This is a genomic window from Microbispora sp. H10885, from assembly GCF_014161415.1.
Classification (GTDB): Bacteria; Actinomycetota; Actinomycetes; order Streptosporangiales; family Streptosporangiaceae; genus Microbispora; species Microbispora triticiradicis.
Genome location: NZ_JABBWY010000002.1, coordinates 1 through 57,671, shown reverse-complemented (window position 1 = coordinate 57,671; position 57,671 = coordinate 1). Strand labels below are relative to the sequence as shown.

50 protein-coding genes (1 of these 50 running past the window's edge) are annotated in these 57,671 nt (G+C 71.4%); 43 read left to right on the top strand and 7 right to left on the bottom strand.

All coding sequences use genetic code 11. The features are described from left to right. The 14 genes from pdxS to HHX37_RS05295 all read left to right on the top strand — a co-directional run. Positions 1-206: the final stretch of a pyridoxal 5'-phosphate synthase lyase subunit PdxS gene (pdxS, locus tag HHX37_RS05360; RefSeq protein ID WP_117408946.1), read on the top strand. Its footprint begins 709 nt before the window's first position; the window shows 206 of its 915 coding nt (coding positions 710-915); its start codon lies beyond the left edge, outside the window; the stop codon is at positions 204-206. A gap of 203 nt (positions 207-409) precedes the next feature. Then, positions 410-2,098 carry an alkaline phosphatase D family protein gene (locus tag HHX37_RS05355; protein ID WP_182884712.1) on the top strand — a complete coding sequence of 563 codons (1,689 nt, stop codon included), beginning with the start codon at positions 410-412 and terminating at the stop codon, positions 2,096-2,098. Positions 2,099-2,254: 156 nt separating this feature from the next. After that, on the top strand, positions 2,255-2,680 hold the full coding sequence (locus HHX37_RS05350) for a MarR family winged helix-turn-helix transcriptional regulator (protein ID WP_182876853.1): 426 nt from the start codon (positions 2,255-2,257) through the stop codon (positions 2,678-2,680). A gap of 125 nt (positions 2,681-2,805) precedes the next feature. Then, positions 2,806-3,396, top strand: coding sequence for a pyridoxal 5'-phosphate synthase glutaminase subunit PdxT (gene pdxT, locus HHX37_RS05345; RefSeq protein WP_182884711.1), 591 nt, complete (start codon positions 2,806-2,808; stop codon positions 3,394-3,396). Positions 3,397-3,399: 3 nt separating this feature from the next. Continuing rightward, positions 3,400-4,152, top strand: a complete 753-nt coding sequence (locus tag HHX37_RS05340) for a YebC/PmpR family DNA-binding transcriptional regulator (protein ID WP_117408942.1) — start codon at positions 3,400-3,402, stop codon at positions 4,150-4,152. Between the two features lie 102 nt (positions 4,153-4,254). Then, positions 4,255-5,451 (top strand): GNAT family N-acetyltransferase, encoded by a 1,197-nt coding sequence (gene eis, locus HHX37_RS05335; protein WP_182884710.1) that lies wholly within the window; start codon positions 4,255-4,257, stop codon positions 5,449-5,451. Between the two features lie 95 nt (positions 5,452-5,546). Beyond that, positions 5,547-6,098, top strand: a complete 552-nt coding sequence (ruvC, locus tag HHX37_RS05330) for a crossover junction endodeoxyribonuclease RuvC (protein WP_138460278.1) — start codon at positions 5,547-5,549, stop codon at positions 6,096-6,098. 88 nt (positions 6,099-6,186) lie between these two features. Next, positions 6,187-6,804 (top strand): Holliday junction branch migration protein RuvA, encoded by a 618-nt coding sequence (gene ruvA, locus HHX37_RS05325; RefSeq protein ID WP_117408939.1) that lies wholly within the window; start codon positions 6,187-6,189, stop codon positions 6,802-6,804. Between the two features lie 154 nt (positions 6,805-6,958). After that, positions 6,959-8,038 (top strand): Holliday junction branch migration DNA helicase RuvB, encoded by a 1,080-nt coding sequence (gene ruvB, locus HHX37_RS05320; RefSeq protein ID WP_182884709.1) that lies wholly within the window; start codon positions 6,959-6,961, stop codon positions 8,036-8,038. Positions 8,039-8,300: 262 nt separating this feature from the next. Then, a complete protein-coding gene (yajC, locus tag HHX37_RS05315; protein ID WP_310740268.1) occupies positions 8,301-8,666 on the top strand; it encodes a preprotein translocase subunit YajC in 366 nt (121 codons plus the stop codon). A gap of 98 nt (positions 8,667-8,764) precedes the next feature. Then, on the top strand, positions 8,765-10,474 hold the full coding sequence (gene secD / locus HHX37_RS05310; RefSeq protein ID WP_310740267.1) for a protein translocase subunit SecD: 1,710 nt from the start codon (positions 8,765-8,767) through the stop codon (positions 10,472-10,474). Continuing rightward, positions 10,474-11,520 (top strand): protein translocase subunit SecF, encoded by a 1,047-nt coding sequence (gene secF / locus HHX37_RS05305; protein WP_182876849.1) that lies wholly within the window; start codon positions 10,474-10,476, stop codon positions 11,518-11,520. The genes secD and secF overlap by 1 nt, the downstream gene beginning before the upstream one ends. Before the next feature lie 216 nt (positions 11,521-11,736). Then, positions 11,737-12,243: an adenine phosphoribosyltransferase gene (locus HHX37_RS05300; RefSeq protein ID WP_182884707.1), complete on the top strand. Its 507-nt coding sequence runs from the start codon at positions 11,737-11,739 to the stop codon at positions 12,241-12,243. 325 nt (positions 12,244-12,568) lie between these two features. Then, entirely contained in the window at positions 12,569-14,749 is a 2,181-nt protein-coding gene (locus tag HHX37_RS05295; protein ID WP_182876916.1) for a RelA/SpoT family protein, read from the top strand. Positions 14,750-14,806: 57 nt separating this feature from the next. Here the strand turns inward: HHX37_RS05295 and HHX37_RS05290 are convergent, their stop codons facing one another. Next, complete coding sequence (locus HHX37_RS05290) at positions 14,807-16,036, bottom strand: DUF349 domain-containing protein (protein WP_117408950.1); 1,230 nt, start codon at positions 16,034-16,036, stop codon at positions 14,807-14,809. A gap of 59 nt (positions 16,037-16,095) precedes the next feature. Next, positions 16,096-16,971, bottom strand: coding sequence for a peptidylprolyl isomerase (locus tag HHX37_RS05285; RefSeq protein WP_182884706.1), 876 nt, complete (start codon positions 16,969-16,971; stop codon positions 16,096-16,098). Positions 16,972-17,208: 237 nt separating this feature from the next. On the opposite strand from HHX37_RS05285, the gene HHX37_RS05280 reads away from it, so the two are divergent. From HHX37_RS05280 to aspS, 3 genes are read left to right on the top strand one after another with little or no spacing between them, the layout of a single operon-like run. Continuing rightward, positions 17,209-17,892, top strand: a complete 684-nt coding sequence (locus HHX37_RS05280) for an MBL fold metallo-hydrolase (RefSeq protein ID WP_182876915.1) — start codon at positions 17,209-17,211, stop codon at positions 17,890-17,892. Continuing rightward, positions 17,892-19,148, top strand: a complete 1,257-nt coding sequence (gene hisS / locus HHX37_RS05275) for a histidine--tRNA ligase (RefSeq protein ID WP_117408933.1) — start codon at positions 17,892-17,894, stop codon at positions 19,146-19,148. Before HHX37_RS05280 ends, hisS begins: the two co-directional genes overlap by 1 nt. Further along, positions 19,145-20,908 (top strand): aspartate--tRNA ligase, encoded by a 1,764-nt coding sequence (gene aspS, locus HHX37_RS05270; RefSeq protein ID WP_182884705.1) that lies wholly within the window; start codon positions 19,145-19,147, stop codon positions 20,906-20,908. The genes hisS and aspS overlap by 4 nt, the downstream gene beginning before the upstream one ends. A 91-nt stretch (positions 20,909-20,999) precedes the next feature. Here the strand turns inward: aspS and HHX37_RS37575 are convergent, their stop codons facing one another. Beyond that, entirely contained in the window at positions 21,000-21,908 is a 909-nt protein-coding gene (locus HHX37_RS37575) for a peptidylprolyl isomerase (protein WP_310738024.1), read from the bottom strand. A gap of 186 nt (positions 21,909-22,094) precedes the next feature. Here HHX37_RS37575 and HHX37_RS05260 point away from each other — a divergent pair, with 186 nt between their 5' ends. From HHX37_RS05260 to HHX37_RS05185, 16 genes are all read left to right on the top strand, one after another. After that, positions 22,095-22,574 (top strand): hypothetical protein, encoded by a 480-nt coding sequence (locus HHX37_RS05260; RefSeq protein ID WP_220498898.1) that lies wholly within the window; start codon positions 22,095-22,097, stop codon positions 22,572-22,574. Between the two features lie 16 nt (positions 22,575-22,590). After that, positions 22,591-23,934, top strand: coding sequence for a replication-associated recombination protein A (locus tag HHX37_RS05255; RefSeq protein ID WP_182884704.1), 1,344 nt, complete (start codon positions 22,591-22,593; stop codon positions 23,932-23,934). A gap of 161 nt (positions 23,935-24,095) precedes the next feature. After that, positions 24,096-24,578 (top strand): DUF948 domain-containing protein, encoded by a 483-nt coding sequence (locus tag HHX37_RS05250; RefSeq protein ID WP_182880342.1) that lies wholly within the window; start codon positions 24,096-24,098, stop codon positions 24,576-24,578. Further along, positions 24,575-24,844, top strand: a complete 270-nt coding sequence (locus tag HHX37_RS05245; protein WP_117408927.1) for a hypothetical protein — start codon at positions 24,575-24,577, stop codon at positions 24,842-24,844. Before HHX37_RS05250 ends, HHX37_RS05245 begins: the two co-directional genes overlap by 4 nt. A gap of 1 nt (position 24,845) precedes the next feature. Beyond that, positions 24,846-27,518, top strand: a complete 2,673-nt coding sequence (gene alaS, locus HHX37_RS05240; protein WP_117408926.1) for an alanine--tRNA ligase — start codon at positions 24,846-24,848, stop codon at positions 27,516-27,518. Between the two features lie 7 nt (positions 27,519-27,525). Further along, on the top strand, positions 27,526-28,029 hold the full coding sequence (ruvX, locus tag HHX37_RS05235; RefSeq protein ID WP_117408925.1) for a Holliday junction resolvase RuvX: 504 nt from the start codon (positions 27,526-27,528) through the stop codon (positions 28,027-28,029). Continuing rightward, positions 28,026-29,060: an endolytic transglycosylase MltG gene (gene mltG / locus HHX37_RS05230; protein WP_182884703.1), complete on the top strand. Its 1,035-nt coding sequence runs from the start codon at positions 28,026-28,028 to the stop codon at positions 29,058-29,060. The genes ruvX and mltG (HHX37_RS05230) overlap by 4 nt, the downstream gene beginning before the upstream one ends. A 166-nt stretch (positions 29,061-29,226) precedes the next feature. After that, a complete protein-coding gene (mltG, locus tag HHX37_RS05225) occupies positions 29,227-30,381 on the top strand; it encodes an endolytic transglycosylase MltG (RefSeq protein WP_182880344.1) in 1,155 nt (384 codons plus the stop codon). Then, entirely contained in the window at positions 30,378-31,217 is an 840-nt protein-coding gene (locus HHX37_RS05220) for a shikimate dehydrogenase (protein ID WP_182880345.1), read from the top strand. The genes mltG (HHX37_RS05225) and HHX37_RS05220 overlap by 4 nt, the downstream gene beginning before the upstream one ends. 261 nt (positions 31,218-31,478) lie before the next feature. Then, positions 31,479-32,093, top strand: coding sequence for a translation initiation factor IF-3 (infC, locus tag HHX37_RS05215; RefSeq protein ID WP_117408921.1), 615 nt, complete (start codon positions 31,479-31,481; stop codon positions 32,091-32,093). A 142-nt stretch (positions 32,094-32,235) separates the two neighbouring features. Continuing rightward, the gene (gene rpmI / locus HHX37_RS05210; RefSeq protein ID WP_030504936.1) at positions 32,236-32,430 is read left to right on the top strand and encodes a 50S ribosomal protein L35; all 195 of its coding nucleotides are present in this window, start codon (positions 32,236-32,238) and stop codon (positions 32,428-32,430) included. A gap of 25 nt (positions 32,431-32,455) precedes the next feature. Then, positions 32,456-32,836 carry a 50S ribosomal protein L20 gene (rplT, locus tag HHX37_RS05205; protein ID WP_150938656.1) on the top strand — a complete coding sequence of 127 codons (381 nt, stop codon included), beginning with the start codon at positions 32,456-32,458 and terminating at the stop codon, positions 32,834-32,836. 68 nt (positions 32,837-32,904) lie between these two features. Beyond that, on the top strand, positions 32,905-33,738 hold the full coding sequence (locus tag HHX37_RS05200; RefSeq protein WP_117408919.1) for a TrmH family RNA methyltransferase: 834 nt from the start codon (positions 32,905-32,907) through the stop codon (positions 33,736-33,738). A gap of 96 nt (positions 33,739-33,834) precedes the next feature. Further along, positions 33,835-34,929: a sensor histidine kinase gene (locus HHX37_RS05195; RefSeq protein WP_182884702.1), complete on the top strand. Its 1,095-nt coding sequence runs from the start codon at positions 33,835-33,837 to the stop codon at positions 34,927-34,929. 108 nt (positions 34,930-35,037) lie between these two features. After that, a complete protein-coding gene (gene pheS, locus HHX37_RS05190; protein ID WP_117408917.1) occupies positions 35,038-36,138 on the top strand; it encodes a phenylalanine--tRNA ligase subunit alpha in 1,101 nt (366 codons plus the stop codon). After that, the gene (locus HHX37_RS05185; protein ID WP_182884701.1) at positions 36,138-38,711 is read left to right on the top strand and encodes a phenylalanine--tRNA ligase subunit beta; all 2,574 of its coding nucleotides are present in this window, start codon (positions 36,138-36,140) and stop codon (positions 38,709-38,711) included. Before pheS ends, HHX37_RS05185 begins: the two co-directional genes overlap by 1 nt. Before the next feature lie 56 nt (positions 38,712-38,767). On the opposite strand, the gene HHX37_RS05180 is transcribed toward HHX37_RS05185, so the two are convergent. The 3 genes from HHX37_RS05180 to HHX37_RS05170 all read right to left on the bottom strand — a co-directional run bounded on the left by HHX37_RS05180 (position 38,768) and on the right by HHX37_RS05170 (position 44,214). Further along, the gene (locus tag HHX37_RS05180; protein ID WP_182884700.1) at positions 38,768-41,950 is read right to left on the bottom strand and encodes a penicillin acylase family protein; all 3,183 of its coding nucleotides are present in this window, start codon (positions 41,948-41,950) and stop codon (positions 38,768-38,770) included. Positions 41,951-42,192: 242 nt separating this feature from the next. Then, entirely contained in the window at positions 42,193-42,804 is a 612-nt protein-coding gene (locus HHX37_RS05175) for a Uma2 family endonuclease (protein ID WP_396774807.1), read from the bottom strand. A 246-nt stretch (positions 42,805-43,050) separates the two neighbouring features. After that, positions 43,051-44,214: a polysaccharide deacetylase family protein gene (locus HHX37_RS05170; RefSeq protein ID WP_182880349.1), complete on the bottom strand. Its 1,164-nt coding sequence runs from the start codon at positions 44,212-44,214 to the stop codon at positions 43,051-43,053. Positions 44,215-44,942: 728 nt separating this feature from the next. Here HHX37_RS05170 and HHX37_RS05165 point away from each other — a divergent pair. After that, positions 44,943-45,317 carry a hypothetical protein gene (locus HHX37_RS05165; RefSeq protein ID WP_182884699.1) on the top strand — a complete coding sequence of 125 codons (375 nt, stop codon included), beginning with the start codon at positions 44,943-44,945 and terminating at the stop codon, positions 45,315-45,317. A 157-nt stretch (positions 45,318-45,474) separates the two neighbouring features. Here the strand turns inward: HHX37_RS05165 and HHX37_RS05160 are convergent, their stop codons facing one another. Then, entirely contained in the window at positions 45,475-47,130 is a 1,656-nt protein-coding gene (locus HHX37_RS05160; RefSeq protein WP_182884698.1) for a class I adenylate-forming enzyme family protein, read from the bottom strand. Positions 47,131-47,314: 184 nt separating this feature from the next. On the opposite strand from HHX37_RS05160, the gene argC reads away from it, so the two are divergent. The 9 genes from argC (at position 47,315) to tyrS (ending at position 56,953) form a co-directional block, all read left to right on the top strand. After that, the gene (argC, locus tag HHX37_RS05155; RefSeq protein WP_182876833.1) at positions 47,315-48,337 is read left to right on the top strand and encodes an N-acetyl-gamma-glutamyl-phosphate reductase; all 1,023 of its coding nucleotides are present in this window, start codon (positions 47,315-47,317) and stop codon (positions 48,335-48,337) included. A gap of 28 nt (positions 48,338-48,365) precedes the next feature. Next, positions 48,366-49,520, top strand: coding sequence for a bifunctional glutamate N-acetyltransferase/amino-acid acetyltransferase ArgJ (gene argJ / locus HHX37_RS05150; RefSeq protein ID WP_182884697.1), 1,155 nt, complete (start codon positions 48,366-48,368; stop codon positions 49,518-49,520). Further along, entirely contained in the window at positions 49,517-50,497 is a 981-nt protein-coding gene (argB, locus tag HHX37_RS05145; protein ID WP_182884696.1) for an acetylglutamate kinase, read from the top strand. The genes argJ and argB overlap by 4 nt, the downstream gene beginning before the upstream one ends. Next, positions 50,494-51,684, top strand: coding sequence for an acetylornithine transaminase (locus tag HHX37_RS05140; RefSeq protein WP_182884695.1), 1,191 nt, complete (start codon positions 50,494-50,496; stop codon positions 51,682-51,684). The genes argB and HHX37_RS05140 overlap by 4 nt, the downstream gene beginning before the upstream one ends. Further along, a complete protein-coding gene (gene argF, locus HHX37_RS05135) occupies positions 51,677-52,642 on the top strand; it encodes an ornithine carbamoyltransferase (protein ID WP_182884694.1) in 966 nt (321 codons plus the stop codon). The genes HHX37_RS05140 and argF overlap by 8 nt, the downstream gene beginning before the upstream one ends. Further along, the gene (locus HHX37_RS05130; protein WP_117408341.1) at positions 52,639-53,223 is read left to right on the top strand and encodes an arginine repressor; all 585 of its coding nucleotides are present in this window, start codon (positions 52,639-52,641) and stop codon (positions 53,221-53,223) included. The genes argF and HHX37_RS05130 overlap by 4 nt, the downstream gene beginning before the upstream one ends. Before the next feature lie 255 nt (positions 53,224-53,478). Continuing rightward, positions 53,479-54,891, top strand: a complete 1,413-nt coding sequence (gene argH, locus HHX37_RS05125; RefSeq protein WP_182876913.1) for an argininosuccinate lyase — start codon at positions 53,479-53,481, stop codon at positions 54,889-54,891. Continuing rightward, the gene (locus tag HHX37_RS05120) at positions 54,873-55,556 is read left to right on the top strand and encodes a DNA-3-methyladenine glycosylase (RefSeq protein WP_182880355.1); all 684 of its coding nucleotides are present in this window, start codon (positions 54,873-54,875) and stop codon (positions 55,554-55,556) included. Before argH ends, HHX37_RS05120 begins: the two co-directional genes overlap by 19 nt. Positions 55,557-55,687: 131 nt before the next feature. Then, on the top strand, positions 55,688-56,953 hold the full coding sequence (gene tyrS / locus HHX37_RS05115) for a tyrosine--tRNA ligase (RefSeq protein ID WP_117408343.1): 1,266 nt from the start codon (positions 55,688-55,690) through the stop codon (positions 56,951-56,953). Positions 56,954-57,671: the final 718 nt, after the last annotated feature.

The following is a 57,671-nucleotide window of genomic DNA, read 5'->3' as shown; positions in this document are numbered from 1 at the left end:
TCGGCGCCGAGGGCGTGTTCGTCGGGTCGGGCATCTTCAAGTCCGGCGACCCCGCCAAGCGGGCCGCCGCCATCGTCAAGGCCACCACCTTCTACGACGACCCCGACGTGATCGCCAAGGTCTCCCGTGGCCTCGGCGAGGCGATGGTCGGCATCAACGTCGACGACATCCCGGTGCCGCACCGCCTCGCCGAGCGCGGCTGGTAGGCGTCGCCGGCAGGCACGGCGTTTCCCGAAAAGGCAAAAGAGGGTCCCGGCGGCGGCGTGTCGGCCGCGGGTGACTGGCGGTGAGGCGATTCGCTCGGCTGGGACGTCCCGGCCGGGCGTTTTCGCTGTGTGCCGGCGATCGCCGAGGCCACGGGCGTCCCACCCGCTGATCGTCTCCCCGCCGATCGTCCCAGGGAGCCCAGTTGCCCGGCCTCGATCGTCGTGCCTTCCTCGTCACCGGACTCGCCGCGTGCGCCGCCGCCGCGATCCCCGGGCCCGCCTCGGCTGCTTCATCCCCTGAGCCCTCTCCGTCCCCGATGCCCGGGGCAGGTGCCGCGCGCGGCCTGTGCTCCGACCCGTTCACGCTCGGCGTGGCCTCGGGCGACCCCGACCACGCGGGTTTCGTGATCTGGACCCGGCTCGCCCCGCGACCGCTCGCCGAGGACGGACTCGGCGGCATGCCGCCGGTCGTCGTCCCCGTGGAGTGGCAGGTCTACGACGACGAGTGCTGCCGCCGGATCGTACGGGCGGGCGTGGCCGATGCGAGCCCCGAGTGGGGGCACAGCGTCCACGTCGAGGTCGGCCACCTGGCGCCCGGCAGGGAGTACTGGTACCGCTTCCGCGCGGGGCCGTACCTCTCGCCGGCCGGCCGGGCGCTGACCGCCCCGCACCCGGCGTCGTTCGGCGGGCCGCTGACGATGGCGTTCGTCTCGTGCGCCCAGTACGAGCACGGCTACTTCACCGCCTACCGCCGCCTCGCCGAGGACCACCCCGACCTGGTCCTCCACCTGGGCGACTACCAGTACGAGTACGCCCGGGACACCTACGTCGCCCCCAGCGGCAACGTGCGCGACCACGAGGGGCCGGAGACGGTGACGCTGGCGGACTACCGACGGCGGCACGCACAGTACAAGACCGACGCCGACCTGCGAGCGGCCCATGCCGCCGCGCCGTGGCTGGTCGTCTTCGACGACCACGAGGTCGACAACAACTGGGCCGGGGAGACGCCGGCGCACCCGGACGAGGGGCCCGCCTTCCGGCGGCGCCGGGAGGCCGCGTTCCGCGCCTACTACGAGAACATGCCGCTGCGCCGCACCTCGATCCCGTGCGGTGCCGGCCTGCGGCTCTACCGGAGGGTCGAATGGGGCAGGATGGCGAGCTTCCACCTGCTCGACACCCGGCAGTATCGCGACGACCAGGCCTGCGGCGACGGCTACAAGGACTGCCCCGAGGCGGCCGACCCGGCGCGGTCGATCCTCGGCGCCGAGCAGGAGGCCTGGCTGCTCGACGGCTTCCGGCGCTCGCGGGCGCGGTGGGACGTCATCGGCCAGCAGGTGTTCTTCGCCCGGCGCGACAGCGACGCCGGGCCGGGCACGCGCACCAGCCAGGACGCCTGGGACGGGTACGCGGCCTCGCGCCGGCGCGTCACGCAGGGCTGGGTGGACGCCGGCGTGCGCAACCCCGTCGTGCTCACCGGCGACGTGCACGCGCACTGGGCGAGCGACCTGAAGCTGGACTACGACGACCCGGCCGGGCCCACGGTCGGCTCCGAGCTCGTCACGACCTCCGTCAGCACCACCGGCGACGGGGCCGACTCCGACCCGGACGACCACCCCTTCCTGCGGATCAACCCGCACCTGAGGTTCTACAACAACCAGCGGGGCTACGTCCTGACCCGCGTCGGGCGGGAGGCGATGACCGCGGACTTCAAGGTGGTGCCCCGGGTCAGCGTCCCCGGCGCGGAGGCCCGCACCAGGGCCACCTTCGTCGTCGAGGACGGGGTGCCCGGGGTCCGGCAGGCCTACCTGCGCCCCTACTCGCCGCCGATTGCGGCCCGGACGGCGGACGTCACGGCCGAGGACACGATCCGGCAGGAGACCGAGCGCCCCTGAGCGGCGAGGCCGTACGGCGGTGTCCTTCCGGGCGTGCTCCCGGGGTCCTCCTCGGCTCCTCGGGGAGACGTCCTCGCGCGAAGGGCCCTCCGGCGGGCGTCCTCGCGGAGACGCCGCCCGCGTCGTTCCCCGGCGGCGGCGTTATCGTCACCTGCTATGACGACCGACGACACCGGGCGGCTCGCCGAGCATCTGTCGCGTGAGCTGCGTCACCTCGTGATGCTGCTGCGCCGTACGACGGCCGGGCAGCCGGTCACGGCCCAGCAGTACTCCGTGCTCGGCTCGCTGGAGGAGGCGCCCCGCCGGATGACCGAGCTGGCCGAGGAGCACGGAGTGCAGCTCCCGACGATGAGCGTGCAGGTCAACCGCCTGGAGGAGGCGGGCCTGGTGGCGCGGGGCACCGACGCCTCCGACGCCCGGGTGCGCACCGTCGAGCTCACCGACGAGGGCCGCGACCGCCTGCGGGCCGTACGGCGGGCGCGCATCGCGTATCTCTCCCGCCGGCTCGGCGCGCTGACTCCCGAGGAGCGCTCGGCCATCGAGAGCGCCCTGCCCGCCCTGGCCAAGCTAGGTCGTGTCTGACAGATGACGGCCCCGCTGCGCGACGGGCGGCATCTGTCGGACACTCCCTGGGACGGACATGACCGCGTTTTGGGCGGGGGAGGCCGGGGCCATACCCTGAACGGGTCACCACAGGAGGGGAAACCGTGACGTCCGCACCGAAGATCGGCGTGCTCGCCCTGCAGGGCGACGTGCGCGAGCACGTCCGCGCACTGGAGGAGTCGGGGGCGGCCGCGGTCCCGGTGCGCCGCCCGGGGGAGCTCGCCGCGGTGGACGCGCTGGTCGTCCCGGGCGGGGAGTCGACCACGATGTGGAAGCTCGCCGTCACCTTCGAGATGCTCGAACCGATCCGGCTGCGGATCAAGGAGGGCATGCCCGCCTACGGGTCCTGCGCCGGGATGATCATGCTGGCCGACCGGATCGAGGGCGGCGTCGAGGGTCAGGAGACGTTCGGCGGCATCGACATGGTGGTCCGCCGCAACGCCTTCGGCCGCCAGGTCGACTCCTTCGAGGCCGATCTCGACTTCGCCGGGCGCGGGGAGATCAGAGCCGTGTTCATCCGCGCGCCCTGGGTCGAGTCGGTGGGGCCGGACGTCGAGGTGCTGGGCCGGACCGCGGCTGGGGATAGGATCGTCGCGGTCCGACAGGGACCGCTGCTCGCGACGTCCTTCCACCCGGAGCTGACCGGCGACGCGCGCGTGCACTCGTATTTTGTCGAAATGGTGAGGGAGTTCTAGGCGATGTCCGGCCACTCCAAATGGGCGACGACGAAGCACAAGAAGGCGGCGCTGGACTCCAAGCGCGGCAAGCTGTTCGCCAAGCTCATCAAGAACGTCGAGGTCGCGGCCAGGACCGGCGGGCCGGATCCGGACGGCAACCCCACGCTGTACGACGCCATCACCAAGGCCAGGAAGAACTCGGTCCCGATCGACAACATCGAGCGGGCCCGCAAGCGCGGCGGCGGCCTGGAGGCCGGTGGAGCCGACTGGCAGACCATCATGTACGAGGGCTACGCCCCGGGCGGTGTCGCGGTCCTCATCGAGTGCCTCACCGACAACCGCAACCGCGCGGCGTCCGAGGTGCGGGTGGCGCTGACCCGCAACGGCGGTTCGCTCGCCGACCCGGGCTCGGTGTCGTACATGTTCAACCGCAAGGGCGTCGTGCTCGTCCCCAAGGGGTCGCTGAGCGAGGACGACGTGCTCATGGCCGTCCTCGACGCGGGCGCCGAGGAGGTCAACGACCTCGGTGACAACTTCGAGGTGGTCTCCGAGGCCTCCGACCTGATCCCCGTGCGCAAGGCGCTGCAGGACGCCGGCATCGACTACGAGTCGGCCGAGATGAGCTTCATGCCGACCCTCAACGTCCCGCTGGACGAGGACGGCGCCCGCAAGGTCTTCAAGCTCATCGACGCGCTGGAGGACAGCGACGACGTGCAGAACGTCTGGGCGAACTTCGACGTCAGCGACGACGTCATGGAGAAGCTGGACGTCTGACCCGGCCCGCCTCACCGGGGTACGCGTGATCGGGGCCGCCGGGCCGGGGCCGGCGGAAAACCGCTGGCCCGCCCCACCGGGATCGGCATAGTTTGGCGCGTCGTGGAAATCCGCGATCTTACCGCCGCCGACCTGGACGCCGTGCTCGACGACCGGAGGCGCGCCTTCGGCCCGCTGTCCTCCGAAGGCGAGCGGACCTGGCGCGAGCTGGTCGCCCCGATGCTGCCGGAGGGCCGTTACCTTGGCGCGTTCGACGGGCCGAGGCTCGTCGGCGCGGCCAGGATCAACCCGTACCTCCAGTGGTGGCACGGCCGGCCCCTGTCGATGGGCGGCGTGTCCAGCGTGACCGTCTCGCCCGAGGACCGTGGCAGGGGAGTGGGCCGCGCGCTCGTGGAGGCGGCCGTCGACCGCTGTGCCGCGCTCGGCCACGTGGTGTCGGCGCTCTACCCGGCGACCACCCCGCTGTACCGGAGCGTGGGCTACGAGCACGCGGGCGGCATGACGAGGATCACGCTGCCCGCGGAGGCGCTGCGCACGCTCGGCCGCACCGGCGGTCAGGGCGGCGCGGCGGGGCTGCGCCGCGCGGGCCCGGACGACGCGGCCGAACTGGTGGCCCTGATCGGCGGGGTCCACGCCGCCACCCGCGCGAGCGGCCCGCTGTGCTACGACGAGCGCACCTGGCGGCTGTGGCTCGCCGACGAGGACGACCACTGCTACCTCGCCGGCGACGGGTTCGTCTTCTACCGCTGGAGCGACGGCGACATCGAGGTCGACAACCTGTTGGCGGGATCGGAGACGACGGCCAGGGCGCTGTGGTCGCTGGTCGGCAGCGCCTCGTCCGTCGCGAAGTCGGTGCACGCCTGCGTCGACCCGGCCGACCCCGTGCTCTGGTTGCTGCGCGAGCGGTCGGACGACGACGTCACGGTGCGCCGGTGGATGCTCCGGCTGATCGACCTGCCCGCCGCGGTCGCGGGACGAGGCTTCCCCGCCGGGGTCTCGATGGAGACCCTCGTCGAGGTGACCGACCTGCGTCGTCCCGGCAACTCGGGAGCGTGGACGCTCAGCGTGGCGGGCGGCTCCGGCTCCGTGACGCCGTCGCGTACGCCGCCGGGCGCCGGGCTGGGCACGGGGCCGGGCGAGGCGACGCGGCTGACGATCGGCGGCGCGTCCGCGCTCTTCGCCGGGGTGCCCACGGCCACGCTGCGGCGCTCGGGCCGGCTGACCGGCGGTTCCCCGGAGATCGACGACGCGCTGGACGCCGCCTTCGCCTGCGCCGCCTACATGATCGACGCGTTCTGACGCCGCGTCGCGGCCCCCGCGCCGCCGGTGATCGCGGTAGAGTGACCGACCGAACTGATGTTCGGCGGAGAGGCGAGCCGGTGCGATTGCCCCACGTGCGGGTGATGGGGGTGGACCCGGGGCTGACGCGATGCGGCCTCGGCGCCGTGGAGGGCAGGCCCGGCGCGCCGCTGAGCCTGGTGTCGGTCGGGGTCGTGCGGACTCCGGCCGACGACGACATCGGCGCTCGGCTGGTCGCCATCGAGGCCGAGATCGAGCGGTGGCTCGACGAGCTGAAGCCGGACGCGGTCGCGGTCGAGCGGGTGTTCGCCCAGCACAACGTGCGCACGGTCATGGGGACGGCGCAGGCGTCGGCCGTCGCGATCGTCTGCGCGGCCCGGCGCGGGCTGCCGGTCGCCCTGCACACGCCGAGCGAGGTCAAGGCCGCGATCACGGGCCACGGCAACGCCGACAAGAAGCAGGTCGGCACCATGGTCACCCGGCTGCTGCGGCTCGACGCCATGCCGAAGCCCGCGGACGCGGCCGACGCGCTCGCCCTGGCCATCTGCCACGTCTGGCGCGGCGGTGTGCAGCACCGCCTGGCCGACGCCCTGGCCCGCGCCCGCTCCGCCCCGCGACCTGCCCCCGTACGCCGGGAGGACGCGTGACCCCGTACGCGGCCCCCAGGGGCTCTGGTAGGACTGGGAGGCCCGGTGCGGTCGCGGCCGGGCGTCCGGTCCGGGGAGGGAGCACGCGGTGATCGCATCCGTTGCGGGGCAGGTGACGGCGGTCGGCGCCGACAGCGCCGTGGTCGAGGTGGGCGGGGTCGGAGTGCTCGTCCACTGCGCGCCGGGGACCCTGGCCGGGCTGCGCGCCGGCGAGCCCGCCCGGCTGTCCACCTCGCTCGTGGTGCGTGAGGACTCGCTCACGTTGTACGGCTTCGCCTCCGACGACGAGCGCGCCGTCTTCGAGCTGCTGCAGACGGCCAGCGGGGTCGGCCCGCGCCTCGCCCTCGCCATGCTCGCCGTGCACGCGCCCAACGCGCTGCGGATGGCCGTGGCGAGCGCCGATCTCAAGGCCCTGACGATGGTGCCCGGGATCGGGCAGAAGGGCGCGCAGCGCATCGTGCTCGAACTGAAGGACAGGCTCGGCGCGCCCGCGCAGGCCGTCGACGCGGCGCTGAACGGCGGCGCCCGCCCCGCGTGGCGCGACCAGGTGCATTCCGGCCTGGTCGGGCTCGGCTACTCGGCCAGGGACGCCGACGAGGCGGTCGCGGCCGTGGCCCCGGAGGCCGACGCGGAGGTCGCGGCCGGTCGCGCCCCGCAGGTGGCCGCGTTGCTCAAGTCGGCCCTGCGCGCCCTGAGCGTCCGGTGAGCGTCGGCGGTCACGGGGGAGGCGGGCCCGATGCGGCAACGGGTCCGGCAACGGGTCTGCCCGCCGGACTCGGGAGGCGGGCTCGGAGGGCGCCGGCCGGGCCGGGTGGTTCGCGAGGGCCGGGCGGTTCGATGAAAGATTCACCGGGAAGCGGATGGCTCCCGGCAGGCCGAGCGGATGGTGCCGAGTGAGTGTGGAGCGGGATCTCGTGTCGCCCGAGCCCGAGGGCGACGAGCGGGCGATCGAGGCCGCGCTGCGTCCGAGGCGCCTCGACGAGTTCATCGGGCAGGGCCGCGTGCGCGAGCAGCTCTCGCTGGTCCTGGAGAGCGCGCTGCGCCGCAACCGGCCACCCGACCACGTGCTGATGAGCGGCGGCCCGGGGCTGGGCAAGACCACGCTCGCCATGATCATCGCGGCGGAGCTGGGCGCGCCGCTGCGGATGACCTCCGGCCCCGCGCTGGAGCGCGCGGGCGACCTCGCCGCGATCCTGTCCACCTTGACGGAGGGCGAGGTCCTGTTCATCGACGAGATCCACCGGATGGCCCGGCCCGCCGAGGAGATGCTCTACCTCGCGATGGAGGACTTCCGGGTCGACATTGTCGTCGGCAAGGGCCCCGGTGCCACCTCGATCCCCCTCGACATCGCCCCGTTCACGCTGGTGGGGGCCACCACCCGGGCGGGCCTGCTGCCCGCGCCGCTGCGTGACAGGTTCGGCTTCACCGCCCACATGGACTTCTACGAGGTGGGGGAGCTGGAGCGGGTGCTGCGGCGCTCCGCCCGCCTGCTGTCGGTGGAACTGCCCGACGACAGCGCCCTGGAGATCGCCCGCCGCTCGCGCGGCACGCCCCGGATCGCCAACCGCCTGCTCAGGCGGGTGCGCGACTTCGCCGAGGTCCGCGCGGAGGGCGTGGTGACCAGGGAGATCGCGGCGGCGGCGCTGAACCTCTACGAGGTGGACGCGGAGGGGCTCGACCGGCTCGACCGGGCGGTGCTCGACGCGCTGCTGCGCAAGTTCGGCGGCGGCCCGGTGGGCCTGTCGACGCTCGCGGTCGCGGTGGGGGAGGAGCCGGAGACCGTCGAGGTCGTGGCCGAGCCCTTCCTCGTGCGGCAGGGCCTGCTGGCCCGCACCCCGCGCGGCCGGGTAGCCACCGCCTCCGCGTGGGCGCACCTCGGTCTGACACCGCCTCCTGACAGCTTCGGGTCGCCCGCGGCGCCCACGCTCTTCGAGGGCTGATCTCCCTCGCCGTGGAGCGCCCTCCAGACCCCCAGCTGGAAGCGGAAACCGGGGCAAAGAGGTAACAGACCGATTGCGAAGCCCATGAAACGGGAACTTTCCTGCTCGCCGAGCCGTGGGTTCGTTGCCGGGCTTCGGCGGGCTCGCATACACTGCGTGGCTTGACTGGCCGCTCACGCCGGCGCGAGCAGCGCCGCGGTGGCCCGCGTGTCGCAGCGCACCAGACCTCCGGCGTCAGGCCGGTTCATCACGTTACGGAAGGGTGGCCCCCGTGGGTAACAACCCGCTTGGGACGTTCCTGCCACTGATCTTGCTGGTAGTGGTTTTCTACTTCCTGTTGATCCGCCCGCAGCGCAAGCGGCAGCAGGAGCAGGTCCAGATGCAGAACTCCCTCACCCCGGGCGTCCGGGTCATGACCACGACAGGCCTGTTCGCGACGGTCGTCGCCCTTGAGGACGACGACGTCGTGCTGGAGCTCGCGCCGGGCGTCGAGACCCGCTGGGTCAAGGCGGCGATCGGCCGGGTGCTCACTCCGGTGGACGACGTGACCGACGTGGAGACCGAGGAGACCGTGACCGGCGGTCCCGAAACGGGGAACGGCGACGATACGAGCACCAAGCAGTCCTGAGTAGGCTGATCGCAACCTTTCGACGAAAGAACTGACCTCCAGTGGCCCCACCGACCAGTAGCCAGAGCAAGCCGGGACGTACACTCCTGCTGCTCTTTGTGCTCATCCTTGTCATGGGCGCGACGGTCGCCCTCCAGAAGGCGTTCGTCCCCAAGTTCGGCCTTGACCTCGCGGGCGGCACCACCGTGACGCTCTCGCCGGTGACGGCGAACGGGAAGGCTCCCTCCCAGGAGAGCCTCGACCGGGCCGTGACGATCATCCGGCAGCGCGTCAACGGCACCGGCATCTCCGACGCCCAGGTCGCGAAGTCGAACGACAACATCGTGATCCAGATCCCGGGCGCGGGCCGGGACGAGGCGCTCAAGCTGGTGTCCACCACGGCCGAACTGCGCATGCGGCAGGTGCTCGCGGTGGCCGCGGCCAAGGCGCCTCCGGTCCAGGTGTCCACCGCCGCGCCGACTCCGGGCGGCTCGGCCGCGGCGACGCCGGCGGCCTCTCCCGGCGTGGCCTCGACGGCCAAGGCCAGCGCGGCCCCGAGCGGGAACGCCACGCCGGCGGGCCGGGCGCTGTCGAAGGCGCTGACCGCGCCGACGCCGGAGCCGAGCACGAGCAAGCGGGCCACGACGTCAGGCGGCCGGGCCGCGAAGGCCTCTCCCTCGGCCTCCGCCGCGCCGTCGTCGAGCGCCGCCCCCGAGGACACGAGCGACCCGCTGGCGGGCCAGGACACGAGCGGCATCGACCAGGCGCTGCTCGCCGAGTTCCGCAAGATCGACTGCAGCGCGAAGGACCGCGGCCAGGGCGCCATCGACGACCCGAACAAGCAGATCGTCGCCTGTAGCGACGACGGCTCGGCCCGCTACATCCTGGACAAGGCCGCCGTTCAGGGCACCGAGATCAGCGGCGCCCAGGCGGGCACGGACCCGACCACCGGTGAGTGGATCGTCCAGGTGAACTTCAAGTCGAAGGGCGCCACGCAGTTCGCCGACATCACCCGGCGCATCACCAGCCTGCCGGCCCCGCGCAACCAGCTCGCCAACGTGCTGGACGGCGTCGTCATCGTCGCACCGACGATCGAGGAGGCCATCCCCGGCGGCAGCGCCCGCATCTCCGGCAGCTTCACCCAGGTGACCGCCACCGACCTGGCCGACCAGCTCAAGTACGGCGCGCTGCCGCTGAAGTTCCAGCAGAGCTCGGTCGTGTCGGTCTCCTCGACCCTCGGCCAGGACCAGCTCCACGGCGGCCTGATCTCCGGCGCCATCGGGCTGATCATCGTCATGCTCTACCTGCTGCTCTACTACCGCGGCCTCGGGCTCATCGGCATGGCCAGCCTGTGCGTGGCGGCGGTCGTCACGTTCCTGACCGTCGACGTCCTGAGCCACAACGCGGGCTTCCGGCTCTCGCTGCCGCACATCATCGGCCTCGTGGTCTCCATCGGCATCACGGCCGACTCGTTCATCGTCTACTTCGAGCGGATCCGCGACGAGATCAAGGAAGGCCGCCGTACGCTGCGCTCGGCGGTGGAGGTGGCCTGGCGGCGCGCCCGGCGCACCATCCTGGTGGCCGACGCCGTCATGTTCATCGCCGCGGTGGTGCTCTACTTCCTCGCGGTGGGCGACGTGGCCGGCTTCGCGTTCGCGATGGGCCTGACGACGCTCATCGACATCGTGGTCGTGTTCCTCTTCACCAAGCCGCTGATGTCCCTCGTGGCGCGGATGCGGTTCTTCGCCAAGGGCCACAAGCTGTCCGGACTCGACGCGGAGCGCATGGGCCGCACCGGCCGCGCCGAGCAGACCCTGCAGGAGGCGTGATGCCGGGAGTGATCAGCCGCCTCTACCGCGGCGACATCGACATCGACTTCGTCGGCAAGCGCAAGACCTGGTACGGCCTTTCGGCACTCCTGCTGGCCCTGTCGATCCTGGGCCTCATCGTCAACCAGGGGCTGAACCTGGGCGTGGAGTTCCGCGGCGGCTCGGTCTTCGACTTCGCCCGCACGCCCGGCTCCAGCATCGAGCAGGTCCGGGAGACGGTCGCGGAGGCCGGGCCCCACCAGGTCATCGTCCAGCAGGCCGGTCCGAACTGGCGGGTCACCACCGAGAGCCTCAAGGCCGAGGAGGTGACCAAGGTCCAGCAGACGGTCTCCCAGAAGTACGGCGTCCCGGAGAGCCAGGTCAGCTCGCAGGTCATCGGCGCGACCTGGGGTGGCGAGGTCTCCCAGAAGGCCTGGATCGGCCTCGCGGTCTTCATGATCGCGATCATGCTGTACCTGTCCGTGGCGTTCGAGTGGCGGATGGCCCTCGCGGCGATCGTCGCCCTCGTCCACGACCTCGTCATCACGGCGGGCGTCTACGCCTGGTCGGGCTTCGAGGTCACGCCGGCGACCATGCTCGGCTTCCTCACCATCCTCGGTTACTCGCTGTACGACGCGGTCGTCGTCTTCGACATGATCAAGGAGGTGACGGGCAAGCTCGGCACGAGCGCGAAGATGACCTACACGCAGGCCGCCAACAACGCGCTCAGCCACACGCTGATCCGGTCGCTGAACACCTCGCTGGTCGCGATCCTGCCGGTGGCGGCGATCCTGTTCATCGGCACCACGCTGCTCGGCGCGGGCACGCTGAAGGACCTGTCGCTGGCCCTGTTCGTCGGCATGATCGTCGGCACCTACTCCTCCCTGTGCGTGGCGACGCCGATCCTGGTCACGCTCAAGGAGCGGGAGCCCAAGTGGCAGGCGCTCGCCCGGCGGGTGCACGCCAAGGAGGTCTCCACCGCCAAGGCCACCCGTACGGTCAAGGAGCCGGTCTCGGCGGGCTCGCAGGGCACGACCCCGCCCGACGACAAGCGCAAGAAGCGCTGAGCGCGTCGCGCACACCACGGAGGCGCCCCCGGAACCCGCTCGGGTTCCGGGGGCGCCTTCACGTGCGCCCGGGCCCTCCCGCGACGCCCCTGGCTGCCATTTCGTCCACGACGGCCGGATCTTCGCGGCGGACCCCGGCGGCCGGGGCACTAGCGCCCCTCCCGCCGATCTTCGCCCCGGGCGAATCCCGGCGGTCGCGGCACTAGGGTGAACGTCGTGACTGACTGGACGGCACTCATCAGGGATGTCCCCGACTACCCCAAGCCGGGCATCCTCTTCAAGGACATCACCCCGCTGCTGGCGGACCACGCGGCCTTCACGCAGGTCGTGGACGAACTCGGCGACGGCCTGGCGTTCGACAAGGTGGTCGGCATCGAGGCACGCGGGTTCATCCTCGCCGCCCCGGTGGCCTACCGCAGCGGCGCGGGATTCGTACCGGTGCGCAAAGAGGGCAAACTGCCCTCGGAGACGTACGAGGAGTCCTATGATCTGGAGTACGGCTCCGCGACGATCGAGGTGCACGCCGACGCCTTCGAGCCCGGCGACCGCGTGCTGATCGTGGACGACGTCCTCGCCACGGGCGGCACCGCCCGGGCCGCCGTGGAGCTGGTCAGGCGGACCGGCGCGCAGGTGGTGGCGGTCTCCTTCCTGATGGAGCTGTCCTTCCTCTCCGGCCGCGACCGGCTGCCCGGGCTGGAGGTGCGCACCCTGCTCACCGTCTGAACGAACCAGACCGAGGGAACAGGGCTGGGCAAACCGGACTGGGTGCACCAGACTGGGCGAATCGGGGGTACGCGGCCGAGAGCGCTGTGGCAGCACGGATACACTGTGGAATCTGGACTCGACGTGAGGAGTCTGTGTGCCCCGTGATGTGGTCGTGCCCGACGACGCGCGGGTCGATCGCGGTGAGACGCCCCGCGACGTCCCCGAGCCCGTCACCGACGTGCCCCCCGAGGAGGCGCGCGACCCCGCGGCGGGCCCTGAGGACAAGCCGGCGTCGCCGGCCACGCGACGTAGGCTCTCCCGTTTCGGGGGGCAGTGGGGTGCTATGAATCCGGTGTTGGAACCGCTCTTCAAGACGGTCCGTGCCACCCATCCCAAGGCCGACCTGCGCCTGATAGAGCGCGCGTACGACGTCGCCGCCTACCACCACCGCGACCAGAAGCGGAAGAGCGGCGATCCGTACATCACGCACCCGCTCGCGGTGGCGACGATCCTCGCGGAGCTGGGCACCGACGACGAGACGCTGTGCGCCGCCCTGCTGCACGACACCGTCGAGGACACCGCCTACAGCCTCGACGAGTTACGAGCCGACTTCGGCGACAACATCGCGCTGCTCGTCGACGGGGTGACCAAGCTCGACAAGGTGAAGTTCGGCGACGCGGCGCAGGCGGAGACCGTGCGCAAGATGGTCGTCGCGATGTCGCGCGACATCCGCGTGCTGGTGATCAAGCTGGCCGACCGGCTGCACAACATGCGGACCATGCGCTACATGCCCGAGCACAAGCGCCAGCAGAAGTCGCGCGAGACGCTGGAGATCTTCGCCCCGCTGGCCCACCGGCTCGGCATGAACACCATCAAGTGGGAGCTGGAGGACCTCGCGTTCGCCATGCTCTACCCCAAGCGGTACGACGAGATCGCTCGGATGGTGTCGGAGCGGGCGCCGCGCCGCGACCTGTACCTGCACGAGGTGATCGAGAAGGTCTCCGCCGACCTGCGCGAGGCGAAGATCAAGGCGACCGTCCGGGGCCGGCCCAAGCACTACTACTCGATCTACCAGAAGATGATCGCCAAGGCCGTGGCCTTCGACGACATCTACGACCTGGTGGGCATCCGCGTGCTGGTCGACACGGTCCGCGACTGCTACGCCGCGCTCGGAACGATCCACGCCCAGTGGAAGCCGGTGCCGGGGCGGTTCAAGGACTACATCGCCATGCCGAAGTTCAACATGTACCAGTCGCTGCACACGACGGTCATGGGACCCGAGGGCAAGGCCATCGAGCTGCAGATCCGCACGCGGGCGATGCACAACCGCGCCGAGTACGGAGTGGCGGCGCACTGGAAGTACAAGGAGGAGATGATCGGGGCGGGCCCCGGGAAGGTGAAGCAGGTCGGCGACATGGCCTGGCTGCGCCAGCTCCTCGACTGGCAGAAGGAGACCTCCGACCCCGGCGAGTTCCTGGAGTCGCTGCGCTTCGACCTGTCGGTCTCGGAGGTCTTCGTCTTCACCCCGCGCGGCCAGGTGATCGCCCTGCCCGAGGGCGCCACCCCGGTCGACTTCGCGTACGCGGTGCACACGGAGGTCGGCCACCGGTGCATCGGCGCGCGGGTGAACGGCCGGCTGGTCCCGCTGGAGTCCCGTCTCGGCAACGGCGACACCGTCGAGATCTTCACCTCGAAGTCGCCGGACGCCGGCCCGTCGCGCGACTGGCTCAAGTTCGTCAAGAGCGGCCGGGCCCGCAACAAGATCCGCCAGTGGTTCACCAAGGAGCGCCGCGAGACCGCCATCGAGGCGGGCAAGGAGGCGATCGGGCGGGCCATGCGCAAGCAGGGCCTGCCGCTGCAGCGGCTGATGTCCGGCGAGGCGCTGCTGGCGCTCGCCCGCGACCTGCGCTACGCCGACGTGTCCGCCCTGTACGCCGCGGTGGGCGAGGGGCACGTCGCCGCCCAGTCGGTCGTGGACAAGCTCGTGCAGGCCCTGGGAGGCGTCGAGGGGGCCGAGGAGGACATCGCCGAGGCCCAGGTCCCGACGCGGCTCAAGGGCAGGCCGAGGGCCGGCTCCAACGCCGGGGTGATGGTGGCGGGCGACCCCGACGTGTGGGTGCGCCTGTCGCGCTGCTGCACCCCGGTGCCGGGGGACGACATCGTCGGGTTCGTCACCCGCGGGCACGGCGTTTCGGTGCACCGGGCGAACTGCCCGAACGTCGAGCAGCTCAGCTCCCACCCCGACCGGCTGGTGGAGGTGGCCTGGTCGCCCGGGGACGACTCGGTCTTCCTCGTCGCGATCCAGGTGGAGGCGCTCGACCGGCCCCGACTGCTGTCGGACGTCACGCGGACCCTGTCGGACCAGCACGTGAACATCCTGTCCGCCTCGGTCGCGACCAGCAGGGACAGGGTCGCCATCAGCAAGTTCACCTTCGAGATGGGCGACCCGAAGCACCTGGGGCACGTGCTCAAGGCGGTGCGGGGCGTCCCCGGCGTCTACGACGTCTACCGCGTGACCAACTGACGCCCGCCGCCGTCCCCGGCGGGCGCCGCGGCCGCGCCGGGGAGGGGAGCGAAAGGGTCAGGAGAACTCGGCGAGGGTGCGCTCGGCCTCCTCCAGCCAGGAGCGGCGGGCGGCCAGGGCCTCCTCCGTCTCCTTGACGTCCTTGTCCCGGCCCGCCGTCTGGGCCTTGGACAGCCGGGTCTCCAGCTGCTCGATGGACCTGCGGAGCTGGTTGACGGTGTCCTGGGCACGCGCCCTGGCCTCGGGGTTCGAGCGCTTCCACTCGTTCTCCTCGGCCCTGCGGACGGCCTCGTCGACCTTGCGCAGCCCGCCCTCCAGGCGGTCGCGCTGGTCGCGCGGCACCGGGCCGGCCGCCTCCCACCGCTCCAGGATGCCCCGCAGCGCCGACCGCGCCGCGCGCGCGTCGCCGACCGGGAGCAGCCGCTCGGCCTCGGTCAGCAGCCCCTCCTTGACCTCGGCGTTGGCGGCGAACGAGGCGTCACGCTCGGCGAACACCGCCGACCGGGCGTGGAAGAACTCGTCCTGGGCGGCCTTGAAGCGCGTCCACAGCTCGTCCTCGGCCTCCCGGGAGGCCCGGCCCGCGGCCTTCCACTGGCGCATCAGCTCCCGGTAGGCCGCCGCGGTGGCGTTCCACTCCGTCGAGCCGGAGAGGGCCTCCGCCTCGTTCACGATGCGCTCCTTGGCGCCCCGCACCGCGTCCCGCTGCTCGTCCAGGGAGGAGAAGTACGCCTTGCGCCGCTTGGCGAAGGCCGTACGGGCCGTGGACAGCCGCTTCCACAGCGTCGCCTCGGTGGCCCGGTCGACCCGCTCGGCCGCCTTCCACTCCTCGACGAGCTGCCGCAGCCGCTCGCCGCCGGACTTCCAGTGGGTCGTCTCGTCGGCGATGCGCTCGGCCTCGGCGACGATGCGCTCCTTGACCTCCCGGGCGTGCACGCGGGCCTGGTCGCGGGCCGCCCGCAACTCCTCGCGCCGCTTGCCGACGAGCTCGCTCAGCGCCCCGAGCCGGTCGTGCAGCGAGCCCAGGTCGCCGACGGCGTGCGCCTCGGCGACCGACTCCCGCAGCTTGGCGATGCTCGCCTCGGCCTGGGCGGGGGCGAGGTCGGTGCCGCGCACCCGCTGCTCCAGCAACTGGACCTGGCCGGCCAGCTCGTCGAACTTGCGGCGGTAATAGGCCAGCGCCTCCTCCGGCTCACCGGCCTGCCAGGACCCGACGGCCCGTTCTCCCTCAGCCGTACGCACGTAGACGGTGCCGTCCTCGTCTACCCGGCCCCACGGGTCGGTGCTCACCGTGTCCTCCCGCACTTGAATCAGCCTCCAGGGCCCGATGTGCCCTTGGTTGTATTACGTCAGCTCTTGCTGGTGATTGTCACGTCTTTGATGACTACGGGCTGCTTCGGGGCTCCGGTGCCATCGCCGGTGGCACCGGCGATCACGCCCTTCTTGGCCACCTTGTCCAGGATTTCGAGTCCTGTGGTCACGGTACCGAAAGGCGTGTAGTCGGGCGACAGCCCGGTGTCCCCGAACACGATGAAGAACTGGCTGCCGTTGGTGTTCGGCCCGCTGTTCGCCATCGCGAGCACGCCGCGCGTGTACTTGGCGCCCGTCAGGTTCTCGTTGGCGAAGCGGTAGCCGGGGCCGCCCTGGCCGTCGGTCGGGTTCTTCCCGTCGGCCTTGGCCAGCGGGTCGCCGCACTGCAGGATCGGGAAGTCCGTACCCATCCGGTGGCACCTGGTGTCGTCGAAGTAGTCCTTCGACGCCAGGTACTTGAACGAGTTGACCGTGCACGGCGCCTTGGCGCTGTCCAGCGTGGCGACGATGGGACCGAGGTTGGTCCTGATGGTCATCGTCGCCGGGGCCGTGCTCACCTTCTCCGGCGGCACGCCGACGTCCTTGACCTGGCCGCTGCTCTTGTCGGCCACGTACCCGCAGGTGCCGGAGGCCGGATCGTACGGCTTGCGGTCGTTCGCGAGGGCGCTGGCGGTCGGCGCGGCCGAGGCGGCGGGATCGGCTTTGTCGTCACCGCCGAGGAGGGTCGTCGCCGCCACGACGCCGCCGATCACGACCACCACCGCCGTGGTGGTGCCGATGATCGCGTTGCGCCGCGCCTTCTGCTCGCGCTCCACGCGCGCCTGCATCTGCCGCTGGTAGTGCTCCCGGGCCAGCTGCTTCTGCCGGTCCTTGCCGGTGACCACTTCGACCTCCCGACTCGTCGTGTTTCCCATGGTCGTACGCCCGGGCGCGGTCGCGCCCGAACGGCCACCCGCGCCGGAGGGGTCCTCCGGGGCGGTGGCCCGTTCTATAGCATCCGGCTCGACTGCTCCAAGAATGACTATTGAGGTGGGCGAATCGTATCGGCTGACGGGTATCGGTTCGCAGCCTGCCGACCCGCACCGGTACCCTTCGGTTACATTCGCTCGCGCAATCCTTGATTGATCCGTACAGACGCAGAGGCCGCTTCCGTGCTCGTCGCCGGGTTTCCCGCAGGTTCGTTCCAGACCAACTGTTACGTCGTCGCTCCCGCAGCAGGCGCGGAGTGCGTGGTCATCGACCCAGGTCAGGACGCTGTCGGCGACCTCGACGCGCTGCTCGGCGAGCACCGCCTGAAGCCGGTCGCGGTGCTGCTCACCCACGGTCACATCGACCACGTGTGGTCGGTGGCCCCGGTGTGCGGCGCCCGCGACGTGCCCGCGTGGATCCATCCGGAGGACCGCGACCTGCTGTCGGACCCGGCGAAGGGATTTCCGCCGCAGGCCGGTGGGGTGTTCGGCGGTCTGAAACTTTCCGAGCCCGACGACGTGCGCGAGCTGGCCGACGGCGCCGTGCTGAGCCTGGCGGGGCTCGAGTTCACGGTCGAGCACCGGCCCGGCCATACCAGGGGGTCGGTGACGTTCCGGGCGCCCGCCGAGGACATCCAGGTCCTGTTCGCGGGCGACCTGCTCTTCGCCGGCTCCATCGGCCGCACCGACCTGCCCGGCGGCGACCACGCCGCCATACTGCGCAGCCTCGCCAAGACGCTGACGCTGCCGGACGAGACCTTGGTCCTGCCCGGCCACGGACCTCAGACGACAATCGGCCGCGAGCGCGCGACCAACCCCTTCCTCAGGGACGCCGCGCCGCCCGTCGGCCCGACCAGGGGATTGTGATGACGTTTCAGGCGCCGAAGGGCACCTTCGACTGGATGCCCCCGCGCTCGGAGTGGGCGCTCACCGTGCGGGACGCGCTGTCCGCGCCCGCCCGCCGCGCCGGCTACGGCTACATCGAGACGCCTGCCTTCGAGGACACCGCGCTGTTCTCCCGCGGCGTCGGCGAGTCGACCGACATCGTCACGAAGGAGATGTACACGTTCACCAGCCGGGGCGGCCAGTCGCTGACGCTGCGCCCGGAGGGTACGGCGAGCGTGGTGCGGGCCGTGCTCGAACACGGCCTGTACGGTGGCCCGCTGCCGATCAAGCTCTGGTACTCCGGCAGCTACTTCCGCTACGAGCGGGCCCAGGCCGGCCGCTACCGCCACTTCTCCCAGGTGGGGGCCGAGGCACTCGGATCCGAGGACCCGGCGCTCGACGCCGAGCTGATCGTCCTGGCGATGGACGGCTACGCCTCCCTCGGCCTGCGCGGGGTCCGGCTGCTGCTCAACTCGCTGGGCTGCCGCGAGTGCCGCCCGGCCTATCGCGCCGCGCTCCAGGACTTCCTGCGCGGGCTCGACCTCGACGAGGCGACCCGCGCGCGGGTGGAGATCAACCCGCTGCGCGTGCTCGACGACAAGCGCCCGGAGGTGCGGGCACAGCTCACGGGCGCGCCGCTGGTCACCGACCACCTGTGCGGGGCCTGCAAGGCCTACCACGAGGAGGTCAGGGGACTGCTGACGGCCGCCGGGGTAGCCTACGAAGACGACCCCCGGCTGGTCCGCGGCCTCGACTACTACACCCGTACGACGTTCGAGTTCCTGCACGACGGGCTGGGCGCGCAGTCGGCGGTCGGCGGGGGAGGGCGCTACGACGGCCTGAGCGAGCAGATCGGCGGCCCCGCCCTGCCCAGCGTCGGCTGGGCCCTCGGGGTGGACCGCACGGTGCTCGCGATGGAGGCGGAGGGGCTGCTGACCGAGCGGCCGCGCGCTCTCGGCGCGTTCGCCGTCCCGCTCGGCGAGGAGGCGAGGCGGCGGATCTTCCCGCTGGTCAGCGAGCTGCGCCGGGCCGGTCTCGCGGTCGACATGGCCTTCGGCGGCCGGGGCGTGAAGGGCGCGATGAAGGCCGCCGACCGCAGCGGCGCGCGCTACGCGCTCATCCTCGGCGACCGGGACATCGAGGCGGGAGCCGTACAGGTGAAGGATTTGGCAACAGGCGACCAGACCGCGGTCCCGCTCGCGGAGGTCGTCGAGTTCTTGAAGGGGAAAGACTCGTGATCCGCACCCACGAGGCAGGCACACTCCGCAAGGGGCAGGCGGGCCAGAAGGTGACGCTGGCCGGATGGGTGGCGCGCCGGCGCGACCACGGCGGCGTGGTCTTCATCGACCTGCGCGACGCCTCCGGCTCCGCCCAGGTGGTCTTCCGCGAGGAGGACCACGCCCACGACCTGCGCGCGGAGTACTGCGTGAGGGTCACGGGGGAGGTCCGCACGCGGCCGGAGGGCAACGAGAACCCCGACCTGCCCACGGGTGAGATCGAGGTCGTCGCCTCCGAGGTGGAGGTGCTGAGCGAGTCCGCGCCGCTGCCGTTCCCGATCGAGGGCGGCTCCGGCGTGTCGGAGGAGGCGCGGCTGAGGTACCGCTACCTCGACATCCGCCGCCAGCAGGTCGCCCACGCGCTGCGCACCCGGTCGCAGGCGACCTACCTCGCCAACGAGGTCATGCGCGAGCACGGGTTCGTCTACGTCGAGACCCCCGCCCTGACCCGCTCCACGCCCGAGGGCGCCCGCGACTTCCTGGTGCCCGTGCGGCTCCAGCCGGGCAGCTGGTACGCCCTGCCGCAGTCGCCGCAGCTGTTCAAGCAGCTCCTCATGGTCTCCGGCCTGGAGCGCTACTACCAGCTCGCCCGGTGCTTCCGCGACGAGGACCTGCGGGCCGACCGGCAGCCGGAGTTCACCCAGATCGACATTGAGATGTCGTTCGTCGACCAGGACGACGTGATCGCCCTGGGCGAGGCCCTGATCGGGCGCATCTGGAAGGAGACGCTCGGCTACGAGCTGCCCGTCCCGCTGCCCCGGATGACGTACGCCGAGGCGATGGCGCGGTACGGCTCGGACAAGCCCGACCTGCGCTTCGGGGTCGAGCTGACCGACCTCACCGGCTACTTCGCGGACACCGCGTTCCGGGTCTTCCAGGCGCCGTACGTGGGAGCCGTCGTGATGCCCGGCGGCGCCTCGCAGACCCGCAGGGAGCTGGACGCCTGGCAGGAGTGGGCCAAGTCGCGCGGGGCGCGCGGCCTGGCGTACGTGCTGGTGCAGGAGGACGGCACCCTCGGCGGCCCGGTGGCGAAGAACCTCTCGGAGACCGAGCTGGCCGGCCTCGCCGAACGGACCGGGGCCCGGCCCGGCGACGCGGTCTTCTTCGCCGCGGGCGCGCCCGCGGCCTCCCGCGACCTGCTCGGCGCGGCCCGCCTGGAGATCGGCCGCCGCTGCGGCCTGATCGACGAGTCGCAGTGGTCGTTCCTGTGGATCGTGGACGCGCCGATGTTCGAGGAGGACGGGGAAGGCGGCTGGACCCCGGTCCACCACCCGTTCACCGCGCCCAGGCCGGAGTGGGCCGACAACTTCCAGGACCACCCCGGGGAGGCGCTCGCCTACGCCTACGACATGGTCTGCAACGGCATGGAGATCGGCGGGGGCTCGATCCGTATCCACCGGGCCGAGATGCAGCAGCGCGTCTTCGACGTGCTCGGCATCTCCAAGGAGGAGGCCGAGAGCAAGTTCGGCTGGCTGCTGGAGGCGTTCAAGTACGGCCCGCCGCCGCACGGCGGCATCGCCTACGGCTGGGACCGGGTCTGCATGCTGCTGGCGGGCGGCGAGTCGATCCGCGACGTGATCGCCTTCCCGAAGACGGCCTCCGGGTACGACCCGCTGACCGGCGCGCCCAGCCCGATCACGGTGGAGCAGCGCAAGGAGGCCGGTGTGGACGCCGCGCCGAAGGGCGACAGGTCCGGCGCCGACGCCGCCCCCCGCTCGTGATCGGGTAGCACCGGAGCCAGGCGGCTTCGCCCCCCCGGCACGAGAACGGCCCGCGATCACGAGATCGCGGGCCGTTTCCGATCAGGACGGATCAGGACACGATGACGTCCTTGATCCGGACCTTGATCTTGGGGGCGTTGGAGCCGCCGTCGTCGCTGGTGATGTCGACGCCGTCCTTGGCCGTGTTGACACCACCCTTGGCGATCTTGTCGACGATCTCCATGCCCTTGCTGACGATGCCGAACGGTGTGTACGACTGGGGCAGCTGCGCGTTCTCGTCGGTGTAGGAGATGACGAACTGGCTGCCGTTGGAGTTCGACGCGTCGCCCGGCTGGGCCATGAAGACGACGCCCCGGCTGTACTGCGGCCCGAGGTTCTCGTCGTTGAACAGGTAGCCCGGCCCGCCGGTGCCGTCCGTCGGGTTCTCGCCGTCCCCCTTGGCCTGCGGGTCCCCGCACTGCAGGAGGCCGAGGCCGTTCGTCTCGACCGTCGTGAGCCGGTGGCAGACGGTGTTGTCGAAGTAGTTCTTCTTCGCCAGGAACGCGAACGAGTTCACCGTGCACGGCGCGTCGCCGGTGGCCAGGTCGATGACGATGTTCCCCAGGTTGGTCCTGACCGTCATCTTGGACGCCTTGATGACCGCCCTGTTCAGCTTCTTGGGCGGGAAGCCCACGAACTTCGCCGGGCTGCCCGTGTCGTCCTTGCGATACTCGCAGCTGACCTTGCGCAAGTCGGTGGGCTTGGCGGACGGCGTCGCCGTGGGCAACTCGGACGGGACCGCGGAGGGGCCCGTCGAAGGGCCCGCCGAGGCGGAGGCCGAGGGGGTCGCCCCGGCCGCATCCTTGGCCGAGCCGTCACTGCAGGCCGCCAGGCCGCCCACGAGCGCGAGAACCCCCAGTCCGGCGCCGAGGGTGCCCCCCAGACGCCGACGGGGGTTGGTGGTGCGCCCGGTCGTGCTCACGCGCGAAGCCGGCTGCTTCTGCCGATCAGTGTCGGTCACCGCTATGCCTTCCATTTCCCCTTTTGTATGACGCTGGGTCACTCTATCCGCGATCCCGTCGGGTTCGTGTAAAACAGGCGTCGCATGGGTATCACCGGTGTTTGCGCTCATCTAGCTCTCAGAACCGCCTGAGAACCTCCTGACGAACCAAACCCGGACCACGCGCCCGGCCCTCTCGTCTCAGGAGTGACGACCACGATGTTCGACCAGATCTTCGGACTTCCCGTCCACGCCCTCGTCGTCCACGCCGCGGTGATCTTCGCGCCGCTGCTCGCGGCGCTGTCGATCGCGTACGCCGTCCTGCCCCGCGTGCGGCATCGGCTCGACTGGGCACTGGTCGCGACGGCTCTGGCGGCGCTCGCCTCCGTGTTCGCGGCCAAGGAGAGCGGGGAGCGGCTGGAGCACCGGATGTTCGGGGGCCGGGTCTCCGAGGCGATCGAGGTCCACTCGGGGTTCGCCGAGACCCTCCTGCCGCTGACCGCGCTGCTGACCGTCGTCTCCCTGGCGCTGGTGTGGCTCACCCGGGGGCGCCGGGCCCCGGTGGGAACGGGCCCCCGGGCGGCCGTCCTGGTCGCGTCGGCCGTCGCCGTGATCCTCGCCGTGGCCGTCGGCTACTACGCCGTACGCACCGGGCACACCGGCGCGACCGCCGTGTGGGGCGCCTGAGGGTAGTGTCGGCGGCGTGGAGAGCCTGTTCGATTCGGCGGCCGAGGAGGCCCACCGCGGCCAGGAGCCGCTCGCCGTGCGGATGCGGCCGCGCTCGCTGGAGGAGGTGATCGGCCAGCGGCACCTGCTCGGTCCCGGCACCCCGCTGCGCCGCCTGGTGGAGAGCGACGCCCCGATGTCGCTCTTCCTGTGGGGGCCGCCCGGCACCGGCAAGACCACGCTGGCCTACGTCGTCGCGGGCGCCACCAAGCGGAGGTTCGTCGAGGTCTCGGCCGTCTCGGCCGGGGTCAAGGACGTGCGCGCCGCCATCGACCAGGCCCGGCGCGACCTCGGCATGACCGGCAGGCAGACCGTGCTGTTCGTCGACGAGGTCCACCGCTTCAACAAGGCGCAGCAGGACGCGCTGCTGCCGGCGGTGGAGAACCGCTGGGTGACGTTCATCGGCGCGACCACCGAGAACCCCTTCTTCTCGGTCATCTCGCCGCTGCTGTCCCGCTCGCTGCTGCTCACCCTCGAACCGCTGACCGACGACGACGTGCGCGCCGTACTGGAGCGCGCGGTGACCGACCCGCGCGGCCTCGCCGGGCGCGCCACCCTGCGGCCCGAGGCCCTCGACCAGCTCGTACGGCTGGCCGGCGGCGACGCGCGGCGCTCGCTGACCTATCTGGAGGCGGCGGCGATGCTGGTCGACGACGCCCCGCCGGGCGCCGGGCCGGACGTCACACCGGAGGTCACGGTCGAGGTCGTCGAGCGGGCCGTGGACAAGGCCGCCGTGCGCTACGACCGGCAGGGCGACCAGCACTACGACGTGACCAGCGCGTTCATCAAAAGCATGCGCGGCTCGGACGCCGACGCCGCCCTGCACTACCTGGCCCGGATGGTCGAGGCGGGAGAGGACCCGCGCTTCATCGCCCGCCGGATCGTGATCTTCGCGAGCGAGGACGTGGGGATGGCCGACCCGACGTGCCTGCAGGTCGCGGTGGCCGCCGCCCAGGCGGTGGACTTCATCGGCCTGCCCGAGGGCAGGATCAACCTCGCGCAGGCCGTCATCCACTGCGCGCTGGCGCCCAAGTCCAACGCGGTCGTCAAGGCCATCGGCGCCGCCTCCGACGACGTGCGGCGCGGCCTGGTCGGGCGCGTCCCCGGCCACCTGCGCGACGCGCACTACCCCGGCGCGAAGCAGCTCGGCCACGGCAGGGGCTACCAGTACCCCCACGACTTCGAGCACGGCCTCGTCCGCCAGGACTACGCGCCGGAGGAACTGCGCGAGCGCCGCTACTACGAACCGACCTCCCACGGCGCGGAGGCGCGGTTCGCCGAGCGCTGGGCGAAGATCCGGGCCTTCCTGCGCGGCGGCTGAGCGCCCCCGGCACGCCGCCGGCCTGTGCGCCGGCTTCGGTGCCGTCTTCGGTGCTCTCTTCGGTGCGGCTCGGGTGCCGGGTGTGTGCTGCGGAACGGCGGGCAGGGCGTTCGCGATAGGGTCTTGCCATTCCAGCTCCGGTGATCCAGGGAGATCGGCACATGCTTACCGCGGGAGAGCTGGCGGGCCTCGTGGTCGCCATTTTCTGGGCGATCCTGGTCTGCTTCATGGTCGTCGTGCTGGTCAGGCTGGCCAGACTGCTGACCGAGACCCGCAAGTCGGTGGCCGAGCTGAGCGACCGCCTCGGGCCGCTCCTGGACGACATGAGCCAGACCGTCACCGAGGCGAACCGGCGGCTGGTCGCGGCCGAGGCGATCTCGGACAACATGCGGGATGTCAGCGGCAACATGGTCAGGATCACCGGGGTGGCGTCCGCGGTGTTCGCCGGCCCGGTGCTCAAGATCGCAGCCTTCCGCGACGGCTTCCGCCTCGCGCTGGCCCGCCGCGCCGCCCGCAGGGCCCCGGCCCGGAGGGTGGCCCGCGGCGGTCCCCGCACCGGTCCCCACACCAGGGACAGGATCAGGGAGCGGCACACCGCCGAGCGCGTGGCCGAGCCGCGCGCCATCGGAAGGGGGCGCGGATGATCCGCCGTCTCTTCTACATGTCCCTCGGCGCGTATCTCGCGGTCTGGGCCATGCGTAAGCTTCAGTCGTTGCGGCCCGACCACGTGGCCAGGCGCACCGCCGGCCGCGCGGCGGCCCTCGCGGACCAGCTCAGGGACTTCGCCGGCGAGGTGCGTCACCTGTCGGCGAGCAGGGAAACCGAGTTGCGCGCCGGGCTCGGGCTGGACACCGTTGATGACACCACTACCGGCAACAGCAGAATCTACGACGTAAAGGATGGCCGCTGAGATGGAGTCGGCAGAGATCGCGCGCCGCTTCCTGCGCTTCTTCGAGGAGCGCGGGCACACAGTCGTGCCCTCGGCCAGCCTGGTCGCCGAGGACCCGACGCTGCTTCTGGTGAACGCGGGGATGGTCCCGTTCAAGCCCTACTTCCTGGCGCAGCAGACGCCGCCGTTCCGGCGGGCGACCAGCGCCCAGAAGGTCATGCGCACCCTCGACATCGACGAGGTCGGCAAGACCACCCGGCACGCCAGCTTCTTCCAGATGCTCGGCAACTTCTCCTTCGGCGACTACTTCAAGGCGCAGGCGATCCCGTTCGCCTGGGAGCTGCTGACCCGCCCCGAGTCCGAGGGCGGCTTCGGTTTCCCCGAGGACCGCCTGTGGGCGACCGTCTACCTGGACGACGACGAGGCCCAGGACATCTGGCACCGCGAGGTGGGACTGCCGCTCGACCGCATCCAGCGCCGCGACCTCGCCGACAACTACTGGCACATGGGCGTGCCCGGCCCCGGCGGCCCGTGCTCGGAGATCTACTACGACCGCGGCCCCGAGTACGGCCGCGAGGGCGGGCCGATCGCCGACGAGAACCGCTACCTCGAGGTCTGGAACCTCGTCTTCATGCAGTTCCAGCTCAGCAAGGTCCGCACCAAGGTCGACTTCGACGTGGCGGGCGAGCTGCCGGCCAAGAACATCGACACCGGCATGGGCCTGGAGCGCATGGCCGCGATCCTCCAGGGCGTCGACAACATCTACGAGATCGACACCACGTACAAGATCCTTGACACGGCGGCCGAGCTCACCCGGTCGCGCTACGGGCGCGACAAGCGGGCGGACGTCTCGCTGCGGGTGATCGCCGACCACATGCGGGCGGGGGTCATGCTCGTCGGCGACGGCGTGCTGCCGTCCAACGAGGGCCGCGGCTACGTGCTGCGCCGCATGCTGCGCCGCGCGATTCGCAACCTCCGCCTGCTCGGCGCGGGCGAGGAGCGGCACATGCACGCGCTCACCGCCGTCACCATCGAGGCCATGGGCCAGCAGTACCCCGAGCTCAAGGCGGACGCCGCCAACATCCACACGGTCATCGACGCCGAGGAGGCGTCGTTCATCGGCACGCTCCGCACCGGTACGGCGATCTTCGACGTCGCGGTGGAGGAGACCAGGCGCAAGGGCGGCGGCACGCTCGGCGGCGAGCAGGCGTTCCAGCTCCACGACACCTACGGCTTCCCGATCGACCTCACCCTGGAGATGGCGGCCGAGCAGGGCCTCCAGGTGGACGAGGAGGGCTTCCGCCGGCTCATGAAGGAGCAGCGGGACCGCGCCAAGGCCGACGCCGCGGCGAAGAAGACCGGCAACGCCGACATCTCGGTCTTCACCACCATCCTGGAGAAGGCCGGGAAGGTCGACTTCCTCGGCTACGACCACACCACCTCCGAGGCCGATGTCATCGGCCTGCTGGTCGACGGCGCGTCGGTCCCGGCGGCGGGTGCGGGGACCACCCTGGAGATCGTGCTCGACCGCACTCCGTTCTACGCGGAGGGCGGCGGCCAGCTCGCCGACCAGGGCCTGATCCGCACCGGCGGCGCCGAGATCGAGATCGTGGACGTCCAGTCGCCGGTGCCGGGCCTGATCGTGCACCGCGGCAAGGTGCGCACGGGCGAGGTGCGGGTCGGCGACCAGGCGCAGGCCGACATCGACCTGGAGCGGCGCCGGGCGATCTCCCGCAGCCACACCGCGACCCACCTGGTCCACCGCGGGTTCCGCAACGCGCTCGGCGAGTCGGCGGCCCAGGCGGGCTCGGAGAACTCCCCGGGACGCTTCCGCTTCGACTTCACCGCCGCGGGCGCCGTGCCGGCGTCGATGCTGCGCGACGTCGAGGACGAGGTGAACGCCGTCCTGATCGGCGACCTCAAGGTCAACGCGTTCTACACCAGCCAGGCCCAGGCCCGCGCGATGGGCGCGCTCGCGCTGTTCGGCGAGAAGTACGGCGACGAGGTCCGGGTCGTCGAGGTCGGCGACTACTCCCGCGAGCTGTGCGGCGGCACCCACGTGGCCAGCTCCGGCCAGCTCGGCCTGGTGAAGGTGCTGGGCGAGTCGTCCATCGGCGCGGGCGTGCGCCGGGTCGAGGCGCTCGTCGGTCTCGACGCGTTCCGGTTCCTCGCCCGGGAGAGCGTGCTCGTCGCGCAGCTGAGCGAGCAGCTCAAGACCCGCCGCGAGGAGCTGCCCGAGCGCATCGAGGGCATCGTCACCCGGCTGCGCGCCGCCGAGAAGGAGCTGGAGAAGGTCCGCTCGGCCCAGGTGCTCGCGGTGGCCGGAGAGCTCGCCGCGCAGGCCCGCGACGTCCAGGGCGTCTCGGTGGTCACGCACCGCGCGCCTGATGGCACCTCCGCCGACGACCTGCGTAAACTCGCCCTCGATGTGCGCGGCAGGTTCCCTGGCGACCGCGCCGCGGTCGTCGTCGTCTCCGGCGTCCCCTCCGACCGGCCGGTCGTCGTCGCCGCGGTCAGCGAGGCGGGACGCGAGCGTGGCCTGAAGGCGGGCCGTCTCGTCGGCGTCGCCGCCAAGGCTCTCGGGGGTGGCGGTGGCGGCAAGGACGACGTGGCGCAGGGCGGTGGCACGCGGCCCGAGGCGATCGGTGACGCGCTTCGCGCGGTCGAGGAGGCCATCTCCTCCGCGGTGGCCTGATCCGCCGATGAGACATGGCGTCAGGATCGGGGTCGACGTCGGCTCCGTCCGCGTCGGCGTGGCCCGCAGCGACCCCTCGGGCCTGCTGGCCACGCCGGTGGAGACCGTGCGGCGCGGCCGGGGCGACCTGGCGAGGATCGCCGAGATCGCGGCCGAGCACGAGGCGATCGAGATCGTCGTCGGCCTGCCCACGTCGCTGTCGGGCCGGGAGAGCCACGCCGCGGAGGCCGCGCGGGCGTTCGCCGCGCGGCTGGCCAGGACGGTCGCGCCGGTCCCGATCCGGCTCGTGGACGAGCGGCTCACCACCGTGGGCGCCCAGCAGCGGCTGCGCTCCAGCGGCGTGAAGGCCCGCGACCAGCGTGACGTGATCGACCAGGCGGCCGCCGTCCTGCTGCTGCAGGCCGCGCTCGACGGGGAGCGGGCCACCGGCAATCCCCCCGGCAGGCCTCTCGGACCACCGGGCCCCCCCGCGGGGCCGGGTGAGGAAGCGAGCGGCGGGACCGCACGGTGAGGCGGGCGGCGCTCGTCGCCGGCGGAGGGTTCGCCCTGGTCGCGGCGGCGGTGGCGTACGGCGTGCACGCGGTCGTCGGCCAGCCCGGCAGCCCGCCCGACTACTCCGGCGGCGGTTCGGGAACGGTGACGATCGAGATCACACCGGGGACGAGCGCCGGCGAGGTCGGCCAGACGCTGGCCAAGGCCGGCGTGGTCGCCAGCGCCCAGTCGTTCGTGGAGCAGGTGATCAGCCGTTCCAAGGAGAGCGGCCTGCACCCGGGCCGCTACGTCCTGCGGCGCCGGATGTCGGCCTCCGCGGCGCTCGACCTGCTCCTGGCGCCCGCGAGCCGGGTGGTGCGCAAGGTCACCGTGCCCGAGGGGCTGCGCCTGCGCGAGGTGCTGCGCGTCCTCGCGGACGGGACGGGCATCCCGCTGCAGGACTTCACCGAGGCGGCCGGCGAGACCCGGCGCCTGCGCCTGCCCGCGTACGCCGAGGGCGAGGCCGAGGGGTTCCTGTTCCCGGCCACGTACGAGATAGAGCCGGGGGCGACCGCCGGCGACATGCTCAGGAAGATGGTGGCCCGGTTCCGCCTCGCGGCGAAGAAGGTGGGCCTGGAGGATCTGGCGCCGCGCCTGAACCTCACGCCCCGGCAGGCGGTGACGGTCGCGAGCATCGTGCAGGCCGAGGGCGGTGTCCCGGCCGATTACCCCAAGATCGCCAGAGTGGTGTACAACCGCTTGGCGCGGGGCGCGAAGCTGGAGATGGACAGCACGGTCAACTACGCGTTGAACCGGCACACCCTGAAGGTCACCGCCGAGGACACGCGCAACGGCTCCCCGTACAACACCTACGCGCGCCCCGGGCTGCCGCCCGGACCCATCGGCAACCCGGGGGAGAGCGCGCTGCTGGCGACGCTCCACCCCGCCGAGGGTGACTGGTACTGGTTCGTGACCACCGATCCTCGTCGTAAAATCACCAAATTCACTGACAAAGAGATGGAGTTCAGGAAATATCGGGAGGAGCTGAACAGGTATCTCGGGACGAACTAGCGGTGGCCCAGGTGCGTCCAGGGCGCCGCCCGGACGGCCCGCGGTAGGCGAACGTCCCCCTGTCCGGACTCATACCGGACCCGTACCGGACCCCCACCGGACCCCCTCGGTCTGGCACACTCGCTTGACGGGAGGCCTCTCGTACCGAGAGATTGGCCAGCGCACTATGAACGAACTGGACATGGACTTCCTGCTCGGCGCCGAGGACGACGACGGCTCTCCCCGGCGTCGCCCTTCCGGCGGCCGGGCCCAGCAGCGACGCAGCCGCAGACGCCGCAAGCGGCAGCGGCGCAAGGGCAGGGTCGCCACGCTCTTCGCCATTGTGATCATCGTCGGGGTCCTCGCCGGTCTCGGCTACCTGGGCTTCACCTGGGCGCGCGGCGTCATGATTCCCAAGGACTTCACCGGCGAGGGGACGGGTGAGGTCGTCGTCGAGATCCAGGAGGGCGAGAGCGCCACCGCCGTCGCCCAGATGCTGGAGGAGCAGGGCGTCGTGGCCAGCGCGCGGGCGTTCGTCAACGCCATCGGCGCGGCCGGGAAGAGCTCCTCGCTCCAGCCGGGCCAGTACGCGATGCGCAAGGGCATGTCCGCCGCCTCGGCGCTGACCCTGCTCGACCCGAAGAACCGTGTGCTCAACCGTCTCACCATCCGTGAGGGGCTGCGGCTCAGCAAGATCTTCGAGGAGCTGTCCACCGCCTCGGGCAAGCCGGTCGAGGACTTCAAGAAGGCGGCCCGCGCCGACATCGGTCTCCCCGCCTACGCGAAGGGCCGGCTGGAGGGCTACGCGTTCCCCGCGACGTACGAGATCAACAGCAAGCTCACGCCGCAGCAGATCCTCACCAACATGGTCGACCGGTTCAACCAGACCGCCGACAAGATCGACCTGGAGGGCCAGGCCAGGCAGGTCGGCTTCTCGCCCCGCCAGGTCATGATCATCGCGAGCATCGTCCAGGCCGAGTCGGGCAGCGCCGAGGACATGCCCAAGGTGGCCCGCGTCATCTACAACAGGCTGCTGTCGAACCCCCCGATGAAGCTGGGCATGGACAGCACGGTCATGTACGGCCTGAACAAGTACGGCATCGCCGCTTCGCACGCGGACCTGACCAGCACCTCGCGGTACAACACCTACAAGTACGCCGGCCTGCCGCCGGGCCCGATCAGCAACCCGGGCGACCACGCGATCGAGGCCGCGCTGCATCCGGCGGACGGCAACTGGCTGTACTTCGTGACGGTCGACCCGAAGCGGGGCATCACCAAGTTCACCGACAAGGAGTCGGAGTTCTGGAAGCTGCGCGACGAGTTCAACAGGAACTACAAGTGAGCGGGACCGTCCGCCGGGCCGCCGTCCTGGGCTCGCCCGTCGCCCACTCGCTCTCCCCGGTGCTGCACCGGGCGGCGTACGCGGAGATGGGCCTGGACGGCTGGCGCTACGACGCGATCGAGTGCGCCGAGGACGGGCTCGCCGGCCTCGTCGCCGGGCTGGGCCCGGAGTGGGCGGGCCTGTCGCTCACGATGCCGCTCAAGCGTGCCGTGCTCCCGCTGCTCGACACCGTCTCGGACCTCGCGCTGGCGGTCGGCGGCGCGAACACGGTCGTGTTCCGCGACGGCGGGCGGCACGGGCACAACACCGACGTGTACGGCATCGTCGAGGCGCTCGCCGAGGCGGGCGTGCCCGCGCCGTCCTCGGCGGTCGTCCTCGGCGGCGGCGCCACCGCGGCCTCGGCCCTCGCGGCCCTGCGGGAGACGGGCCTGGCGGAGGCCACCCTGGTCGTGCGCGACCCGGCCCGCGCGGGGGAGACCCTGCGCGTCGCCGAACGGCTCGGCGTCACGGTGACCGTGCGCTCCTTCGACGACTTCGACCCCGCGGCCGGCCTGGTCGTCTCCACGCTGCCGTCCGGCGCGGCCGACGCGCTCGCCGAGCGGGTCGCGGCCCGCCTGCCCGACAAGGGGGCCCTGTTCGACGTCGTCTACGCGCCCTGGCCGACGGCGCTGGCCCGGGCCGTCCGGGCGCGCGGGCGCACCGTCGTGGGCGGCTTCCCCATGCTGCTGCACCAGGCGGCGCGGCAGGTCGAGCTCATGACGGGACGGGCGGACGTGCCGGTCGCGGCGATGCGCGCGGCCGGCGAGGCCGAGATCGCCCGGCGCGCGGCCTCCTGAGCGGTCTCCGGGGCGGGGCGGCCCGGGCCGGAATACGCCGGGGGCCGTGCGGGTTTGTGGTAACGTAGGAACTCGATCGGTCCGGCATGAGCTGGACGCGCAAGCGGAGGTCCTCCTCCCACCTGCTTCGCCGAAAGGCGGACGGGTTCAGGATCACAACGGAGTTTTCGGCAGGAGAGCTCAGTGACCCCGCATGCGTGACGTGCGGGGTTTTCGTTTTTCCCGCACGGTCGAGACAAGCGGAAGTCTTTTGGAGGTCCCATCAGCACCGAGCCCCGCATCAACGACCGTATTCGTGTGCCCGAGGTCCGCCTCGTCGGCCCGAACGGCGAACAGGTCGGCATCGTCTCCATCGGCGACGCGTTGAAGCTGGCGCAGGAGAGCGATCTCGACCTGGTGGAGGTCGCGGCCACCGCCCGCCCGCCCGTCTGCAAGCTCATGGACTACGGCAAGTTCAAGTACGAGTCGGCCATGAAGGCGCGCGAGGCCCGTCGCAACCAGGCACACACGATCATCAAAGAGATCAAGCTCCGGCCGAAGATCGACCCGCACGACTACGAGACCAAGAAGGGTCACGTCGTGCGCTTCCTCAAGGCTGGAGACAAGGTCAAGGTCACGATCATGTTCCGGGGCCGTGAGCAGTCCCGGCCAGAGCTGGGCTTCCGGCTCCTGCAGCGCCTCGCGGAAGACGTCACCGATCTGGGGTTCGTCGAGTCGCAGCCGAAGCAGGACGGCCGAAACATGATCATGGTGATCGGGCCGCACAAGAAGAAGGCCGAGGCGAAGGCCGAGAAGGCCGCCGCCAAGGCGCAGCGTGGCGAGGACCGCCCGGCGGAGGAGTCCGCGCAGGAGCAGCAGCCCGCGCAGGCGCAGTGACGCCCGCCTGAACCACCGGGCAGGGCGCCCGAAACGACACGGAGAATCCGAGACCGGGACGGTCTCGCGGAGTCAGGCAGCCGCCGGCTCGGGTTACCGGCCCGGGCCGTCGGCACGGACCAAAGAGGGAGAGACGGCTGAGATGCCGAAGATGAAGACGCACAGCGGTGCGAAGAAGCGGTTCCGGCTCACCGGATCCGGCAAGGTTGTCCGCCGCCGCGCCAACCGGCAGCACCTGTTCGAGCACAAGCCGTCCACCCGTACGCGCCGTCTCGAGGGTGTCGTCGTCATGTCCGACGCCGACACCAAGAAGATCAAGAAGCTGCTCGCCAAGTAGTAACGACCCGGGGAGATAGAACAACATGGCACGCGTGAAGCGGGCGCTCAACGCCAAGAAGAAGCGCCGGGTCGTACTCGAGCGGGCAAGCGGTTACCGGGGGCAGCGGTCGCGCCTCTACCGCAAGGCCAAGGAGCAGATGCTCCACTCGATGACCTATGCGTACCGGGACCGCAAGGACAAGAAGGGCACGTTCCGCCGTCTGTGGATCCAGCGGATCAACGCGGCGGCCCGCGCCAACGGCATGACCTACAACCGGTTCGTCCAGGGCCTGCGTCTGGCGGGCATCGAGGTGGACCGCAAGATCCTCGCGGACCTCGCGGTCAACGACGCCACGACCTTCGCCACGCTGGTCGAGTCCGCCAAGAAGGCGCTCCCGTCCGACGTGAACGCGCCGGTCGCCTGAGACCTGCTCCGACGAGGGCCCGCCGCCTGCGGTGGGCCCTCATCGACGTTGAGGGGGAATGAGCAGGGATGGCGGAGCTCACCAACATCAGGTCGCCGCGGGTCAAGGCGGCCCGCAGGCTGACCAAACGCGCCTTCCGCGACCGCGACCGGGCGTTCCTGGCCGAGGGGCCGCAGGCGGTACGCGAGGCGCTCGCGGTCAAGGACGTCACGGCGGAGCTGTTCACGACGGTCGAGGCCGAGGCCCGGCACGCCGACATCGTGGCCGCCGCCCACGCGGCCGGCGTGCCCGTGCACCGCGCGAGCGGCGAGGTCATGGCCGAGCTGACCCAGACCGTCACCCCGCAGGGGCTGCTGGCCGTGTGCCGGTTCGTGCACGTCCCGCTGGCGGAGGCCGTCGCGCCCACGTCCCGGCTGGTGGCGATCCTCGCCCACGTCCGCGACCCCGGCAACGCGGGCACCGTCCTGCGTACGGCCGACGCCGCCGGCGCCGACTCCGTGGTCTTCACCGACGCCTCGGTCGACCCGTACAACGGCAAGTGCGTGCGGGCGAGCGCGGGGAGCCTCTTCCACCTGCCCGTGGTGACGGGCACCTCCGTGGCCGACGCCGTACGGCACGTGCGGGAGGCCGGGCTGCGCGTGCTGGCGGCCGACGGAGCGGGCACCCGGACGCTCGACGAGGTCGCGCTGGACGAGCCCACCGCCTGGCTGTTCGGCAACGAGGCGTGGGGGCTGCCGCCCGAGCTCCTCGCCCTGGCCGACGAGGTCGTCCGCGTCCCGATCTACGGACGGGCCGAGAGCCTCAACCTCGCTACCGCCGCGGCGGTGTGTCTCTACTCTTCCGCGCGGGTTCAGCGGCAGACCTTACAAACCGTGGAAGATCCCACCACCCCCGGCGGCTGAGGCTGCTGCCGGGCCGCGGAAACCCGCTATTGTCGGCGAAGGAGCCGTGCAGGAAGGGGCGGCGCGCGCAGTTCCGGAGCGTCAGGAGGCGGTCTCGTGCGAGGTGACGACACCCCCGGCGGCACCCCTGAAGGGGACGCCGGAGGGCGGGCGCTCATCGACGCCGACGACCTTCCCGACGGCCTCGTCGCGACCGACCCCGACGGTGTGATCCTGATGGTCAACCGGGCGGCGGAGCGGCTGACCGGGGTGACCCGGCGGGCGGCCGTGGGCCGGCTCATCGGCGACGTGCTGCCGCTGCGCGACCAGGACGGCCGCGACTGGTGGAAGTGGCTCGACCCGCACGGCGGGCTGCGTACCCGCAGCCGCCAGCCCGAACGGCCGCTCCACCTGCCCGGACGGCAGGAACTGCTGGTCGCCGCGCGCTTCGTCCGGGAGCCCGCGCGCGGCGGCGAGGTGGAGCGGGTCGTCATCACGCTGCGCGACGCGTCGGCGCGCGCGCGGGTCGAACGCAGCCGCGCCGACCTGGTGTCCACGGTCGCGCACGAGCTGCGCTCACCGCTGACCAGCGTCAAGGGGTTCACCGCGACGCTGCTGGCGAAGTGGGAGCGGCTCACCGACGCCCAGAAGCTCGTCATGCTGGAGACGGTCAACGCGGACGCCGACCGGGTGACGCGGCTGATCACCGAGCTCCTCGACGTCTCGCGGATCGAGTCGGGCCGGGTGGAGATCCACCGGCAGGTCGTGGACGTGCCGGCGCGGGCGCGCCGGATCATCGCCGGCCGGGTGGCCGCGGGGGAGCCGGAGGACCGCTTCCGGCTGGAGATCCTCGGCGAGCTGCCCGAGACGTGGCTCGACCAGGACAAGATCGACCAGGTTCTCGGGAACCTGGTGGAAAACGCGGTGCGCCACGGACGCGGTACGGTGACCATAGTGGTGGAGCCGGTCGAGTGGGGTGTGGCGGTGTCGGTGCGGGACCAGGGTGAGGGCGTGGCGCCCGAGCTGGTCGACCGCGTCTTCCGTCAGTTCTGGCGGGGCAACGGCCGCCGCCGCGGGGGCACCGGCCTCGGCCTGTTCATCGTCAAGGGCCTCGTCGAGGCCCACGGCGGCACGATCATCGTGCAGCGCGCGCCCGGCGGCGGCGCCGAGTTCCGATTTACCTTGCCCACCGGCACCCCCGACTTCGCCTGAGCTTTTCCACAGGCCCTCGCGCGGAGGACGGCCCGGTGGGCTGATCGGACTAGACTCGTTGCCGCTGAGCGCAGGGCGCTCGCAGGCCCCTGGATACGGAGCTCTCTCTTGTCGAACACCTATGACCCGGTCGAGGTGACGCCGCTGCACGCCGACGAGGTCGCGCGGGCACAGGCCGACGCCCTCGCCGCCATCGCGGCGGCGCGCGACCTCGACGATCTGAAGCAGGCCAGGCTGGCGCACGCGGGCGACCGCTCGCCGATCGCGCTGGCCAACCGTGAGATCGGCGCGCTCCCGCCCGCCGCCCGCGCAGAGGCGGGCAAGCGGATCGGCACCGCGCGCAAGGCGATCGGCGAGGCGCTGGCCGCCCGTCAGGCCGAGCTGGAGGCCGAGCGCGACGCGCGGGTCCTCGTAGAGGAGACCGTCGACGTCACGCTGCCGTGGGACCACGCGCCGCGCGGCGCCCGCCACCCGCTCACCACCCTGCAGGAGCGCATCGCCGACGCCTTCGTCGCGATGGGCTACGAAGTGGCCGAGGGGCCGGAGCTCGAAGGCGAGTGGTTCAACTTCGACGCTCTGAACATCGCGCCCGACCACCCCGCGAGGTCCGACCACGACACGTTCTTCGTGGAGAGCGTCGAGTCGGGGAAGGTCCTGCGCACCCAGACCTCGCCGGTGCAGATCAGGGCCCTGCTGTCGCGCCCGCTGCCCGTCTACGTGGTGTCGCCGGGCAAGACCTTCCGCACCGACGAGCTCGACGCCACGCACACGCCGGTCTTCCACCAGGTCGAGGGCCTGGCGGTCGACAAGGGGCTGACGATGGCCCACCTGAAGGGCACGCTCGACCGGTTCGCCGAGGTGATGTTCGGTGACGGCATCACGACCCGGTTCCGGCCGCACTACTTCCCGTTCACCGAGCCGTCGGCCGAGCTCGACCTGCGCTGCTTCGTCTGCCGCGGCTCCTCCGCGGTGCCCGGCAACCCGCCCTGCCGCACCTGCAAGTCGGAGGGCTGGATCGAGTGGGGCGGCTGCGGGATGGTCAACCCGCGCGTGCTGATCGCCTGCGGCGCCGACCCCGCCGTCTACTCCGGGTTCGCCTTCGGCATGGGCGTGGAGCGGACGCTGATGTTCCGCCACAACGCCGCGGACATGCGTGACATGGTCGAGGGCGACATCCGGTTCACCCTGCCGTTCGGGATGGAGGTCTGATGAAGGTCCCGCTTTCATGGCTGCGGGAGTACGTCGATCTCCCCGCGGTCACCGCACAGGAGGTGGCCGACCGGCTCACCGCCGCCGGCCTCAAGCTGGAGGCCCTCCACTCGCACGGCCACGAGATCAAGAACATCGTGGTCGGCCGGGTCCTCGAGATCGAGGAGCTGACCGGGTTCAAGAAGCCCATCCGGCACTGCCGGGTCGAGGTCGGCGAGGCCACGCCGCGCGAGATCGTCTGCGGCGCGACGAACTTCTCCGAGGGCGCGGTGGTCCCGGTCGCGCTGCCGGGCGCGGTGCTGCCCGGTGGTTTCGAGATCGGGTCCCGCAAGACGTACGGGCGGCTGTCGGACGGCATGATCTGCTCGGAGGCCGAGCTCGGCGTCGCCGATTCGTCCCCGGGCATCCTGCTGCTGCCGCCGGACACCCCGATCGGCGCGGACGTCGTCGAACTGCTCGGCCTGCGTGACGACGTGCTCGAACTGGAGGTCGCCACCGACCGCGGATACGCCCTGTCCATCCGGGGCGTCGCCCGCGAGGCGGCGACCGCCTTCGGCGTGCCGTTCCGCGATCCCGCCGCTATCGAGACGCCGGACGGCGACGGCGAGTCCTGGCCGGCGTCGATCGGCGACCCGACCGCCTGCGACCGGTTCGTGCTGCGTTCGGTGACCGGGTTCGACCCCGCCGCGGAGTCGCCGCTGTGGATGCGGGTGCGGCTGGCCCGCGCCGGTGTGCGCTCGGTCTCGCTGGCCGTCGACGTCACCAACTACGTGATGCTGGAGCTCGGCCAGCCCCTGCACGCCTTCGACCGGTCGCGCCTGTCCGGCCCGATCGTCGTACGGCGGGCCCGTCCGGGGGAGACGCTGGAGACGCTCGACCACGTGGTGCGGACGCTCCACGAGGAGGACATCCTCATCACCGACGACTCCGGCCCGATCTCGATGGCCGGCACGATGGGCGGCCTGCACACGGAGATCTCCGGGACCTCGACCGACATCGTGATCGAGGCCGCCCACTTCTCCGCCACCGGCATCGCCCGGGAGTCGCGGCGGCACAACCTGGTGAGCGAGGCGTCCAAGCGGTTCGAGCGCGGCGTCGACCGGGAGCTGCCGCTGGCCGCGTCGTGGCGTGCCGTCCGGCTCCTCGCCGAGCTGGGCGGGGCCGTCGCCGACCCCGGCGTGACGCACGCGCAGGTGGACGTCGCCCCGGTGCGGATCACGATCCCGGCCGGCCACCCGGACCGCGTCGCGGGCGTGGCCTACGGGCGGGAGACGGTGATCCGCCGGCTGGAGCAGGTCGGCTGCGTGGTGACCGAGGGCGCCGCCGCCTCCCGGCCGGACGGCGGCCAGGGCGTCGCCGCGACCGGGGTGCTCGCGTCGGGCGACCTCGCCGGGAAGCTGTCCGTCGACGGCGAGGACCCGATCACGGTCGTCCCGCCGAGCTGGCGGCCCGACCTCACCGACCCGAACGACCTCGCGGAGGAGGTCATCCGGCTCGAAGGCTACGACCGCATCCCGTCGGTGCTGCCGCCCGCCCCCGTCGGCGGCGGGCTGACCGAGGGGCAGCGGCTGCGCCGCCGCGTCGGCCGGGCGCTGGCCCACGCGGGATACGTCGAGGTGCTCGCCTACCCGTTCATGGGCCCGCGCGACCTCGACAACCTCCTGCTGCCCGAGGGGGACCCGCGCAGGCGGACGACCCGGCTGGTCAACCCGCTCAGCGAGGACGAGCCGTACATGCGGACCACACTGCTGCCGGGGCTGCTGAAGACGCTGGTGCGCAACGTGGGCCGCGGGTTCGCCGACGTGGCCCTGTTCGAGTCGGGGCTGGTCTACCGGCCCGAGCCGGACGCGCCCGCGTCGGCCCCGATTCTCGCGGTCGACCGCCGGCCCTCGGAGGAGGAGCTGGCGGCGATCGAGATCGCGCTGCCGCGGCAGCCGTTCCGGGTGGCCGTGGTGCTCGCCGGCGAGTTCCACCGCTCCGGCTGGTGGGGCGAGGGCAGGCAGGCGACCTGGGCGGACGCCGTCGAGGCGGCCCGTACCGTCGCCCGGGCGGCCGGTGGCGAGCTCGTCATACGGGCCGACCAGCACGAGCCCTGGCACCCCGGGCGCTGCGCCGCGCTGACCGTGCCGGACCCGGAGACCGGGGAGCAGGTCCTCGCCGGCCACGCCGGTGAGCTGCATCCCCGGGTGATCGAGGTGTACGGCCTGCCCCCGCGCACGTGCGCGATGGAGCTGGAGCTGTCACTGCTGCGGCCCGCCGGGCCGGTGCAGACGCCCCCCGTGTCCGCCTACCCGGTGGCGACCCAGGACGTCGCGCTGACCGTCCCCGCCGCGACCCCGGTCGCGGAGGTGGCGGCCGCCCTGGCGGAGGGCGCGGGCGGCCTGCTGGAGTCGGTCAGGCTGTTCGACGTCTACACCGGGCCGCAGGTCGGCGAGGGCAACAAGTCGCTGGCGTACACGCTGCGGTTCCGGGCGCCGGACCGCACGCTCACGGCCGAGGAGACCACGGCGGCGCGGGACGCCGCCGTCGCCCTCGCCGCGGAGCGCACCGGAGCCCACCTCCGCGGCGCCTGACGAGCACGATCGCGGGCGGGCGCCGGTCTGTCGCCGGCGCCCGCCCGCGAGCCGCGTCACCTGCCGTACACCTCGAAGGAGTACAGCGAGTAGCCGAAGAGGGTGGCGCGCTTGACCCCCTGCATGCGCACGTACCGCGCGCTGACCGGGGCGAAGGTCACGGTGTCCACGCCGCCGTCGCCGGTCGTCGTCTGCGCGGCGGTGGTCCACGCGGCGCCGTCGGGGGACGTCTGGATCCGGTACGACGAGCCGTAGGCCGACTCCCAGCGCAGGATGACCCGCCCCACGGTGCTCGCGGAGCCGAGATCGACCTGGATGTACTGGTTGTTGCTCCATCCGCTGGCCCACCGGGTCGCCGGGTCTCCGTCCACCGCCCGCCCCGGCGCGTTGGAGCCCTCGGTGCTGGAGGCGCTCGCCGTACGGCCCAGCGCGAGGTCGCTCACGTCGTCGCCCCGGTGCGCCGGGAACGAGACCACCTGCTGATAGGTCGGCCGGTTCTGCCAGGAGATCAGCGAGTGCTTGATCCCGCCGAGCGGCGACTGCCGCACGGCGTCGGCGCACCACTGGTCCCCGGCGGAGCAGGAGTCGTCACCGGGATAGGTCGTCGCCGCCGGTTCGGCCAGCGCGGCCGACAGGCTGTCCAGCAGGACCGTGCGGCAGGCCGCCACGGTCGCGCCGCAGTACCTGGCGGGCAGGGGAGCGGTCACCGGGTCGCCCAGCACGGCCCGGATGTCCTTGTCGACGTAACCCCACCAGCCGTACTGGAACGCCGAGCCCTTGTGCGGCTGTGACTCGTTGGCCGACCCGGGCAGCGCGGAGACGTCGCCCTGCTGGTGCCCGGACGGCGACTCGTTGATCTGCAGCGCGCCGGTCAGCGACTGGTAGAGCCCGTCGCCGAGGCCGGGCCGGAACTCCGCCCGAACCAGCTGCGGCCACCACGCGTCGAATATCCGGATGGCGTCGGCGTGCGCGTACGTCTTGCTGCCCTTGGCGGTCTCCTGCCGCCGGGCGCCCGCCTCGGCCCAGGCGGACAGCTTGGCGACGGCGGAGGCCAGGGCGGGATCGGGCACGGACGACGCGCTGCCGATCACCCGGAGCAGGTTCGGCAGCACCTTCCATCCGCGCAGGTCGGTCACGGCGGCCGCGGCCATGATCTTCACAACCCCGGCCCGGTCGACCGTGCCCGTGGACAGGGCGGCCCGGAGCGGCGCGTCCAGCAGGTCGGCGCGGTGGACCGGACCGAAGCTGAAGTTGCCGTCGGCCGCGCCGTAGTCCTTCGCCTGCTTGTTGTTCCAGCTCACGAAGTAGTCCTGGTTGACGGCCTGCGGGTGGGCCGAGGGCGGCGTGTAGGCCGCCGTGTTGACCGCCGGGTCGAAGCCGCTCCACTCGTGCGCCGCGTCGCCCGCCATCGGCAGGTTCGGGTCGGACACCGCCGACCGCACCGGGACGTTGCCGGACATGAAGTACGCCGTGTCGGCGGAGTTGACGTAGAACCAGTTGAAGGCGAAGCCGATCTTGGAAGCGGAGTTCGTGAAGGCCGCCGGCGAACCCATCTCGGCCGGGTCGTTGAACATCTGGAAGCCGACCGCCGAGTCCGTCTCGTGCTGGTAGGTCGAGCGCAGCGCCGTGAACGCCGTCGGCACGCCGCCGGCCATCCCCCGCCAGGTGACCAGGCCGTACTTGGTCCGCTTGATGATTAGGTCGTAGGAGCCGGCGGCGGTGGAATCGGCCGTGTTCGGCTTCCAGGAGTTGGTCTTCTTCAGCGTCTCCATGGCGGTGCAGGTGCCGTGGTAGAGGTAGTGGTCCGACGACAGGGCGGGCGTGCCGCCGTTCGGGTCGCACAGCGTCACCGCGTACGTGTCGGTGATGTCCTCGGCGGCCGACGTGGCGCTCCAGGCGTAGTCGGTCCCGCGGCCGAGCAGCACGTAGAGGTTGAGCCCGGCGAAGGCGGCCCCCCGCGCCCGGATGCCGGGCCCGGACAGCTCCTCCAGCATGAGCAGTTGCGGCGCGAAGTAGCCGGTCTGCGGGCCGAACACGGCGATCGGGTGGCCGCCGGTCGCCTTGGCGGCCGAGACCACGAGCGCGTTCGACATGCCGGGCCGGGAATTGTCCACCGTCAGCCCCGTCAGCGCGCTCGTAACCGCCGTCGTGGGGGAGGTCGCGCTGCCGGTCTCGTTGGCCGTGACGTCGACCGGGGCCGCCGTGCCCGCGTCGGGCAGCACCACGCCGGTCGCGCCGGACGGCGCCGCGCCGGAGGGGAAGCTCTGCCCGTCGTGCAGCGTGAGCACGGTCTCCGGATCGTTCTGCGAGCGGAAGGCCGCCCAGGCCCGGTCGCCCTCGGTGGCGCCGTACTTCGCCCGCGCGGCCACCCGTACGAGGGCGGACCGCATCTCCGCGCCGCCGCCACCGCCGAACAGGCCGCCGATGACCCCGGAGACGGCGACCAGGTCGGTCATCTTGAAGTACTGCGGGCCTCCCGCGTTCGTGATGGCGTCGAGGTGGCCGGTGAGGACGTACTCGCCGGGGCAGTTGCGGGCGGACATGCACCGGTCGATGTAGGCGTTGATCCCGGCGATGTAGTTCTGCACGTCGGTGTAGAGCTGGGCGCCGCGGCCGCCGGAGGCCCGCAGCCGGTCGATCTGAGCCTGGAGATCGGCCTCCGTGTAGGGGGAGTTGCGCCAGACGCTCTGCTCCAGCTCCCGGTTTCCCGCCGCGCCGCCGGCGAACGGCGTCAGCTCGCCCCGGCCGACGTGCCGCATGAGGTCCATGAGCCACAGGCGGTCCTGGGCTCCGGCGTACCCGGCGCCGAACATCGTGCCCTCGCGGGTGGTGCCGGTGACGTGCGGCACGCCGGTCGCCTTGTCCCGGACGATCGTGACGTCGGACCGCGGGCTGACCGTGCTCTCGACCTGGTTCGCCGGCACGCCGAAGCCGCTGTCGCCGAAGAACGCGGAGATCTGCTCGTCGGTCAGCCCGGTGTAGCCGGAGATCAGGTCGGCGTATCTGCCGAGCTGGTCCCTGCTGTGGGCCGGGTAGGTGCCCAGAGTCTGGTTGCCCAGGATGTCAACGAGCGTGGCGTTGCCGTTCTGCCCGGGAGGCAGGACGTCCGCGCACTGGCCCAGACAGTAGTCGTCGGGCGGGTAATAGGGGGCGGCGGTGGCCGTCTCCGCCGGCAGGCCGACGGAGACGAGGACCAGCGCGGCAGCAGCGGTGATCGCCCGTCGGAGGCGCGCGTGCATGGGGGAACTTCCCTTCGCGGTGTCAGGGGGTGAAGGGACGGCAGGATGGTGCTGTCACGCGCGTGAATGTGAGTGGGGCTCAACTCTGGACGATACGCGGGGGTAACCAGAGGAGCAATGCCAACTTTGCCGCGATCGTGGCAGAACCTGCCGATCGCAGTCAACGTAAGGCCCGCCGCCGCTCGCGGAGCCGGAGCGCTCGGCTACGGGCCGTCGCTGGTGGGGATCAGAGGTTCCGGAGTCTACAGCTCGTCGATTTCGGCGAGGTCGATGTCGGCGTCGAAGGGCACCGACACCTTGAGGCGGTCGTGGTAGATGCCGGTCAGCGCGTAAGCGGCGGTGGCGGGGTCGAGTTCGTACACGTAGACCGTGGGCCGCCCGGACTGGTTCTCGATCCGCCAGAAGTGCGCGATCCCCGCCTCGGCGTAGAGCTGCGGCTTGCGCTTGCGGTCCCGCTCCTCGGACTCGGGCGAGACGACCTCCACAACCAGGATCACATCGCCGGCCTCGTACGCCGTCTGGTCCGGCCCGCGATCCGCCTCCGCCTGAATGACGCATACGTCCGGCTCGGGCCGCTGACGCAGGTCGAGAATCACGCTCATTTCACGACGTACGCGTAGCCCCGAGGGCAGGTGGCGGCGCAGGCCACTTGTGAGGAGGTCGACGGCTCGTGTGTGGAAGGAGGCTTGGGGGCTCACGAAGACCAAGCTTCCATCAATCAACTCTGTGTGCGCAGGGAGTTGCGGTATGTGATCGAGGTCGGTAGCGCGAAATCCTTCCGGTGGAGGGAAAACCCAACGGGGAACGCCGCATATATCGCTCATGGGCACTTCGCTCCGCACCTCAGCCGTCATGCGCTCACGGTAGCAACGCGTGAGCGTCACGCGAAGTGATTCCCCGGCTGTCCCCTGCCGGAACGCGGGTTTTCCGTGCCGGCACCACGTCGCGGAGCATGCCCGGACAGTGAGAAGGTGCGGCGCTCCCGGAGAGCGCCGCACCGTTCCGGCGGCCAGCCCACGCGACAGGAGACTGACTGCCGGCCCAAGGGCCGTGGCCCACGGTGCGGCGGGGTGTCCGACATCGCGGGCCACGGGCGGGGGCTATCTGGTCCAGGTCCACTTCTGGTTGTTGCCGCCGTGGCAGGAGTACAGCTGGAGCTTGGTGCCGTTGGCGGTGCCGGCTCCGGCGGCGTCGAGACACAGGTTGGACTGGACGCCCTGGATGCTGCCGTCGCCGTTGACCCGCCACTTCTGGTTGTCGCCGCCGTGGCAGGAGTAGATCTGCACGACGGCGCCGTTGCCGGTGCCGCCGGCGTCGAGGCACTTGCTGCCGTAGACCCGGATCTCACCGGAGGACGTGGACGACCAGGTCTGGTTGCTCTGGCCGTTGCAGTCGTACAGCTGCACCTGGGTGCCGTCGTTCTGGCTGGCGTTGGGCACGTCGATGCAGCGGCCCGAGGCCACGCCCTTGATCGGCCCACTGCCACCACCGGAGGTGGGGGTGGCGCTGGGGGACTGTGGGATGGACGGGGACGGGGTGACGGGGTTGCTTCCGTCGGGGGCGACGGCGCGTCCGGTGGTGGGGGAGATCATGCCGGCGCAGAGGTTGCGGCTGCGGAGGTTGGCGGCGATCTGGGAGATGGCGGCGACGGTGGTGGAGTACTGGTCGTGCATGAGGATGATCTGGCCGTTCTGGAGACGGCCGGCGGCCTGGACGATCTGGGAGGTGCTGGCGCCGTTCCAGTCCTGGGAGTCGACGTCCCAGATGATCTCTCGGAGGCCGAGCTGCTGTTCGACGGACTTGAGGGTGGAGTTGGTCTCGCCGTACGGGGGGCGGAACAGCTTGGGTGCGGTTCCGGTGGCCTGCTGGATGGCCTGCTGGGTTCGCTGGAGTTCGGACTGGATCTGGGAGCTGCTCTGCTGGGTGAGGTGGGGGTGGGTGTAGCTGTGGTTGCCGACCCACATTCCGGCGTCGACCTGCGCCCTCACGAGTGAGGGGTTGTTCTGGGCGTTCTGGCCGATGTTGAACATGGTGGCGCGCAGGCCGTTGGCCTTGAGGGTGTTGAGCAGGTTGGTGGTGTTGCTGGGGTTGGGTCCGTCGTCGTAGGTGAGGCCGACGTATCCGGCGCTGCAGTCGGCGGCGTTGGCCGCCGTCGGGGACAGTGCCACGGTCGCCAGTGCCGCGGCGGCGACGCTCGCGAGCGCCGTGGCGAGGGTCTTGCGTAAACCGGGACGTCTGACGACGGGCACGGCGCTGTCGGCCATCTTCGCTCCTCAAGTCGGAACCCTGTGATCGGGCACGGTGGCTGGCCGGGCGGCGCGGTGCCCTGGTGGGGAGCGCCGCCCGGCCCCGGGGGTTCGCCGAGGCCTCATTCTGGAAACCACCACCGAAACATGTCAAAGATTGGATAGAAATGTTTCAGTCGGATGCTGATCAGTCCAGGCCTGAGCTGCGGGAAGTCCGATGAACTTTTCACGTCGCCGTGGAGGCCCTCCGCTCCGCGCAGGGGTGAGCGCGTGCTCGGCGGCCCTTCCGTCGCACTGCCGGATCGTCGGCGACGGCGCCCCCGCCGTTAGGCCGGTCGCACGCAGGGTGACGTACAACAACCTTCCCGGCGCCGAGGCGTGAAAAGACGTGCTCAGGGCGCTGAAGGCAGGCAATTCGCCGGATAGCGCCGGAGAGCGTTGGTGAGGAGCGCCGCATATAGGGCGACATCTTCAGCCGATCTGGGGGAAAACAAGCACAGTGCCGCTCTTGTCCTGCGGGGGTCCGCCAAGGCTCGTCGCAAAATGAGCCATGTCGTTTTATGGATTACGGTCATTGTCCCTGGTGTCGACACTTCGGCGAGGGGTGTCAAATTGATGTAATCCTGATCGAGCTGCGCCTTTCTCCTGAAAGCCCGTGATACCGCGCGGCGAATCCCCCTGGCGGAGCCTCGGACGAGATCACTCGACTGTACTTCGATTTGGACAAGCCTAGGCCGCGTGCGCAAATGCTGAAGGGCTTCGATCCCAGGGGAGACTATTTCTCGCTCAGAACCATCTCCCTGAAGCGAGACGAGGACATGGCATTTCTGATCTACGCCTCCACCCTGAGGCACTCTTGCTCGTTCTCTTTGGCCATGGACGTCCTCGCCGACGGTCGTCAGCAAACGGTCACCGTGTCCAACCACGGTCAACCGTTCCGGGTGACCGCTCTGTACACGAAGAAGGATAAGGACGGCGATGCGGACGTCGACGTCGAGAAGTACAGGGTTCTGTGCGTCGCCGGCAACGGCGACTTCTCAGGAAAGCATGCCGGTATCTGGCGGCGCTGGGATCCGAGCGAGTATGCCCACGCCGTTGCGAAGTGGCGGCAGTCGTACTGACCCCTCGACCGGGCGGTCCGCGAGGACTCTCCCGCCGTACGGATGCTGCTCAACTACACGAGCGGGGTCCCGGGCACGTCACCGGACGTCCGCGCGCCCTGCATCCAGGCCTACAGCAAGGACCGCCTCTCCCGGTTCGAACCGTCCTGGGGCCCGGTCAGAGACCGAGCGTCTCCTTGCGCAGACGGGTCTTGAGCACCTTGCCGCCCGGGTTGCGCGGCAGTTCGGCCTCCCTGAACCAGAACCGCGACGGCACCTTGAACGCCGCGATCCGGCCGCGCAGGAAGCCGCTCAGTTCCTCACCGGTGGCCTCGGCGCCCGGCTTCAACCGGACCACCGCGCCGACCTGCTCGCCCATCTCGTCGTCGGGTACGCCGATCACGGCCACGTCGTCCACCGCCGGGTGTTCGAACAGGGCGGCCTCGACCTCGGCGCAGTAGACGTTCTCGCCACCCCGGATGACCATGTCCTTGGCCCGGTCGACGATGTAGACGAAGCCCTCCTCGTCGACGCGGGCCAGGTCGCCGGTGTGCAGCCAGCCGTCCACGAACGTCTCGGCGGTCGCGTCCGGACGGTTCCAGTAGCCGCTGATCACGATCGGCCCGCGCACGCACAGCTCGCCGACCTCGCCGGGCGGCAGTTCGGCGCCGTACGGGTCGCAGATCTTCACGTCCACCACCGCGAGCGGGCGGCCGATGCTGCCGGGCTTGGCCAGGTAGTCCCGGCCGCTGTTGTAGATGGCCAGCGCGGTCGTCTCGGTCATGCCGTACCCGTTCGCGGGCGTCCGCTCGGGAAGCGTCTCGGTGATCCGTTCCAGCAGCCTGGGCGGCGCGGGCGCGCCGCCGTACGAGATCGAGCCGAGCGACGAGATGTCGTGGCCGCCCAGGTCGGGATGGGACAGCAGCTGCCAGGCGTTGGTCGGGACGCCGCTCAGTATGGTGACGCGCTCACGTTCGATGAGCTCCAGGGCCCGCTTGGGGTCCCACCTGTACATCAGCACGAGCCCGCCGCCGCTGAACATCGTGGTCATCAGTACGGCGAAGCACCCGGTGACGTGGAAGAGCGGCACGGTCAGCAGGGTGATCCTGCGCTTCCCGGCCGCCGAGGACACGTCTCTGCCCGCCAGGGCCACGGTGCGCATCATGGCGTACGCCACGGTCATCGGCGCCTGGCCGAGGTTGCGGTGGCTGCCGAGCGCGCCCTTGGACCTGCCGGTCGTGCCGGAGGTGTAGAAGATGGTCGCCGGGTCGTCGGGGTGGAGGTCGACCGGGGGCAGCGTCACGTCGGCGCGCACCTCGCCGAGGACGCCGGCCCAGTTGGCGCCCTCCCCGCGGGCGACGATCACGGGCAGGCCGCTGCCGGACATCCGCGCGGCGCGCTCGCCGTCGGCGATCACCAGCTTCGCGCCCGAGTCGCCGAGGCCGTACTCCAGTTCCTGCTCGGTCCACCAGGCGTTCAGCGGGACGGCGACCGCGCCGGCGGCGAGCACGGCGGAGAAGGAGACGATCCATTCCGGATAGTTGCGCATGGCGAGGGCGACGCGGTCGCCCGCGCGCACGCCGTAGTCCTCCACGAGCCGGTTGGCGAGGGTCGCGACCAGCCGGAAGTGCTCCTCGTAGGTGATCCGCTCGTCCTCGTAGACGACGAACACCTTGTCCCCGTGGAAGCGGGTGATCTCCAGGAGCGCGCGGAAGGTCGCGGGGGCGTGTTTCCACGCCCGGATCCTGCTGCCGCCGACCTCGACCTCTTCCATCTCGAAGAGCTGACCGGGCGCGGTGAGCTGGGCCTGGACCTGTTCGTGCGTGATCGTCATGATGAACGTGCTCCCGGATGAATACGTTAACCGGAGGTTTCACGATACCGACCGGTAGGTATGGCCGCCAGGTGTCCACCTCGCGAAACGCCGCTTGCATGCCCATGCCCGGCGGTGCATACTCTCTACACAAGCAAGAACATGAGGTTGCCTGCATAGCCATGCAGGGGAGTCTGGGGGGCCGATGAGGGCGGCGATCGCCGGAGCGAGCGGATACGCGGGGGGAGAGCTCCTCCGCCTGCTGCTGGGCCACCCCGACGTCGAGATCGGCGCGCTCACCGCGGCGTCCAGCGCCGGCACGAGACTGGGCGCGCACCAGCCCCACCTGCCGTCCCTGGCCGACCGGGTCATCGAGCAGACTACCCCGCAGGCGCTGGCCGGGCACGATGTGGTCTTCCTCGCGCTGCCGCACGGTCAGTCGGCCGCCGTCGCGGCCGAACTCGGCGACGGCACGCTGGTCGTCGACTGCGGCGCCGACTTCCGGCTGGCCAGCGCGGAGGAGTGGACGGCCTTCTACGGAGGCGTCCACGCGGGCACCTGGCCCTACGGCCTTCCCGAACTGCCCGGCCAGCGGGAGGTCCTGCGGGGCGCCCGGCGGATCGCCGTGCCCGGCTGCTACCCGACCGCCGCGACCCTGGCGCTGTTCCCCGCCTTCGCGGCCGGGCTCGCCGAGCCCGACGTGGTGGTGGTCGCGGCCAGCGGCACCTCCGGGGCCGGCCGCGCCCCCAAGGCCCACCTGCTCGGCAGCGAGGTCATGGGCTCGGTCGGTGCGTACGGAGTCGGCGGGGTCCACCGGCACACGCCGGAGATGGAGCAGAACCTGTCGGCGGTCGCCGGGCGGCCCGTCCGCGTGTCGTTCACGCCGACCCTCGCGCCCATGAGCCGCGGCATCCTCGCCACCTGTACGGCTCCCGCCGCCTCCGGGACGACCCCCGCCGCCGTGCGGGAGGCGTACGAGGCGGCGGTCAAGGACGAGCCGTTCCTCCACCTGCTGCCCGAGGGCGTGTGGCCGGCCACGGCGATGACGGTCGGGGCGAACACCGCGGTCCTGCAGGTCGCCCTGGACCAGCGGGCCGGGCGGATCGTGGCCGTCGTCGCCGTCGACAACCTCACCAAGGGCACCGCGGGCGGCGCGATCCAGAGCGCCAACCTCGCGCTCGGTCTTCCGGAAGAACTCGGCCTTCCCACCAATGGAGTCGCCCCGTGAGCAAGACCTTCCCTTCCGAGGAGCGTGCATGAGCGTCACCGCACCCCTGGGCTTCCGCGCCGCCGGAGTCGTCGCCGGGATCAAGAGCGGCGGCGCCCGCGATCTCGCCCTGGTCGTGAACGACGGCCCCTCGCGGGCCGCGGCGGGGGTCTTCACCCGCAACCGGTTCAAGGCCGCGCCGGTCCTGTGGTCCGCCCAGGTTCTCGACGGCGGCCGGGTCAGGGCGGTCGTGCTCAACTCCGGCGGTGCCAACGCCTGCACCGGCCCCCTGGGCTTCCAGGACACCCACGCCACCGCCGAGAAGGCGGCCGAGGTCCTCGGCGACTCCGCCGCCGAGATCGCGGTGTGCTCGACCGGGCTGATCGGCGAGAGGCTCCCGCTCGACGCGCTGCTCGGCGGCGTGGGAACGGCCGCGGCCCAGCTCAGCCGGGACGGCGGGCTGGCCGCCGCGGACGCGATCCGGACCACCGACACCGTCAGCAAGATCTCCTTCCGCCGTGGCGAGGGGGGTTACATGGTGGGCGGCATGGCCAAGGGCGCGGGGATGCTCGCGCCCGGCCTGGCCACCATGCTGTGCGTGCTGACCACCGACGCCGAGCTCGGTTCCGAGGAGCTCGACACGGTGCTGCGCAAGGCGACGGCGGTGACGTTCGACCGGCTCGACACCGACGGCTGCATGTCGACGAACGACACGGTGCTGCTGCTCGCCAGCGGCGCGTCCGGCGTCCGCCCCGACCTCGCCGAGTTCGAGAAGGTCGTCACCGCCGTCTGCGCCGACCTGTCCCGGCAGCTTCTGGTCGACGCCGAGGGCGCCACCAAGGCGATCGCGATCGAGGTCGTGGGCGCGGCGTCGGAGGACGACGCGGTGGCGGTGGGCCGGGCAGTGGCCCGCTCGAACCTGCTGAAATGCGCGATCCACGGCGAGGACCCCAACTGGGGCCGGGTGGTCAGCGCGGTCGGCACCACCGAGGCGGTCTTCGAGGCGGAGCGGGTGAACGTGGCCGTCAACGGCATCTGGATCTGCCGGGGAGGCGCCGCCGGCGACGACCGCTCGAAGGTCGACCTGCGCCCGCGCGACGTGACCATCACGATCGACCTGTCCGCCGGCCCGCACAGCGCGACCGTGCACACCACCGACCTCACGGCGGCCTACGTGCACGAGAACTCGGCGTACTCGTCATGAGCGTCCGACGCAACGGCGCCCTGGACAAGGCGCACACACTGATCGAGGCCCTGCCCTGGCTCGCCCGCTTCCACGGCGCGACCGTCGTCATCAAGTACGGCGGGAACGCGATGACCGAGGAGCACCTGCGGGCCAAGTTCGCCGCCGACGTGGTCTTCCTGCGCTACGCGGGACTGCGCCCGGTCATCGTGCACGGCGGCGGGCCGCAGATCCAGTCGCACCTCGACCTGCTCGGGATCGACAGCCACTTCGTGTCCGGCCTGCGGGTGACCACACCCGAGGCGATGCAGGTCGTCCGGATGGTGCTCGTGGGGCAGGTCAACCGCGACGTCGTCGGGCTGATCAACGGGCACGGGCCGTTCGCGGTCGGCATGTCCGGCGAGGACGCCCACCTGTTCACGGCAGAGCGCAAGCACGTGACGGTCGACGGCGTCAAAGTCGACATCGGGCAGGTGGGGGAGATCGTCCGCGTCGAGGCGGGAGCCGTGCAGGCCCTGCTGGACGACGGGCGCATCCCGGTGGTGTCGTCGGTGGCCCGCGGCGACGACGGCGGGATCTACAACGTCAACGCCGACACCGCGGCCGCGGCGCTCGCCGTCGCGCTCAAGGCGTCGAAGCTGATCGTCCTGACCGACGTCGAGGGGCTGTACGCGGATTGGCAGCCTCCGGGCGAAGGCGAGGAACCGGGCTCGGGCTTGGAAGTGGTCAGCCGGATCACCGCCTCGGAACTCGCCGCGCTGCTGCCCTCGCTGTCCAGCGGGATGGTGCCGAAGATGGAAGCATGCCTGACGGCCGTGAGCGGCGGCGTCCCGCAGGCGCACGTGCTCGACGGGCGGGTGCCGCACGCCCTGCTGCTGGAGGTCTTCACCGACGAGGGAATCGGCACGATGGTCGAGCCGGACGCGGGCCCGGGGACGGACGGCCGGAGCCCGGTGAAAGTCGCGAACGGCGTCGTGAGCGGAGGGGATGCCAGGTGACCGGCAACGACGAACTGCGCGAACGATTCGCGTCGGCGTTCATGCACAACTACGGGGTGCCACCCGTCGCCCTGGCACGCGGCGAGGGCTGCGCCGTCTGGGACGTGGACGGGCGCCGCTACCTCGACCTCATCGGCGGCATCGCGGTGAGTTCGCTCGGGCACGGCCACCCGGCCCTGGTCGAAGCGGTGTCGCGGCAGGTCGCCACGCTCGCCCACACCTCCAACCTGTTCCTGCACGAGCAGGAGGTGCTGCTCGCCGAGAGGCTGCGCACCCTGCTCGGGGAGCCGGCCCGGGTCTTCCTCGCCAACTCCGGCACCGAGGCCAACGAGGCCGCGCTGAAGATCGCCATCAAGTACGGCCGGACCCACGGCCGCGGCTACATGGTGGCGGCGGAGAACGGCTTCCACGGCCGCACGCTCGGCGCGCTGTCACTCACCGGCAAGCAGTCGATTCGCGACCAGTTCGGCCCGTTCCCGCTCGACGTGCGGTTCGTTCCGTACGGCGACGCGGACGCGCTCAAGAACGCCGTGACCGAGGACTGCGCCGCGGTCTTCCTGGAGCCCACGCAGGGCGAGGCCGGGGTCGTCCCGCCGCCCGAGGGCTATTTCCGCGCGGCCCGGGAGATCTGCTCCGCCACCGGCGCCCTCCTGGTCGCCGACGAGATCCAGTCGGCCATCGGCCGCACCGGGCACTGGTTCGCCCACCAGGCGGAGGGAGTCGTCCCGGACATCGTGACCCTGGCCAAAGGGCTCGGCGGGGGCATGCCGATCGGAGCCTGCGTCGGCCTGGGAGAGGCCGGCGAGATCTTCGCCAAGGGAGACCACGGCTCGACCTTCGGCGGCAACCCGGTCTCGTGCGCCGCGGCGCTGGCGGTGCTCGGCACCATCGAGCGCGACGGCCTGCTCGGCAACGCCGCGCGTGTGGGAGCGCTCCTCTCCGAGGGCATCGCCGCCGTGCGGCACCCGCTGCTCAAGGGCGTCAGGGGACGCGGACTGTGGCTCGCCGCCGTGCTGACCGCCCCCAAGTCGGCACAGGTGCAGGCCGCGGCCCAGGAGGCCGGTTTCCTCGTCAACGCGCTGCAGCCCGAGGCGGTCCGGCTCGCGCCGCCGCTTGTGATCACCGAACCCGACGCGCGGGTCTTCCTCGACGCGCTGCCCGGCATCCTGGAGGCCGCCGATGCCTGACGACAACCTCGTGAACACCGCCGCGCGGGTCCGGCACTTCCTGCGCGATGACGACCTGTCCCCCCAGGAGCAGGCGCAGGTGCTCGACCTCGCCGAGGCGATGAAGAAGGACCGGTTCGGTTACCGGCCGTTCGAAGGCCCTCAGGCGGTCGCCCTCCTCTTCGACAAGCCGTCGACCCGGACTCGCGTCTCGTTCTCCGTGGGCGTGGCGGAGCTGGGCGGGCTGCCGCTGATCATGGATGGCGGCACCTCGCAGATGGGACGAGGCGAGCCCGTCGAGGACACCGCGCGGGTGCTGTCCCGGCAGGTCGCGGCGATCGTCTGGCGGACGGGAGGCCAGGAGCGCATCGAGACGATGGCGGCCTACTCGTCGGTGCCGGTGGTGAACTCGCTGACCGACGAGTTCCACCCCTGCCAGATCCTCGCCGACCTGCAGACGATCCGGGAGCACAAGGGCACGGCCGGCGGGCTGACACTCGCCTACCTCGGCGACGGCGCCAACAACATGGCGCACTCCTACCTCCTGGGCTGCGCCATGGCCGGGATGCACGTCCGGATCGGGGCGCCCGCGGGTTACCTGCCCGATGCCTCGGTGCTGGACCGGGCCGCCGAGATCGCGGCGTCCACCGGGGGATCGGTCGTGGCGCTCAGCGATCCCGAGGCGGCCGCGGCCGGGGCGCACGTGATCGCCACCGACACCTGGGTCTCGATGGGTCAGGACGGCAAGGACGAGCGGGTGGCGGCCTTCACGCCCTACCAGGTGAACACGGCTCTGCTCGCCCTGGCCGACCCTGACGCGATCGTGCTGCACTGCCTGCCGGCGTACCGGGGGCTGGAGATCGCCGCCGACGTCATCGACGGACCGCGCAGCGTCGTGTGGGACCAGGCGGAGAACCGGCTGCACGCGCAGAAGGCGTTGCTGCACTGGCTCGTGACGCGGAGCGCGGAGGGGTTGTGAGCATCCCGCTCACCAAGGCGGCGCGGCACGCCCGGATCGTCGAGCTGCTGACCCGGCACAAGGTCCGCTCGCAGCCCGAGCTGGCCAGGCTGCTGGCGGAGCAGGGAGTGGAGGTGACCCAGGCCACCCTCTCCCGGGATCTCGACGAGCTCGGCGCGCTCAAGCTGCGGGCCGACGACGGCACTCTGGTCTACGCGCTGCCCGGTGAGGGCGGCGGCCGGATCCCGATCTACCGGGCCGGCGCCGCCAACGGATTCACCGAGAACCCCGACGCGCGCCTGCGCAGGATCGCCGAGGAACTCCTGGTGTCGGCGGAGGCGTCCGCCAACCTGGTGATCCTCCGCACGCCTCCGGGGGCGGCCCAGTTCCTCGCCTCGGCCGTCGACCACGCGGGCTGGGACTCGATCCTCGGCACGGTGGCCGGTGACGACACGATCCTCGTGATCAGCAGGAGCCCCACGGGAGGGCAGGCGCTGGCGGAATCCCTGCTCAGCCTGGCCACCCGCAGGACGCCGGACGTGACCAGGCACAAGCTCACCGCCGACGTCCACGATCACTCTCATGGAGACGAGGAAGCGTGACTGTGCGGGGCCGGTCCGTGTGCGGGGACCGGTCCACCCGTCGGCTAAGGTCGCGGATTAGTCCCGCACGAGGATCCGGCAGGAGGATCCACCACGAGGATTCATACGGAGAAACGCGCCGAGCGCTCGTCCAGGGGACGACCGGAAAGGCGTGAGATCTCCGTACGAGGGCTCCTCGCGGAAACGCACGCGGTCGCCTTTTGCCGGCGGAGATATGGAAATCGGAGGGAGAAGACGGTGGCGGACAACAAGCCGATGCGGCTCTGGGGTGGCAGGTTCGAGGGGGGACCCGCGGACGCCCTCACGCGCCTGTCGGTGAGTGTGCAGTTCGACTGGCGCCTCGCGCCGTACGATCTGCTGGCTTCGCGCGCGCACGCACGCGTACTGCACCGCGCCGGCCTCCTGACGCAGGAGGAACTCGACCGCATGCTGGGCGCGCTCGACGATCTCGACCGGGCCTGCCGGAAGGGGGAGTTCCGTCCCACCGTCGCCGACGAGGACGTGCACACGGCGCTGGAGCGCGGCCTGCTGGAGCGGCTCGGCTCGCTGGGCGGCAAGCTGCGGGCCGGCCGCAGCCGCAACGACCAGGTGGCCACCGACCTGCGCCTCTACCTGCGTGACCACGTCCGCACGATCGTCTCCAGGCTGGTCGAACTGGAGACCGCGCTGATCAGCCAGGCCGAGGAGAACGCCGACGTCGCGGCGCCCGGCATGACGCACCTGCAGCACGCCCAGCCGGTGTCGTTCGGCCACCAGCTTCTCGCCCACGTCCACCCGCTGACCCGGGACGTGGACCGGCTGCGGGACTGGGACAGGCGCGCGGCGGTCTCGCCGCTGGGTTCCGGCGCGCTGGCCGGATCCTCCCTGCCGCTCGACCCCGCCGCCGTCGCCGCCGAACTCGGGTTCGACGCCCCCGCGCCGAACTCGATGGACGCGGTCGCCGACCGTGACTTCGCCGCCGAGTTCCTGTTCTGCGCGGCGATGATCGGCGTGCACGTCTCCCGGCTCGGCGAGGAGGTCGTGCTGTGGGCTTCGCAGGAGTTCCGGTGGATCGAGGTGGACGACGCCTACTCGACCGGATCCTCGATCATGCCGCAGAAGAAGAATCCCGACGTCGCCGAGCTGGCCAGGGGCAAGAGCGGCCGGCTGATCGGCGCGCTGATGTCACTGCTGACGACGCTGAAGGGCCTGCCGCTCACCTACAACCGCGACCTCCAGGAGGACAAGGAGCCCGTCTTCGACGCGGTCGACACCCTGCTCCTGGTGCTCCCGGCCGTGTCCGGCATGATCGCCACGATGCGGGTCAACAAGGCCAAACTGGAGACCAGCGCGCCCGACGGGTTCGCGCTGGCGACCGACCTCGCCGAGCTGCTGGTCCGCCGCGGCGTCCCGTTCCGGGACGCGCACGAGGCCGTCGGCCATCTGGTGGTGTGGTGCCAGGTGAACGACAAGGACCTCGGCGAACTGACCGACGAGGAACTCGCGAAGGTCTCGCCGCACTTCGCGGTGGACGAGACGGGCGCGAGCGTCCGCGACGTGCTGAACGTGCACGGGGCGCTGGCCGCCCGCAGCGCCTTCGGCGGCACGGCGCCCGACCGGGTCCGTGACCAGGTCGCGAACCTCCGGGAGATCGTCGACGGCCAGGCGGCATGGGCGAACGAGAACTGATCGACGACGTCGCGGGCGAGCCGCTCGGCCGCGACTTCTTCGACCGCCCTTCGGAGGTGGTCGCCCCCGATCTCCTCGGACGGGTGGTCGTGCACGGCTCGGTGGCGGTCCGGCTGAGCGAGGTCGAGGCGTACGGCGGCCCGGGGCAGGACCCGGCCTCCCACACCTACCGGGGGCGCACGCCACGCAACGCCGTCATGTTCGGCGAGCCGGGACACCTCTACGTCTACTTCACGTACGGCATGCACTACTGCGCGAACCTCGTGTGCATGCCCGCGGGCACCGGCTCGGCCGTCCTGTTACGGGCGGGCGAGGTGGTCGCGGGCGTGCACACCGCCCGCATCCGCCGCATGCCGCACGCCGACGGTCCCGGGATGGAGGGCGTGGCCCGCCGGGTTCCCGACCGGGATCTCGCCAGGGGACCGGCCCGGCTCGCGGTGGCCCTCGGCCTGGTGAAGGAGCACAACGGCACGGACTGCTGCTCGGGTGGCCCCATCCAGGTGCACGAGGGCCGGTCGGTGCCGTCCGGCCAGGTGAGGACGGGCCCGCGCACCGGAGTGTCCGCCGGCGCCGACACCCCCTGGAGGTTCTGGATCGACGGTGACCCCACCGTCTCTCCGTACCGCGCGCACGTCCCCAGGCGCCGTGGCCGAGCCGCGCGCTGACGCGTCGCCAAGAAGTGGCGATAGGGTTCCGTGATCAGGCAGGCTTGTACGGAAGCCCGTACACCCACCATCGATAAGCGAAAGCCACGACCGTGACCGTAACTTCAGGCAATATCGTGCCGACGTCGGAGATGGGTGACATCCTCGACGAACTCGAGTGGCGCGATGTGATCGCGCAGACCACCGACATCGACGCGCTGCGCAAGGCGCTGGCCGACGGTCCGATCACCGTGTATGCGGGCTTCGACCCGACCGCGCCCTCGCTGCACGTGGGAAACCTCGCGACCCTGCTCATCCTGACCCGCTTCCAGCGGGCGGGACACCGCCCGATCGGGCTGGTCGGCGGCGCGACAGGCCTGATCGGCGATCCGAGCGGGCGCAGCACGGAGCGGGCGCTCAACTCCAGCGACATCGTCGCCGAATGGGTGTCCCGCATCAGGGTGCAGGTGGAGAAGTTTCTCACCTTCGAGGAAGGGCCGACCGCGGCCACGCTGGTCAGCAACCTCGACTGGACGGCCGAGCTGAGCGCGATCGACTTCCTGCGCGACATCGGCAAGCACTTCCCGGTCAACCGGATGCTCGCCAGGGAGTCGGTCTCCGCGCGGCTGGCCGGTGAAGGACTCAGCTACACGGAGTTCAGCTACCAGATCCTGCAGGCCAACGACTACCTGGAGCTGTACCGCCGGCATGGGTGCACGCTCCAGCTGGGCGGCAGCGACCAGTGGGGCAACATCACCGCCGGTGTCGATCTCATCCGGCGGGTGGAGAGCGCCCATGTCCACGCGCTCACCGGCAAGCTGATCACCAAGGCCGACGGCACCAAGTTCGGCAAGACGGCCGGCGGCGCCGTGTGGCTCGACCCCGCGCTGACCTCGCCCTACGCCTTCTACCAGTACTGGCTCAACGCCGACGACCGGGACGTCGTGCGGTTCCTCAAGGTCTTCACCTTCCGTACGAGGGAGGAGATCGAGGAGCTGGAGAAGGCGGTGGCGGAACGGCCGGCGGCCCGGGCGGCGCAGCGCGCGCTGGCCGAGGACCTGACCACCCTGGTGCACGGCGCCGACGAGCTCGCCCGGGTGATCGCGGCCTCGCGTGCGTTGTTCGGGCAGGGTTCGCTCGCGGAACTGGACGCCCGCACCCTGGAGTCGGCTCTCGCGGAGGTGCCGAAGGCGGTCGTCCCCGCCCTGGGGGCGTCGTACGTCGACCTGCTCGCGCAGAGCGGGCTCGTCGAGTCCAAGTCCGCGGCGCGCCGGGCCGTGAAGGAGGGCGGCGCGTACCTTAACAACACGAAGATCACCGATGAGGAGTACGTGCCCTCCGCGGAGGATCTGCTGCACGGCCGGTTCCTCGTGCTCCGCCGCGGCAAGAAGACGGTCGGCGGCATCGAGGTCGCCTGATCGTCGGTACGTCGATCGCTTGGAGCCGTCCCGGCCGACCGGTCCGGGGCAGCTCTTTCGCGGTCAAGGTTCCTTGTGGCGCAGGTAACAATCTTGTGGCCTTGGCGGCAGCGATGGCCAGAAGTCGCTGTCTGGCCTGGGGTTTTGGCCATCTCGGCGTGATTTGACGGCCGGGCGGACGTTGCCTAATGTTTTCCTCGCCCCCGGGGAGAGCGGGACGCCGAGAGGCGGCCGGGCCCCGACGGGCAAGCCACTCCGACGACCACCCAGACGAGGCGCTCGCGCCGGATCGGGGTCGTCTGCGGCACGGCGGAACCGAGAGGTTTGACGTGAGGCGGGCGAGGGTTTAAGATGGAGTGGTTGCCCCGAAAGGGGAAGGTCACTCTGACAAGAGCATCGGCCGAGATCGCATGACTCGCTTCGGGTCTGTGACACGGTGATCGCCGAAGAGTCGGCCGGACGGAAGTAATCGCCCTGGATCTCGGGACCCTTTACGGGTTTCGGGTGATGGTGGTCGCGTCCGTTTCTTGAGAACTCAACAGTGTGCTAAAAGCCAGTGCATGAATCATGCATGACCCCGTCACCGTGTTGGTGGCGGATTCCTTTGACGGTGCCTTTCCTTAGCCGGGGGGTGCCGGCCAGGGGTGACACTTTTCAGACATTGTTTGGAGAGTTTGATCCTGGCTCAGGACGAACGCTGGCGGCGTGCTTAACACAT

Excerpts from the sequence above, each read along its gene's own strand:
- HHX37_RS05170 (WP_182880349.1), bottom strand. The coding sequence starts at position 44,214 with ATGGCCGACAGCGCCGTGCCCGTCGTCAGACGTCCCGGTTTACGCAAG.
- HHX37_RS05120 (WP_182880355.1), top strand. The coding sequence starts at position 54,873 with ATGGGCGAACGAGAACTGATCGACGACGTCGCGGGCGAGCCGCTCGGC.
- HHX37_RS05350 (WP_182876853.1), top strand. The coding sequence starts at position 2,255 with ATGACGACCGACGACACCGGGCGGCTCGCCGAGCATCTGTCGCGTGAG.
- ruvB (WP_182884709.1), top strand. The coding sequence starts at position 6,959 with ATGGCTCCCGGCAGGCCGAGCGGATGGTGCCGAGTGAGTGTGGAGCGG.
- HHX37_RS05160 (WP_182884698.1), bottom strand. The coding sequence starts at position 47,130 with ATGACGATCACGCACGAACAGGTCCAGGCCCAGCTCACCGCGCCCGGT.
- HHX37_RS05185 (WP_182884701.1), top strand. The coding sequence starts at position 36,138 with ATGAAGGTCCCGCTTTCATGGCTGCGGGAGTACGTCGATCTCCCCGCG.
- HHX37_RS05180 (WP_182884700.1), bottom strand. The coding sequence starts at position 41,950 with ATGCACGCGCGCCTCCGACGGGCGATCACCGCTGCTGCCGCGCTGGTC.
- secF (WP_182876849.1), top strand. The coding sequence starts at position 10,474 with ATGCCGGGAGTGATCAGCCGCCTCTACCGCGGCGACATCGACATCGAC.
- mltG (WP_182880344.1), top strand. The coding sequence starts at position 29,227 with ATGAACGAACTGGACATGGACTTCCTGCTCGGCGCCGAGGACGACGAC.
- HHX37_RS05295 (WP_182876916.1), top strand. The coding sequence starts at position 12,569 with ATGAATCCGGTGTTGGAACCGCTCTTCAAGACGGTCCGTGCCACCCAT.
- argH (WP_182876913.1), top strand. The coding sequence starts at position 53,479 with ATGCGGCTCTGGGGTGGCAGGTTCGAGGGGGGACCCGCGGACGCCCTC.
- argC (WP_182876833.1), top strand. The coding sequence starts at position 47,315 with ATGAGGGCGGCGATCGCCGGAGCGAGCGGATACGCGGGGGGAGAGCTC.
- HHX37_RS05340 (WP_117408942.1), top strand. The coding sequence starts at position 3,400 with ATGTCCGGCCACTCCAAATGGGCGACGACGAAGCACAAGAAGGCGGCG.
- HHX37_RS05245 (WP_117408927.1), top strand. The coding sequence starts at position 24,575 with ATGATCCGCCGTCTCTTCTACATGTCCCTCGGCGCGTATCTCGCGGTC.
- hisS (WP_117408933.1), top strand. The coding sequence starts at position 17,892 with ATGACGTTTCAGGCGCCGAAGGGCACCTTCGACTGGATGCCCCCGCGC.
- argF (WP_182884694.1), top strand. The coding sequence starts at position 51,677 with ATGCCTGACGACAACCTCGTGAACACCGCCGCGCGGGTCCGGCACTTC.
- HHX37_RS05175 (WP_396774807.1), bottom strand. The coding sequence starts at position 42,804 with ATGACGGCTGAGGTGCGGAGCGAAGTGCCCATGAGCGATATATGCGGC.
- HHX37_RS05250 (WP_182880342.1), top strand. The coding sequence starts at position 24,096 with ATGCTTACCGCGGGAGAGCTGGCGGGCCTCGTGGTCGCCATTTTCTGG.
- argJ (WP_182884697.1), top strand. The coding sequence starts at position 48,366 with ATGAGCGTCACCGCACCCCTGGGCTTCCGCGCCGCCGGAGTCGTCGCC.
- rpmI (WP_030504936.1), top strand. The coding sequence starts at position 32,236 with ATGCCGAAGATGAAGACGCACAGCGGTGCGAAGAAGCGGTTCCGGCTC.
- ruvX (WP_117408925.1), top strand. The coding sequence starts at position 27,526 with ATGAGACATGGCGTCAGGATCGGGGTCGACGTCGGCTCCGTCCGCGTC.
- HHX37_RS05165 (WP_182884699.1), top strand. The coding sequence starts at position 44,943 with ATGCTGAAGGGCTTCGATCCCAGGGGAGACTATTTCTCGCTCAGAACC.
- argB (WP_182884696.1), top strand. The coding sequence starts at position 49,517 with ATGAGCGTCCGACGCAACGGCGCCCTGGACAAGGCGCACACACTGATC.
- alaS (WP_117408926.1), top strand. The coding sequence starts at position 24,846 with ATGGAGTCGGCAGAGATCGCGCGCCGCTTCCTGCGCTTCTTCGAGGAG.
- rplT (WP_150938656.1), top strand. The coding sequence starts at position 32,456 with ATGGCACGCGTGAAGCGGGCGCTCAACGCCAAGAAGAAGCGCCGGGTC.
- tyrS (WP_117408343.1), top strand. The coding sequence starts at position 55,688 with ATGGGTGACATCCTCGACGAACTCGAGTGGCGCGATGTGATCGCGCAG.
- HHX37_RS05285 (WP_182884706.1), bottom strand. The coding sequence starts at position 16,971 with ATGGGAAACACGACGAGTCGGGAGGTCGAAGTGGTCACCGGCAAGGAC.
- HHX37_RS05200 (WP_117408919.1), top strand. The coding sequence starts at position 32,905 with ATGGCGGAGCTCACCAACATCAGGTCGCCGCGGGTCAAGGCGGCCCGC.